Below are 57,671 nucleotides of genomic sequence, written 5' to 3'. Positions count from 1 at the left end.
CCCTATCTGATGGCCGGGAAGTAAAGCTTTCGGAAAATCAGCATCTCCAACTGACAGATGGCAATAACGCTATTGTTGCATCGCCGGATGGTACGCTCCGCTACACTCCTGCCTCAACAACCTTCGCACCCAATAGCACAGCCTTGCATACCTTGCAAACAAGGGCTGGTAACAAATACCGCATCATACTCGCTGATGGTACAATCGTATGGCTGAATAATGCTTCTTCCCTCCGTTATCCTGTACGGTTCACCGGCAAAACACGTGAAGTGTTGTTAACCGGAGAGGCTTATTTTGAAATTGCTGCAGATGCCAGTCATCCTTTTATCGTGAAAACAGGGCATCAAAATGTCGAAGTACTGGGCACGCATTTTAATATCAATGCATACCACAGCGAGGATAGTATCATCACTACCTTACTTGAAGGCAAAATCAGGGTGTACGATTCGCGCAAACCTTTGCAGGCACTGGTAGTCCATCCCAGCCAGCGGACAGTATTCCAGGATCAGCGTATCAGTGTTGCAGCCATGCCGGCAGATACATCACTGGCTGTAGGATGGAAAAACGGCCTATTCAGCTTTGACAACACACCGGTGAAAGATGCCCTCGAAGAAATAGCCCGTTGGTACAAGGCTGATATCCGTTTTGAAGGATCTATTCCTGACAAACGCATCAGTGGACAAATACACCGCAACATCAGGTTATCACAGTTACGTGAATTACTTCGCTACGACGGGATTGATTTTTATATAGAAGATCAGACCATCGTTGTACCGGCACAATAATATCAACCAACCATTATTTAAGCTTTCATGAAATTTCTGCTCTTCTCCTGTGCCTGCATTGCAGGCCTGTTATTCAGTACATGCCTCCAGGCACAGAACGTGACGCTACATTTACACCAGACTACGCTGCCTAAAGTACTTACCGAGGTTTCCAGGCAAACGGGTTATACGTTTGTCTATGATCCACACGAAATGGATAAGAAAATTTTCGACATAGACCTGAACGATACACCTATGACCGGCGTTCTCCAGTATTGTCAAAAGCTGATTCCTATTCAATACAAAATCATAGACAAAAATGTGGTGATAAAACTAACGACTCCCCCACCGGGGCAAAAGTTTACCTTCTCCGCATATATTACCGATGAGGAGGATCATCCCATACCGGAAGTATTTGTTTATATACCGCGACTTCAAAAATTCTTAATGGCTGACAAACAGGGAAATATTACGATACCTGACATGGAAGCCGGCGACTCCATACAACTGAACTATATGGGATTCGATCAGTTGATCGCCGTAATCAGTCAGCCTGAAATGAAGTTTAAAATGTCTACTGCCGAAAATGCACTGGATGAAGTAGTCGTTCTTGCTTACGGCCAAACGGTGAACAAACGGCTGAATACCGGTTCCAGCGTTAAAATTACTGCAACAGACATTGAGAAAACGGCTACAATGGATCCACTACAGGCACTGTCCGGTCGCGTACCCGGGTTAGTGATTACCCCCAGTAGCGGGCTGGCAGGTGCCTATTCCAATATCAACATCCGCGGGGTTAATTCGATGGGACTTACCAATAATGGAACTTACAGCGTGACTGCTCCATTGTTTATTGTTGACGGTATTCCGTTTAATAACAACACCCTTTCCAACATTTCCACCGCCACCTATAGTGAAAGTCCTTTTAAATCTATTGATCCGTCTTCCATCGAAAGCATCCAGGTGCTGAAGGATGCAGATGCTACTGCTATATATGGCGCAAGAGGAGCCAATGGAGTCATCCTGATCACCACCAAAAAAAATACCGGCAGCGGCCTGCAATTTTCGCTGGATGCCTCCACTACCATACAGAAAATACCCAAACATGTACCCATGCTGGACATTTCAAAATACAGGGCGATGCGTAGGCAAGGCTTTGCCAATGATGGCGTGGATATAGACAGTACAAATGCGCCCGACCTGGTATTGTGGGATTCTACCATCAACCACGACTGGCAAAAAGAATATTTTAACAAAGCAGCCCTTATGCATAATGTTCAGTTTTCTGTAAGTGCGGGCGGTAACTACAACAGTTTTCGCCTGGCGGCAGGGTATGGCTCACAATCTACCATCTACAATAGCCGGTCAGGACTTCGCAAAGGGAATTTTTCTTTTTCCGGTAACCATACCTCCAAAGATGGGAAACTGCAGTCCAATGTGATTTTGGGTTATTCCACAGATCACAACGATGTCATTCCCATGTCACTTACCAGCTTCGTCGCATTACCTCCCAATTTCAGCCTGTACAATGCTGATGGTAGCCTTAACTGGTCGCTTGCTAATACTGTCGGTAACCCCATCGCCGCTCAAAAAAGTACCTTTTATAATCAAACCCAATCATTCACCAGCAGTATCAATACCAGCTACCTGCTTGGTAAAGGTTGGGAAGCTAAGATAACTGCCGGCTATAATCGCATGCAGCTAAATGAATTTGGGAAAAACCCACTGGCAGCACAAGCTCCGGGCAGCGGTGCACTGGCAAATGCACAAAAAGGAAATAATATAACCTATACACTCAATATTGAACCTCAGTTAACATATAACTTCACCAGCGGCAAAAACCATTTTGATGTTTTACTGGGCGGAACTTACATGAGAACCCTTCATGAATCCAGGTCACAATATGCAACCGGGTTCACAAATGATGATGAGCTGACCGATTTTTCAAAAGCCCAGGCAGTCAACTATTACTATGCAGAAGGCACCTATAAGTTCCTGAGTGGTTTTACACGCCTCTCCTATAACTATGACGAGAAATATGTATTAAACCTCACCGGCCGCCGGGACGGCTCTTCCCGCTTTGGACCAGGTAGAAAGTATGGCAATTTCGGCTCTGTCGGCGCAGCCTGGAACTTCTCCTCAGAACATTTCTTTCAATGGATGAAACCAGCAATCAGTTTTGCAAAACTGAGAGCCAGCTACGGTATAACCGGTAGTGATGCAATTGGCGATTATCAATATTTTGTCAACTACATCCTTTCACAATCAACCTACGAAAATGTGCAGGGTTACCATGCTAATAATCTTTTCAATGATAAATACCAGTGGGAGACTACCCGTAAAATTGATATCGGAATGGAGCTGGGTGCCTGGAAAAATAGAATAATGCTGACAGTAGATTATTTCCGCAATAGGTCAGGTAACCAACTGGTAGCATATACACTCCCCTCATTTGTTGGCAATGATAATGTTCCTGCCAATTTAAACGCCCTTATTGAAAATTCAGGAGTGGAAATGACTTTCCAGATAGATCCTGTAAAGAAGAAAAATTTTAGCTGGACCAGTAGTTTCAATATATCTTTTGCACGGAATAAACTCGTCGCTTTCCCGGGGCTTGAAAACTCACCTTATCGTTCACAGTTTTTTCTCAATAAATCTATCTCACCCATCCTCGGCTACAGGAATGCCGTCGTAAATCCTGCAGATGGAACGGTAACTGTTGATGATGTTAATAAAGACGGCGTTATATCACCTGATTATGATTATACTTATCTGGGCTCATCCCTGCCGCATTATACAGGAGGAATAGATAACAGGTTTACCTACAAAAACTTTACACTGGACGTTTTTCTGAGCTTTAAAAACCAGGATTATACACAGTTTTATGACTTCAAACCCGGATCCATCTACAACCAGCCTGCAATAGAATACGGCAATGTATGGGAGCAAGCAGGGGATGTAAAAAAATTTCCGAAAGCATCTGCTGCCGGGAACAATGACGGTAGCTTCTACTATTACAACAACTCCCTTGCAGCCTACTATTCGGGCAGTTACCTCCGCATATCAAGCGTCTCTGCCAACTACCTGCTGCCCGAAAAATGGTTCAAAAAATTACACATCACCCGCTTAAATATTTATGCGTTAGTGAACAACCTCTGGACATTTACGTCCAACCCCGGCTTCGATCCGGAAACAGGCATGAATATGCCGAATTTAAGAGCATTCACTTTAGGTATCAGGTCTGCATTTTAAACCAGTAGTCATTATGAAAAATAATCGCATTCATCATATTCTTTTATCCTTTCTTCCATTGTTTGTCGTGTCATGTATTACCACGTCCTGCAACAAAGCACTGGAGGTAACACCCAAATATATTCTCAATGAAGAGAAAGCTTTTCGCAACGATTCGGTGGCAGCCTTACAGCTGGCAGGAATTTACAGTGAATTCGCCAGTAGCGGAACCCTCTCTTATGGTATACACCTGGATCTATCTTTCATCACTGATGATATGGAACCTTTGAGCTACCAGGCAGTTCCCGGTTCCGCCGGTTATGTGCTGTACAACTATCAGCTTCGTCCCATAGACGCACCAACCAACGATTACTGGAGTAACTTCTACAGGTATATTTATTACGCCAACAGTATCATATCGGGTGTGGATGCCTCTACCGGTATGTCTGCCGCCTATAAAAAGCAATGTAAAGGAGAAGCACTGGCGTGGCGCGCTTTCTTCTATTATTACCTCGCCGCTTTCTATGGTCCCCTGCCTTACGTTACTGATGGGAATTATGCCGTCACCAGCCATTTTACAAGAACAGGCACCGATAGCATACTCAATTATTGTATGACAGACCTGCAACTGGCAGATTCTCTGGTGTCTGAAGATTACCCTACAACCGGACGATTCCATTTTAACCGCGCTGCCGTAAATGCTCTTCTGGCAAGAGTAGCACTCACAAAAGGTGATTATCAGGAAGCTATCAATGCCGCCAGCATCGTCCTCAACGACAACCGCTATGCACTGGCTACACTGAATGATATGTTCAATGCATCCAGCAGCGAAACTATTATGCAGTTATGGAACCAATACAATTATTCATCAGTTGGACAGGTAAGCAATGATCCAGGCACCACCTATGGTGTCACACATGACAGTAACGGCAGCCTGTATAACGCTTTTGATGAAAATGATGCCCGTAGGGACCGTTTTATTAAGCAGGAAGATGATGGTACAGGCACACTTATTTTTGTCAACAATAAGTACCTGAATAACGGTTATGACGATAGCGCACCTGCAGAATACCTGGTCATGTTTAAACTCGACGAAGTCCTGCTCAACAGGGCAGAAGCCTATGCACGTCTACAACAAAATGAGAAAGCACTGGATGATGCAAACCTGCTTCGTCAGCGAGCCGGCGTCGACAACCTGCCATCCTCTCTCAATGGGCAGGCACTTACCGATGCCATCATTGAAGAAAGACGTAAAGAGCTCTGCTTTGAATGGGCAGACAGATGGATCAGCCTGAAACGGAATAAAAGTATCAATACTGTACTGGGAAGCTTTAAACCTGGTATATGGAACGAGAAATATATGCTGTTTCCTATTCCGCTAAGCGACATAAAAAATTCATCATTAATTCAAAACCAGGGCTACTAAATGAATTGTGTGACCAAAACGATCTGCCTGTTTTTTCCCCTGCTCACCTGCATCACAGCATTACAGGCACAGCAAACATCCAATCCGTTTTCTATCTCAGGAAAGGTGAGCGGAACTAACCAGGATACCTTGCTATTTAAACGTTACAGCCCGGGAAACCTTGTTATGGATACGATCCCTGTAGATAAGGGAACCTTTGTGTACCATGGTCAGGTAACTGAACCGGAATTTACCGCCGTAACCATCATGGGAGATAGTAGTCATCAAAACCATGAATTTTACTTTTTCTTAGAAAAGGGGAACTATACACTCGATATCAACAGCACCAACATCAGCCAATCTGTAGTCAAAGGCTCCGCTACTAACCAGGCATATTTCACTTATCAGGAGGAAAACAAACCTCTCCTGGATGAGATTTTATCTTATACATTCAACTACCTGGACCTTGAAGACAAAGTAACTCCAGGCTTGTCCACACAGGATACACTTGCTATTCTTAATCGTAAAATAGATTCCTTAAATGAGATCCTCTTCAGGAAAGATGAAGCCTATATCCAACATAATAACCAGCAATTCTTCAGTTTATATGTGCTGTCACAGGATTTAAAAAATGGGATGGATGCAGAAGTTGCCGCTAAGCTCTTTAAAAGTTTAAATACTTCATTACTGCAATCCGGGTACGGCATCAGTGTAAAATCTGTTATTGACAAATCCCTACAGTATGCCGTGGGAAGAACTATTCCCTCACTGGTATTGGAAGATGCAAATAAGCAATCCAAAAATATCATGACTACCGTAAAGCAAAATAAATACACCCTGATTGATCTTTGGGCCAGCTGGTGTGTACCATGCAGACAGGAGTTTCCATTCTTAAAAGAAGCATATGCCCGTTATCATCCGGATGGATTCAACATCTATGCTATATCGATGGATATGTTCAGGAACTCCTGGTTAAAAGCGCTAAAAGATCTGCATCTGCCATGGGTGAATGTAATCAGTAATAATAAACTTCCTGTATTTTACCAGGTAAATGCCATCCCTTTTAATGTGCTGGTCAACAACAAAGGGGTAATTGTAGCAAGGGATTTAAGGGGTACAAAACTGGATAAAAAATTACAGCAATTATTTCAGCATTAATCATAGTATGTAAAAAACTACTGCCTGCCGGCAAGCATTGTACCATGCTTTTGACAGGCAGTAGTCAGAATTTTCCCGGTCTTTCTCCATTCAATTACTTCCCTTCAAGTCCCAGCAGGAATGCATACTGCAAAGCCACATCTTCCAAAGGCTTAAACCTTCCTGAAGCACCGCCATGCCCTGCTTCCATATCCGTCTTGAACAATAACAAATGCTTATCTGTCTTCAACTCCCTCAACTTCGCCACCCACTTGGCAGGCTCCCAATACTGCACCTGTGAATCATGCAGCCCTGTCAATACCAGCATATTCGGATATTCCTGCGCTACCACATTATCATATGGAGAATAAGACTTCATGTATTCGTAATAGTCCTTATTCTTAGGATTTCCCCACTCGTCAAACTCTCCCGTTGTCAATGGAATACTCTCATCCAGCATGGTTGTCACCACATCTACAAAGGGCACTGCTGCAATCACCCCATTCCATAGTTTTGGACGCATATTCACAACAGCACCCATCAGCAAACCGCCGGCACTACCACCCATTGCATACAAATGCGTACTATCCGTATACTTCTGCGCTATCAGGTATTCGGCACAATCAATGAAGTCTGTAAATGTATTCTTCTTCTTAAACAACTTTCCATCTTCATACCACTGTCTGCCCATCTCTTCCCCTCCACGAATATGAGCGATAGCATAGGCAAACCCTCTGTCCAGCAGACTTAACCTGTTTGAGCTGAAACCCGGATCAATACTATATCCATAAGAACCATATCCATACAGCAATAAAGGTCGCTTACCATCCTTCTCAAATCCTTTCTTATACACGATAGAAATCGGCACCTTCACACCATCTCTTGCAGTTGCATATACGCGCTCTGTCACATAGTTTTTAGGGTCATAACCACCTAATACTTCCTGTCTTTTCTTCAACTCGTTTGTCTTCGCTTCCATGTCATAATCATAAGTTGAATTAGGTGTGGTCATGGAAGTATATACATAGCGCAATGTCTTTGTATCAAACTCAGGATTGATAGAAACACTTGCAACATAAGCAGGTTCATCGAAGTGCAGGTAATGCTCCTGGTGAGTATGTGTGTTGATCACACGCAATTGTGTTAGTCCATTCTTGCGCTCGCTCAGTACCATGTGCTCTTTAAACAGCTCCTGTCCTTCCAGCAATACATCGGCACGATGAGGTATCACTTCTTTCCAGTCTTTGATATTTGTTTTGTCCAGCGGGCATTCCATCAGTCTGAAGTTTTTCGCTTCATAGTTTGTTCTGATATAAAAATGCTGATCCTGGTGATCTACATCATACAGCATGTCATGCTGGCGTGGATAGAATATTTTCGCATCATTCATCGGCTTTGAAGCATCCAGGATCCTGTATTCTGAAGACAATGTACTTTCACTGGCGATGAAGATGAACTGACCTGATTTACTTCTGTAAGCAACGGTATTATAGGTCTCATCTTTCTCATGGAAGATCTCTTTATCCTTTGCAGCCTCAGTACCTACTATGTGCCTGCCTATTCTGTCAGCACGCAGGGTTACAGGGTCTTTGCCAGTATAGAAGAAGGTCTTGTTATCACTGGCCCATGCCGCCCCACCTGTGGTATTTACAATAGCATCAGGGAGGATCTCACCAGTCTGCAGATTCTTGATACGGATGGTGTACTGACGGCGGCTCACGGTATCAACACCGAATGCTAACCATTGTCCGTCAGGGCTTACCGCCATACCCCCTACCTGGTAATAATCATGTCCGGCCGCCATTTCATTCACGTTGAGGGTGATTTCTTCTTTGGCTTCCAGACTACCTTTCTTGCGGCAGTAGATCGGATATTCTTTCCCTTCTACATAACGGGTGTAGTAGTAATAACCATCTTTGAGATAAGGCACACTGGCATCTGTTTCCATGATCCTGCCCCTCATTTCCTCATACAGCTTCTTACGCAATTGTGCAGCAGGTGCCATCAGGGTATCCAGGTAGGCATTCTCTGCATTCAGGTAAGCCAGGACTTTGGGATCATTCCGATCCTTCATCCAGTAATAGCTATCTATACGGGTATCTCCGTGAATAGTAAGCGCTGTATCTTTCTTTTCCGCTACAGGAGCGGCTATTGTTGTCGTTGATTCTGCTGACATAACTTTCTTTTTTTCCTTACAGGCAAACAGGGCCATAGCTGAGACCAGGTAAAAAGCAGCGGCTATCCTCATAGGTGGTAATAATTGAGATTATAAAAGTACAAAATTAACCTACCTCCACCATCTTCACAGGGTCCCACTTTATGGGACGTTGCTGAAAATAACTTTCATTCGTCAGCAAAGCTGGTCCTGCAGCCCGAAGACCAAAGGTAGCATCTTCTACCACTTTCCTGCCGCTTCTCACAGATTCATAAAAATTAGCCAGGTGATCAATGTGGGAGTTGTATCCCTCGGGAGCTGTAAACACGCTCTCACCCTGTTGTACAGGTTGTTGCCTTTGCTCAGGCGTATATTTCTCATTGTATTCTTTCACATAGGCATCCTGGGTATCTTTGGGCCAGGTATTGTAGGTATCCCAGCCACCATATCCCGGCGCTGCAGCCAGTTTATGTTTCTTTATTTTAAAGCTGTCCCAGCCTAATTCCAGCACACCTTCTGTACCTACGAGTCTTGTGAACTCACCGCCGCCGCCGCCATCTGCAAAATTTACTCTCAGGTTCACATGGAAGCCGGGATAATCCATCAGGGCCATCACAACATCAGGTACATCGCGGCCATCATTCCATTGTTTCAGGGAGCCGGTAGCGAAGACTCTTTGAGGACCTAAGGCACCTGTCATGAAATGCAGGCCTGAAATGAGGTGTACAAAGAGGTCGCCGGGAATACCTGTGCCATAAGCCTGGTAATTGCGCCAGCGGAAAAAACGGACAGGATCAAAAGGGATCTTAGGGGTATCTTTCAGCCAGGTATCGAAATCAACGGTAGCTGGTGAGGCATCAGGGGGTATTGAATATTGCCAGGCCCCAATAGCATCATGACGATCCATGTGGGCCTCCACCATCACCAGTTCACCGATATCGCCTGCCAGGTAGCGTTTCCTGGCTTCCGCAAGTCCTACGCTGCTTACACGCTGACTCCCTACCTGGAATACAGCTTTGGTCCTGGCTTGTGTAGCTATCACCTGGTGGCCTTCGGAGATCTGTTGTACCATCGGCTTTTCGCAGTATACCGCCTTGCCTTTTTCCATGGCAGCGATAGAAATGGTGTCATGCCAGAAGTCAGGAGTAGCAACGATGATCGCATCGATGTCTTTTCTTTCCAGCAGTTCTCTGTAATCGCGGGTGGTAAAGATCTCTTTGCCGTATACCTCCTTTACTTTCGTGAGGTGGCCGGTATAGAGGTCTGCTACCCCAGCCAGTTCAACGCCTGGAATACTTAATGAGTCTTTCACATCGGAAAAGCCCATGATGCCCATACCCACACAGCCTATTCTTATCTTATCGCTGGGGGCATATTTAGCAAAGGAGGAAAGTGAGCCAAGAAGGGCAGCAGTGCCGCCTACATTGCGCAGGAATGTTCTTCGGGATTGTTGAATCATAACGGAATTTTTTGGGAACTACAGGAAATTACAAATTATGACTGCAAAAAACCAGGGAAAAATGGAGGAACGGGCATATGGCAGTTATCGAAACCCGGATACTTAAAAACAAAAAAGGACGTACCGGTATCCCGGTACATCCTCTATATTTTCAATTACGACGATATTACTTCTCGTAAGTAAAACCAGCACTGATAAACTCCCTGTTCAGACGGGCAATATTAGTCAGTGAGATTTCTTTTGGACATTCAGCTTCACAGGCACCTGTATTCGTACAGCTACCGAAACCTTCCTTATCCATCTGAGCCAGCATGTTCAGTACACGGCTCTTCTTCTCAGGTTGACCCTGTGGCAGCAATGCCAGCTGGGATACCTTCGCAGAAACGAACAGCATTGCAGAAGAATTCTTACAGGCAGCTACACAGGCACCGCAACCGATACAGGCAGCAGCAGCAAAAGCTTCATCTGCAATATCCTTCGCAACAGGAATGTTGTTTGCATCCTGTGCATTACCTGTATTTACAGATACGAAACCACCTGCTTCCATGATACGGTCAAAAGCAGCACGGTGTACCGTTAAATCCTTGATTACAGGGAAAGCACCCGCTCTCCATGGCTCAACGGTGATAGTATCACCATCCTTGAAAGCACGCATGTGCAGCTGACAAGTGGTAGTACCCTCCCATGGACCATGTGCACGGCCATTGATATGCATGGAACACATACCGCAGATACCCTCACGGCAATCGTGATCAAAAGCGATTGGTTCCTTTCCTTCGTTAATTAGACGCTCATTCAGCACATCGAACATTTCCAGGAATGACATTTCAGAAGAAATCTCACTTACCTGATAATTTTCGAAATTACCCTTCGCCTCTGCATTTTTCTGTCTCCACACTTTAAGTGTAAGATTCATGTTATAATGTACCATCTGGTTGGACTATTATTGTTGTAAATAATCTGGCCGTAGCCAGACAAGACCTTATTTATAGTTACGCTGAGTAGGTTTACAAACCTCAAATACCAGCTCTTCTTTATGCAGCTCGTATTGGTTAGGTCCTTTGTATTCCCATGCAGAAACGTAAGAGAAGTTTTCATCATCACGTTTTGCTTCACCGCCATCTTCCTGGGATTCTTCACGGAAGTGACCACCACAGCTTTCTCTACGATTCAGTGCATCGCGGCACATCAGTTCACCCAGTTCCAGGAAGTCAGCCACACGGCCAGCTTTTTCCAGTTCAGGGTTGAACTCATTTTGCTCACCAGGAATACGAACGTCACTCCAGAACTCTTTCTGTAAAGCAATGATCTCATCGATTGCTTCAGTCAGGCCCTTTTCGTTACGTGCCATACCGCATTTATCCCACATGATCTTACCCAGTTTCTTGTGGAAGTAGTCTACGGATTTGGTACCCTTGATGTTCATCAGTTTGGTGAGGGTATCCTGTACGCTCTTCTCAGCTTCTTCAAAAGCAGGATGCGTAGTAGGGATCGCCTTGGTCCTGATATCATCAGCCAGGTAGTTACCCAGTGTATAAGGAATTACGAAGTAACCATCAGCCAGACCCTGCATCAGTGCAGAAGCACCCAGACGGTTAGCACCGTGATCGGAGAAGTTAGCTTCACCCAGTGCATACAGTCCTGTTACAGTAGTCATCAGTTCGTAGTCAACCCACAGACCACCCATGGTATAGTGAACCGCAGGGTAAATACGCATTGGCACCTCGTAAGGGTTCTCACCGGTGATCTTTGCGTACATATCGAACAGGTTACCATATTTCTCAGCTACTACTTCCTTACCCAGTTTTGTAATGAGCTCAGGTGATGCATCGTGCATCTGTCTTTTGTTAGCTTCAATCTTACCATAACGCTCAATTGCAGAAGCATAATCGAGGTATACAGCCTGTTTGGAGCTACCTACACCATAACCGGCATCACATCTTTCTTTCGCAGCACGGGAAGCCACATCACGGGGTACGAGGTTACCGAATGCAGGATATCTTCTTTCCAGGTAATAATCCCTTTCATCTTCAGGGATATCAGCTGGCTTGCGGGTATCGTTTTGTTTTTTAGGCACCCAGATACGACCATCGTTACGCAGTGATTCAGACATCAGTGTCAGTTTGGACTGATGGTCACCGGAAACAGGGATACAGGTCGGGTGAATCTGTGTGTAACAAGGGTTACCGAAGTAAGCACCTTTTTTGGTAGCCTTCCATGCAGCAGTTACGTTAGAACCCATTGCATTGGTAGACAGGTAGAATACGTTGCCATAACCACCGGTACACAGCAATACAGCATGACCAAAGTGACGTTCCAGCTTACCGGTGATGAGGTCACGGGCAATGATACCACGTGCTTTGCCATCGATCGTTACGATTTCCAGCATTTCATGACGGGTATACATCGTTACGTTCCCCAAAGCCACCTGGCGCTGCAGTGCTGAGTAAGCACCTAACAGCAGCTGCTGGCCGGTTTGACCAGCTGCGTAGAAAGTACGCTGTACCTGGGTACCACCGAATGAACGGTTGCTCAGCATACCACCATACTCACGTGCAAAAGGAACACCCTGTGCCACGCACTGATCAATAATATTTCCGCTCACTTCTGCCAGACGATGCACATTTGCTTCGCGGGCACGGTAGTCACCACCTTTTACAGTATCATAAAACAAACGGTAAACTGAGTCACCGTCGTTCTGGTAATTTTTTGCAGCGTTGATACCACCCTGTGCAGCAATACTGTGTGCACGGCGGGCGCTATCCTGGAAACAGAAAGCTTTTACCTTATATCCTAACTCGCCCAATGACGCAGCAGCAGATGCCCCTGCGAGACCGGTACCCACAATGATCACTTCCATGTTGCGCTTGTTAGCCGGGTTCACCAGCTTACAATGCCCCTTATATTCTTCCCATTTATGTTCTAATGGTCCGGCAGGAATTTTTGAGTTCAACATATCTCCTTACTTTACTTAATGTTTTAAATAGATAATCACGGGAATAAGCGCAAAACCAATAGGAATCAGGATTCCCCATACCCATACACCTAAGAAATTGATCAGGCCATTGTACTTTACATGGTTCAGACCGAAAGTCTGGAAAGCACTCTTAAAGCCATGGATCAGGTGGAAAGACAAACCAATCATACCGATTACATACAGGAACACCAGCCAAAGCTGCGTAGTGAACGCCGTGTAAACAGTGCTGTACAGATCCGTCATTTCCTTACCGCCAAAGTTTCCTTTAGGCAAATCACCGTAGTGCATAGCCCACCAGAAATCTTTCAGGTGAATGAGCAGGAATACCAGCAGAATGCTTCCCATGATCGCCATCTGACGGCTGAACCAGGAAGAAGTCTGATTACCTGGGTTTACTGCATACTTAACCGGACGCGCTTTTCTGTTGCTGAAAGTAAGTTGTAATGCAACCCAGAAGTGGATAATAACCGCGACTTTTAAACCCCATGCCACAAGCTGGATCAGTTCGTTGTGGGCCATGAAATCCGCGTAGGTGTTAAAGGCTTCCCCGTTATCATTGAGCAGCAGCTGAAGATTACCTACAAGATGCACGATAACAAAACTACAAAGGAACAGGCCTGTAGCACCCACTAATAATTTTTTACCGATAGAGGTATTAAAAAACTGTGACCACTTCATAAGTAAAATTAGCTTCCTTAAAAGATGATATGATAATTATTCGAATATATCGCGCAAAGTTAAACCGGGAAAAATAAAAACCAAATGATATTTCTCATTTTTCAGGTGGATCAAAACCTCATTGGTACTCATATCCAATGAGGTAGGTATGCAGGTTCCTTCACCCGGCAGAAAGCCACGCGGAATTTTTATTTACCCGATGCGATGCCTACTCCAACCTGCGCATCATCAGGTTATCTATCTCATTGTAAATGTGTTGGGGCTGATAAGGCCGCCATTTTTCAACATCCAGCAAGTGAACATAGTTGTCCAGGTGTGCTTTCTCGAACTCCTGCCTGGTCTGCTCCGGCATGTTCAGGGCTACTATCCACCCGCCGTCATCCTTAATATCATCCCACCACTCCTCGTAATAACAATCATCTGAGGAGTGAAAGTTCATTACATTCTCAGATATCAGCAGAAATTTTCTGATTCCTGTGGCAATCATCACATCAATTATGTCCCTTTTCAGGGTCATAATGTCGTTTTCAATCGCGTCATTCCACTCTCCCAGCAACTCTATGATCACATAATTGAATTGATAATCAGCAAACAGCACCTTCATATACAGGTTCCTGGAACCAAATTCATCCCACTGCGGGTGAACATAATAATTATATACTGTGTTCGTAAAGGTGAATTCACTGTACTCCCTTCCATAGAAAGGGGAGCTTTCATCCTCCTCAGCAGCATATAAATGGCGCCAATTGTAAAATGGTTCTATATCGTGCATGGTTATTTTCTGAAATTATTGTTTTCACAAATTTCGCGAAAAAACTGCAATATTTATCTTTGGTACGCTTCCATCGCTTTCTTCACACTACCAGCCTTCAGCAACAATTCCTTTGCCTGTTCATAATCTTCCAGGCCCAACTGTCCCATCAGCATCCTCACACCCCTATCCACCAGCTTGTCATTCGTCAGCTGCATATTTACCATCTTGTTATCCTCAACCCTACCCAGCTGAATCATTACCGCTGTCGAAATCATATTCAGCACCAGCTTCTGTGCTGTACCACTCTTCATACGGGTACTACCTGTCACAAATTCCGGTCCTACCACTACCTCAATCGGGTGATCTGCCGCCGCTGACACCGGTGATCCGGCATTACAACAAATACTGCCTGTCACAATTCCTTTTGCCCGGCATTTATTCAGTGCACCGATCACGTAAGGGGTGGTACCACTCGCAGCGATGCCTACTACAACGTCTTTGTCTGTGATATTATGCGCCAGCAGGTCTTTCCAGCCCTGTTCCGTATCATCTTCTGCAAACTCCACTGCCCTGCGTATAGCCGTATCTCCTCCCGCAATCAACCCAATCACCAATCCAAATGGTACTCCAAAAGTTGGCGGACACTCACTCGCATCCACAATACCCAATCTGCCGCTGGTACCAGCTCCCATATAAAATAAACGGCCACCTGCCAGCATCTTATCAGCAATCACGGTCACCAGTTTTTCTATCTGGGGCAATGCTTTTTCTACAGCCTGGGGTACAGTTTTATCCTCTTGGTTAATATTACTCAGGATCTCCTGCACACTCATCTTCTCCAGATGTCTATAGTGTGAAGGTTGTTCAGTGGTTCTCTGAAAAGACATTTTCGAATTGATAAATTTTAAGATTGATGATACTCCAGCAACCCTTCCATCGGGCTCCGTAATATCCGGCCCAGCTGCAGCTCATACAGCTCACACAGCTCCTGCAGAATATCCCTGAAGTTCCAGGCTATGCTACCAGTGAAGTGTAGCGGATGTGTCCAGCTTTCGCTGTATTTATAGATGTGATTGAAAAAAAACTCGTTCAGCCCATCCTCAAGGATGTTCTCAATAATATAATGCCCTCTGTTCTCTCCCAGAAAACGCGCAAAACCAGCCAGGTAACGATTTGGCAATGGCTTACGGTATACATTTTCCAGGATCTCATCATTGGAGGTATTGTACGTTTCGTCAAAGCGCGCCTTCAGTTCCTCGTCAAACGAATTGTAAAGGTACATCTGCAACAGCTTTTTGCCCAGTACGGCACCACTTCCTTCATCGCCCAGTACATAGCCCAGTCCGGGATTATTCTTTACAATGCGTGTGCCATCATAAAAACCGGAATTGGATCCTGTACCCAGGATGCTGGCAATACCAGGATTCCTGCCACAGAGCGCCCTGGCAGCCCCCATCAGGTCATGATTCACCGTCACTGCTGCAGCCGGCCATACAGATTCCAGGGCTGTCTGCATAATCTGCACACTCTTTGGCTGTAAACAACCCGTTCCGTAATAAAAAATTTCTGCAATCTCAACATCAGCAGGCAGCTTTGGCAACAGCTCTCTTTCCAGGATTTCCTTGATCTGCTGAGCGTTTAAAAAATAAGGGCTGATGCCCTGTGTAGCGAAATGTCCTGTTTCATTGCCCCCTGTTAAACACCAATCCGCCTTGGTGGACCCACTATCTGCGATTAGCTTTATTTTCATGACACGCCCGTTAAGGTTTGAGGTTTAGGTGATGATTATTTGTTATTATACTATTTTTGCCCCACAAGTTAAACAAAACAGGATTATATATACTACTGCTGTAAAAATTACCTAAAAATGGCCACAGCGAGCGGACATTGCCGCAATCTTAATACTCGAAGTTTATGTCGAACAGGAAATTGAATGTTTTTTTACCGTTACTTTTAGCCGTAGTACTGGCGTTGGGAATGTATCTGGGCCATAAAATGCCAGGGTCTAACACCGGAGCGCAAACGCTCCTCTTTAGCCGGGTAGACAGGGGACCTTTACAGGAAGTCATGGACCTTCTCAAAGTAAAATACGTGGATACCCTGAAACTGGGCGATCTGCAGCAGGAAGCCATCGAAGGCCTTCTCAGCCACCTCGACCCCCACTCCATCTACATCCCCCCTTCCAGTCTGGAAGAAGTGAACGAAGATCTGGACGGCAACTTCCAGGGCATCGGTGTGGAATTCAACATTACTGCCGATACTGTGAATGTGATCTCCGTGATCGCCGGCGGTCCTTCTGAAACAGCAGGCGTGCAGACAGGCGATAAGATCATCAGGGTAAACGACAGCCTGGTGGCAGGTAACAATATTACCAGCGACAAGATCCGCCAGCTGCTGCGTGGTCCCAAAGGCTCCAAAGTAAATGTGACCATGATGCGCAGTAGAAAACTACTCCCTATCCAGATCACCCGTGGCATCATTCCGCTATACAGCATCGATGCCAGCTATATGGTGACTCCGGAGATCGGGTATATTAAAATAAGTAAGTTCAGTGGCACTACCTTCGATGAGTTCATGGCAGCCATGCGTAAACTGGAAAAGCAGCAAATGAAGAAGCTGGTAATCGACCTGCGGCAAAATCCAGGCGGCTACCTCGATGCGGCTACCCGTATTGCAGATGAATTGCTGGATGACAATAAACTGATCCTCTATACAAAAGGTAAGAGCTACCCACGTACTGACTACAAGTGCGAAAAACCAGGTCTGTTTGAACATGGTGCCCTGGCCATCCTGACTGATGAAGGTTCCGCCAGCGCCAGCGAAATTCTGGCAGGTGCGGTACAGGACTGGGATCGCGGTACCATCATCGGCCGTCGCACATTTGGAAAAGGACTGGTGCAGGAACAATTCGATCTGAGCAACGGTGGCGCACTGCGCCTCACAGTAGCCCGTTACTACACACCTTCCGGCAGAAGTATTCAGAAATCTTATGCCAATGGCCGTGAGGCTTATGACGAAGATATCCTGAACCGGTTCAATCATGGTGAGTTTGTAAACCAGGATAGTATCAAGGTACTGGATACCGTGAAATACAAGACTGCTAAAGGCAGAGTGGTATACGGTGGGGGTGGTATCACACCTGATATCTTCATCCCGTTTGACACCAGCCGTTTCTCCCCGGTTATTTCAAGTATGTATTCCCGTAGTGCCTTCAGCAATTTCGTTTACCAATACTACATCAGTCACAAAGACGAATTCAAACAATATAAAGATGCATCCCAGTTTGTGAACCAGTACCAGGTACCGGCCGGCATTATGAGTGCATTCAAGAGCTATGCAGAACGTGATAGTATAAAAGGTGTAGGTGGATTGAAACCACATGATGAAGTGGAAATACAAAATCGTTTGAAAGCAATCCTGGCAAGACAAATATGGAGTTATGAAGGGTATTGGGAATCGCTGAATCAGAATGATGAAATGATGAAGAAAGCGATAGATGTACTAAACAAAGAAAACAACGATTAATCATAAAAAAGGCTGGTGTACCTAACACCAGCCTTTTTTTTATAATAGGAATGTCCCTAAAATAAAAACGCCTTCCTGCAAGCAGGAAGGCTAATTCTTTGTAAAACCTTAGTCTTACTTAGCAGCAGCAGCTGTATCAGCAACTGGAGCAGCAGCGCTATCAGCAACTGGAGTAGCAGTGCTATCAGCTGGAGCTGGAGCAACAGCAGCAGCAGTATCAGCTGGAGCAGTAGCAGTAGAATCTGTAGTTGTAGAAGAACCACCGTTACATGCTACGAAGAACATACCAGCAGCAACTGCTAAAAAGAATAATTTTTTCATGCTTTGATAATTTTAAAGATGGGCAAAGGTATATAGTTATTTTTAATTATAAAACACTTTGACCCATATTTTATTAAAAAAACGCGCTTTATTTCTTACGGAAGAACAATTTGATGGGTACCCCCTGGAAATCAAAGTGCGTACGCAGCTGATTTTCAAGGTAGTTACGATACGGTTGTTTCACATCATCCGGCAGGTTGCAGAAAAATGCAAATGCAGGCGTATACGTAGGTAACTGTGTTACATACTTGATTTTAATAGGTATGCCCCTTACTACCGGTGGATGGAATGACTCGATCGCCTTCAGCATCACCTCATTCAGCTTGGAAGTCTGTACCTTACGCTTACGGTTTTCATAAACACGCAGCCCCTCTTCGATGGCCTTGAAGATACGCTGCTTCTCAGCTACTGAAGTAAAGATTATAGGCACATCATTGAATGGTGCCAGCCTTTCTTTCAGCTGCTTTTCGTAATCACGGGCAGTATTGGTCTTCTTTTCTTCGATCAGATCCCATTTGTTCACCAGGATCACCAGCGCTTTCCCTTTACGGGCAGCCAGGCTGAAAATGTTCAGATCCTGCTGGGTAATGCCGTTGACAGCATCCAGCAGCAACAGACATACATCTGCTTCATCCATCGCCTTAATAGCACGGATCACTGAATAAAATTCCAGGTCTTCATGTACTTTGGTCTTACGGCGTAAGCCCGCAGTATCGATCAGTATGAAGTCTTTCTGGAACATTTTATAGTGTGTGTGAATGGTATCTCTGGTCGTACCGGGAATATCAGACACGATGTTACGTTCCTCGCCAATCAGTGCATTCAGCAGGGAAGACTTGCCCACATTCGGCTGACCAATGATAGCTATCTTTGGTATTTCCTTTGTTTCAGCATCTTCTGCACTTTCTTCTTCTTCAGGAATCAGCTCTACCACTGCATCGAGTAGTTCCCCACTACCACTGCCGCTCATAGACGACATAAAGAATACTCTTTCAAAACCAAGACTGTAAAACTCAGTGGCTTCCAGCATACGGTTGTTGTTATCTACTTTGTTGACAACAAGCAGCACTGGCTTTGAAGAACGGCGCAATATCTCCGCCATATTATCATCGAGATCTGTAATACCGGTGGCAGCATCACACATGAAGAGCAATACGTTTGCTTCATCCATGGCAATTTTCACCTGCTTGCGGATCTCACGTTCAAAAACATCATCACTACCGTGTACAAAACCACCGGTATCAATTACGTTGAAAGATTTGCCATTCCAGTCTGCCACACCATACTGTCTGTCCCTGGTTACGCCACTCACGTCATCCACAATGGCTTTGCGCTGTTCCAGCAAACGGTTGAACAGGGTAGACTTACCCACATTAGGACGACCGACAATTGCTACTGTAAATCCAGCCATAATATTTAAAAATTACTAAACTAAAAATTGATGTGTTCCTAATACCCGTACTCCTTCAAATAAAGATCATTATCTCTCCACTTCCCTCTTACCTTCACAAACAACTCCAAAAACACCTTCTGCCCAATAAACTTCTCAATATCTTCTCTTGCCATGGTACCCAGTTTCCGGATCCCGCTTCCCTTATCTCCCAGTATAATCCCCTTCTGCGTATCCCTCGTCACTATAATCTCGGCAGAGATCTTCGTCAGCGTCGTCTTCTCCTGGTATTGCGTCACCACTACCGCTGTGTGATAAGGAATCTCTTCTTCATACAAATGAAAGATCTTTTCCCTGATCATCTCCGCTACGAAGAAGCGGGTTGACTTATCTGTTAATGTATCTTCAGGATAGAATGGATCACTCTCCGGCAGCAGTTCTACAATCTTTTTCAGCAGGGTATCTACCCCCTTGTTCTGCAAAGCAGAAATCGTAATCACCGGTGCCTTGCCCCACTCTTCACATTGCTTCACTACTTCCTCCAGCTTCTCCTTCTCCATCACGTCCATCTTGTTGATGACAAGCAGACACTTTGCTTTCAGTTTCAGTGAATCAAAAAGCGCCAGGTTCTCCGCTACATTATCCCTGGCATCCATCATCAGCATAGCAATGTCAGCATCTTCCAATGCAGACTTCACAGCACCCATCATTTTTTCGTGTAAGCGATAACGGGGATCAATGATACCCGGGGTATCAGAAAATACGATCTGGTATTCGTCTGTAGTAACGATACCGGTAATGCGGTGTCTGGTTGTTTGTACCTTCGGCGATACAATAGCAAGCTTTTCGCCAATGAGCGCGTTCATCAGGGTGCTTTTCCCTGCATTTGCCTTACCGAAGATATTTACAAACCCTGCTTTATGCATGTATAAAAATTCTATTCTAATTTCCTAAATTACCAGAAATAAAAAAAGCCGAATTGCTCGGCTTCATTCTGAATGCTATAAAAAAATCCCGACCTGGTCGGGACTTCGTTTGTAGCGAGGAGGGGATTCGAACCTCTGACCTTCGGGTTATGAGCCCGACGAGCTACCTCTGCTCTACCTCGCAATGAGATTGCAAAGATAGACAAAGAATCATCGCTGCCAAATCTTTTTTAAAAGAAATCTTCTTTAATTTTAAAGACCTCAACAGCAGGATACCCTACAACTCAATACCAGTAAAGATTACAAAGCAGACCGTTCATTTAAAAAAATAACTAAAAGTTTTTTTCAAGTTCTTCCATGAATCAAAAAACTCACTCCTGCCTATGGCAAAAGTGAGTATTTAGGATTCATGTAAATGAAAATATCAATGAACTGCCGACTTCACACAGGGATAAAGAACAGACCTATAGACGAAATGTATCCCTTCTTAAAAAGGAAATTCATTAAAATGGCAAATCACTTCTTATCCCATCCTTCAGCACCTCTCCCTCATCATCCTCTTTCTCTTCGTCACCCTCTTTTTCCTCACCCACTTCCTCATTATCCTCTTCCTCTTCGTTCTCCTCATCATCAACCTCTTCCTCCTCATCATCATCTTCCTCATCATCAAATCCCTCATTTTCCGGCACCTCCGCCAGATTCTCCTCCTCTATCCCGGTACTCCCCGTGCCCAACACACCCCTGGCTCCCGGCAATAAAGCCAGCTCCATTACCATCATGTTCACACCCGCCAGGGCTTCCCCCCGCTTATCCACATAACCCCTGAACGCAGGCCGGCCCTCTACATACACCAGGCTCCCCTTTCTTAAATAAGGTGCCAGGTTATCCCGTCCCCAGACAGAACAATTAATCCACGTAGTACGCTCCCGCACCACCCCCTTTAAACTTTTAAACTGTTCGTTTTGCGCTACACTAAATGACAGCACAGTTTTCCCATTGATGTCTTTTTTCAAAGCATCATGCCCCAGATGGCCAATGACCGAAAGTCTGATCATGTAATTACAAATTGATGGTTAACAATAAAAAATAAACGAGTGAAATCTTTCCAGGGGGGATAATATATATGCAATTCTAATTTAACGATTTTCTATCATTTAAAAAAAAATTATCGTTTTTAACCAGGCGCACTATACCTTTGTGCCGGAAACCGGTGTGTACCTCGTACATTTAAAACCACCAACCGGCTTCACCTCGGGGTGCCTTACTATCAGGCTGAGATCAGACCCGTTGAACCTGATCAGGTAATGCTGATTAGGAAAGGTAAGTGAATCAATTCTTCCTTACCCACATATGGCAAGCTGCACGCACATGCGTAGCAGATAACTTAATGCTACTCTCATACCGTAGCTTTTTAAACTGTAGAGTCCATGAGACAATTCTTACTGCTATGGCTGTTATTCGCCGCAGTCTCGGTCCAGGCACAAACTGTGCTTACCGGTGTAGTCACTGACAAGAAAACCGGCCGCCCCCTCGAAGGCGTGTCTGTCAGCATTCTTTCTGCCGATAATACCGGTGCCTATTCCAATGTAAACGGAGTTTACAGGATCCTGCTCCCTTCTCAGGGTACTTTCACCATCAAGGCCACTTACCTGGGCTTCCAGCCACTTACTACTTCCGTGCAGACCAACGGTGCCCGCACCAATGCCGACCTGCAAATGGAAGAAACCGGTCTCTTCGTACAGCCTGTTGAAATCACCAGCCTCCGCGTTGGCCAGCATGCTCCATTTACACAATCTACCATCACCGCCGAAGAGATCAAAAAGCAGAACCTGGGCCAGGACCTTCCTATCCTGCTCAACCAAATGCCCGGCGTAGTCACCAACTCCGATGCAGGTACAGGTATCGGTTATACCAGCATGCGTGTAAGAGGAACCGACATCACCCGTATCAATGTCACCACCAACGGTATCCCTGTCAATGACGCGGAATCACAGGGCACCTACTTTGTAGACATCCCGGACCTCGCTTCCAGCGTGAGCAGTATCCAGCTACAACGTGGCGTAGGTACCTCTACCAACGGTGCCGGTGCTTTTGGCGCTTCACTCAATATCAGTACCAATGACTACAGGGAAAAAGCTTACGGAGAAATATACAACAGCTTCGGCTCCTTCAATTCCTGGAAGAATACCGTCAAAGCCGGTACCGGCCTCATTAACGGTCACTTCACTTTCGATGCCCGCCTCTCAAGAGTCACATCCGATGGCTATATTGACCGCGCCAGCTCTAACCTGAAATCTTTTTATACTTCTGCCGCATATATTTCAAAAAACACTGCCATCCGGCTCAATGTCTTCTCAGGCACTGAAAAGACCTACCAGGCATGGAATGGTGTACCGCTGGATTCCCTCGCTACCCACCGTACCTATAACTCTGCCGGACAAAAATCCGATGGCTCTTACTACAAAAACGAGACAGACAATTACCAGATGGACAACTACCAGTTGTTCCTCAACCAGGCCCTCAGCGATAAACTGAACTTCACTGTTGCCGCTCACTATACCAAAGGAAAAGGATATTATGAGCAGTACAAAGAAGCCCAGGCTTATAGCAGCTACGGCCTCAGCAACCCTGTCATCAACGGAACTGAGGTCACCAGCACAGACCTCATTCGTCAGCTCTGGCTCGACAATGATTTCTATGGCAGCATCTTCTCTGTCAACTACAAGGGCACCAAATTCTCCTGGAGTGTAGGCGGTGGCTGGAACCGCTACGAAGGCAATCACAATGGCCAGATCATCTGGGCCCAATATGCCATCGACAAAGATTACAAGTACTACGACCTCGATGCCATGAAGCGGGATGCCAACATCTACTGGAAAGGCGAATACAAAGTGACCAACGCTCTCCGCGTATTTGCTGACCTGCAATACCGCGATGTGAAATACAATATCGATGGCTTCGAAGATAATCCTACACTCATTCAGCATAACAAATACAACTTCTTCAATCCGAAAGCAGGTATCACCTACTCGCTCAACGAACAGCAGGATGTATATGCTTCCTTCGCCATTGGTAACAAAGAACCTAACCGCGATGACTTTGAAGCAGCCAAACAACAAACACCAAAAGCAGAATCATTGCGGGATGTTGAAGCAGGTTATACCCTGCATAAACACAACCTGGTATTGCAGGCGAACGTCTACTACATGAACTACAAAAATCAACTGGTACAAACCGGCAAACTGAACGAAGTAGGCGCTTATACCCGCACTAATATTCCTAAAAGCTATCGTACAGGTATCGAGTTGCAGGGCACCCAGCGACTGGGCAAATATTTCAGCATCGGCCTGAATGCAGCGCTCAGTCAGAATAAGGTGAAAAACTTCGTTAGCTATGTGGACAACTACGATACCGGCGGGCAGGATACACTCGTATCAGGCAGTAGCAATATCGCCTTCTCCCCCGCTTTCGTAGGCGGCTATACATTGACAGCAAAGCCAATTAAAAACCTCGAAATCAGCTTAATAGGCAAATACGTAAGCCGTCAGTACCTGGATAATACAGGTGAGAAAGAGCGTAGCCTGGATGCCTATTATACCAATGATCTGCGGATCAATTATATCGTACCACAGCGGCTCTTCAAAGAACTGGGCTTACAGTTCATGCTCAATAATATCTGGAACGCTAAGTATAGCCCTAATGGCTATACTTATATATACAAAGAAAACGGACAGACCATCTCTTCGAACGGGTATTACCCTATGGCCGGCACCAATTTCTTTGCCGGCATCAATATTGGATTCTAATCAGCGAAGGATATACTACAATTCCCAAACGCTTCTGCAACCCGCACAAGCGTTTTTTTTTTTTATATCTTCGCCGGAACCCTAAATTTTAACTATATGTCAATTAAAGAACTGATGAAAACAAGATGGACTGTCGAAAGCGACAGAATTACCATCTACCCCTACGGATGGTACTTTGTCGTAAGCGTAATTCTGGCCGTTCTCCTTATCGGATTTACTATTGCTGTATATATCATGGAACCCTACAGCTTTGCACACACGATGACCATTCTGACACCGTTTTTTGTTGCCTTCCTTGCATTGTTCTTTGCAAACGGTTACACTCATATTGTCTTTGACAATACCAGTTTCACTATGACGAAAAAGTGGCTGGGAATTATACCCGTCGTAACCAAATCATTCGACCAGCTGCATGGCATCAATGTGATGCGGCAATCAACAGGTGGATTCAATTTCAGGATGTATCCGAAAGATAACAAGTTTGGTAAAGGCATCGCGCTTTCCTCTTATTACACAAAGGATTCACATCCTAATTGTGTAGCATTTACCAGTGAAGTGATTCCTCTCATCCATAAGTACCTGGATATGTCCAGCCCACTGACGGAGCAGAAAGAGATCATTACAGAATATCAATATTTTACCGAAAGCAATGGCATATATACCTACAAACAACGAAGAGTAGGGATGATCATCTTTGCCATCGCCTGCCTGGCACTGGGCATTCATGAAATGACCCCTTATGCTTATTTCCAGGATAAAAATGACCTTGTTCGTTTTCTTTTTATAGTCGGTCCCCTCCTCTTTGCCTTGATTTTCCTGAATGCCATGTTCATGACCATCACATTTGATACAAAGAACCGGATGGTAGAGAAAAAGAGTCCCGCAAGACTAGGCAACCTGAAAATGCCATTCGAGTACTTCCAGAATTTTCATATGATCAGGAAAACAACAAATGGTGCCTACTCAGGTACCGAAGTGCATATGATCTTCCATGAGCCTGGCGCAAAGAATACAAAGAGTATGATGATCAGGCAAGTGCAGAATACAAGGAAGATCGACAGATTGATAGACGAGATAAAAAGTATTATGAGATAAAAAAGAACTTCTGTCAAAAGTGAAATTTCCATTTGAGATAAAAAAAGGGAGCGGAATACATTCCGCTCCCTTTAATAAAATAGGTTAGTAAGTCTACTTAGTCAACGCCGCAATCGCAGCATCTACTTTTACAAAGTTAAAACCTTTCAACACATCTTCCATCATTTTATTTATTTCTGCTGTACCAGGGTTGCCAATACTTCCCTCATGTGTATGTTGTACCGCTTTCTCCGGTGCAAACGCCCCCTTCTCAATATCCAGCCCTACCTGCTTGTAAGCCTCTCTGAAAGGCACTCCTTCCAGCACCAGCTTATTCACTACCTCCACGCTAAACAGGTACTGGTACTTCGCATCATCCAGGATATTTTCTTTAATGCGGATGTTAGACAGCATCAATCCGGTCATTTTGATACAGTCTTTCAACACACCAAATGCCGGGAACAGGTTTTCCTTCAGCAACTGCAGATCTCTGTGATAACCCACCGGCAGATTGGTGATCATCATCGCAATCTCATTCGGCAAAGCCTGTAGCTTATTGCAATGAGAACGGATCAGTTCCCACACATCCGGATTCTTTTTATGCGGCATAATCGAACTACCTGTAGTCAGCTCATCAGGGAAACTGATGAAACCAAAGTTCTGGTTCATAAACAGCGTTGCATCCATCGCCATCTTAGCCAGTGAAGCCGCAATTCCTGCCAGTGCAAAAGATACTATCTTCTCTGTCTTACCACGTCCCATCTGCGCATACACGACATTGTAGTTCAGGTCGTCGAACCCTAACAACTGTGTAGTCAGTGTACGGTTCAGGGGGAAAGAAGAACCATAGCCCGCAGCAGAACCCAGTGGGTTTTTGTTCACCACCTTGTAAGCACCCTGCAGCATAGTCAGGTCATCTACCAGGCTCTCTGCATATGCACCAAACCAGAGGCCAAATGAAGAAGGCATCGCTATCTGCAGGTGCGTATATCCCGGCATCAGGCGATCCTTGTATTCCTCACTCTTTTGCTGCAATAAATCGAACAGGGATTTCACCTCCTGTACCAATGCCTGCAACTCGGAACGCAGGAACAGTTTCAGGTCCACTAAAACCTGGTCATTCCTGGAACGCCCGCTATGAATCTTTTTACCTACCTCACCCAGACGGCGGGTCAGCAGCAACTCCACCTGGGAGTGGATATCTTCTACCCCATCTTCCAGTACAAAATTGCCTTCCTGTATCTCTTTGTAAATTTGTTTCAGTTCCTTTTGCAATACAGCCAATTCATCAGCCGTCAGTAGGCCGATCGTCTGCAGCATCGTCGTATGCGCCAGGGACCCGAGCACATCGAAAGGCGCGAGAAAAGCATCCATTTCACGGTCTTTACCTACCGTGAATTTATCTACTTCAGCAAGGGCTGCTTTGTCTTTTTGCCAGATTTTCATTTCCAATTAGTTTTTAATAATCTCTTCCAACAATGATATATAACTGTCTATACCCTGCCTGATCTCATCTACAAAGATGAACTCATCCGCCGTATGTGATCTGGCAGAATCTCCCGGTCCCATCTTGATAGAGGTAGCCGGTATCAATGCCTGGTCCGAAGTAGTCGGTGAACCATAACAGGTCTTTCCCAACCTCACGCCAGCCTGTACAAACGGATGATCCAGCGGAATACCTGAAGGACGCATACGTATAGAACGTGGCTTCACTTCACATTGTACATTCGCCTGGATGATCTCCAGAATTTCTTCCAGGGTATATTGCTCTGTAACACGTACATCCACTACGAACGATACATCTGCAGGCACCACATTGTGTGCTTTGTTCGATGTTTGAATCACCGTTACACTCATCTTCACAGGACCCAGTGTTTCAGATACTTTTGGATACTGGTAAGTACGGAACCATTCAATATCGGGCAATGCCTTGTAAATGGCATTTTCACCCTCATTTCTCGCCGCATGACCAGCTTTTCCATACACCGTGCAGTCCAGTACCATCAGCCCTTTTTCGGCGATCGCCAGCTGCGTTTGCGTAGGCTCTCCTACAATGGCAAATTCAATGGCAGGCAACTGGTCGAGAATGCTCTCAATACCATTATGACCACTGATCTCTTCCTCGGCAGTAGCCGTCAGGATCACATTGTATTTCAGATCCTGCCGGTCGTAGAAATGCAGGAAAGTAGCAATCAGGCTCACCAGGCAACCACCTGCATCATTACTACCCAATCCATACAGTTTACCATCCTCTATATCGGGAGAAAACGGGTTACGTGTATATTGCGGATTAGGCTTTACAGTGTCGTGATGAGAATTGAATACGATCACTGGTTTAGCTGGATCGAAGTATTTATTTAGCGCCCAGATGTTATTCAGATGCCGGTTGAAAGGTATGTTCCTCGCTGTCAGAAATTCACCGATCAGCGTAGCAGTATCCTGCTCTTCCCTGCTCAGCGAAGGTGTTGCAATCAATGATTTTAACAGTTCAACAGCATCAGTATACAGTTGTTGGTTCCACATAGGTTAGCGTATTAAGGTGCCCGCTACTGTCTCAGACGTATTGCTCAGCACATCGTCTGCATGGCCTATCAGCACTTCACTCACGCCACTCTCAATTGCAGCAAATGCGTTGTTCAGTTTAGGAAGAATTCCGTCTGTCAGCACACCGTCTGCCAGTAGCTCATTATAGATCTGACGGTCGATCAGGTTAATTACTGCATTATCGTCCTGTGCGTCGTGCAATACTCCTTTCTTTTCGAAACAATAAATCAGTCTTACGTTATATACTTTCGACATTGCAATCGCCAGCGCAGAAGCAATGGTATCTGCATTGGTGTTCAGGATCTGGCCCTTACCATCGTGGGTCAGGGAGGCAAATACAGGTGTCAGGTTTGCTTCCAGCAATGCTTTCAGTGGAGCTGACTGTACCTGGTCATTGTCGATGTCTCCTACAAATCCATAGTCGATCTCTTTTACAGGTCTTTTTACAGCAGGGATAATATTTGCGTCTGCACCCGTCATACCAATGGCGTTACAACCATTCGCCTGTAATTTGGCGACCAGTTGTTTGTTGACCAAACCACCGTATACCATGGTGACCACATCAATTGTATCCGCATCTGTAATGCGGCGGCCATCTACATATTTCGATTCGATACCCAGCTTATCACCTATCCTGGTGGCTATCTTCCCACCACCGTGTATCAGTATTTTCTTACCCTGAATTTTTGAGAATTGCTGTAAAAATGTATCCAGTAAAGCAGGGTTGTCGATGACGTTACCGCCGACTTTAATGACAAAGAGATCGATCATATCTTATTTAAAAATTGGGAGGCATCCCTTGCGGGGATGCCTTCATATTATTTATTCTTCAAAATCTCACTTAATACAGCCTGCGCAGCCCAGACACGGTTGCCGGCCTCGGGTATGACGATTGAATTCGGCCCGTCCAGCACCTCATCCGCTATCACCACATTTCGCCTCACCGGCAGGCAATGCATGATCTTCGCATCGTTGGTACCCCGCAGCTTCGCGTTGTCTACCATCCAAGCCGGATCCGTGCAGGTGATCTTACCATAGTCATTATAGCTGGACCAGTTTTTTACATATACAAAGTCTGCCCCTTCCAGTGCCTTATCCTGGTTGTATTCAATCTGCGCACTGCCACTGAACTTAGGATCCAGTTCATAGCCTTCCGGATGTGTGATCACGAAATCAACTTCACCCCAGCCATTCATCCATTGTGCAAATGAATTAGGTACTGCCTGTGGCAGGGCTTTCACGTGAGGTGCCCAGGTCATCACCACCTTTGGTTTACGAGGCTGATTCCAGCGCTCCTTAATAGTGATTACATCTGTAAGACTCTGCAGCGGGTGCAGGGTAGCACTCTCCAGACTTACTACAGGTACACCTGCATATTTGATAAACTGGTTAATATATTTCTCCGTGTAATCCGCTTCCTTGTCTTTCAGACCCGGGAAAGTACGGATGGCCATGATGTCAAAGTATTGACCCATTACCGCTGCGGCCTCTTTTACGTGTTCTGAGGTGCTGCCATTCATTATCGCACCATCATTCATTTCCAGCTGCCAGCCCTCCTTATCGATGTTGAATACAACCGCTTCCATCCCAAGGTTCTTCGCCGCTACCTGCGTACTTAATCGTGTTCGAAGACTTGGGTTTAAGAAGATCATACCCAGGGTCTTATTCTCACCCAGGTGCTTATCTTTAAAAGGCTGTTTCTTGTAGTCCAAAGCTATATCCACTAAACGTGGGACACTTGGCACATCATCTACTGAAATAAATTGTTTCATTTTTTCTGTATGGCGCTGTAATGATGATATTAAAATAGTTCGTGACTCATTTCAGATTATTTAAAAGCCAGCCCCAGGCGGGAATACTTTTAAATTTCAAAAAGAGCCCCTCCCAAATCCTAGTTCAGTTCTTTGCTGAAAGCAGTCAGGAACTCATTGGCATGTTCCATGGTCAGTGCCAGGGAAGGCAGCAACCTGATCACATTTGGCTTCGCCTCACCTGTAAAGATCTTATGCTTAAATAACAGTTCTTTTCTCACATGGTTCAGTGATTCCGGCAGTTCGATACCGATCATCAACCCTCTGCCTCTTACCTCTGTCACCTGTGGGAACTTTTTCAGTTCGCTGATCAGGTAGTTGCCTACTTTCTCTGCATTCGCAATCAGGTTTTCATTCTCCATCGTCTCCAGTACTGCCAGTGCTGCTGCACAAGCCAGGTGGTTACCACCAAAGGTAGTACCCAGCATACCGTAAGCCGGTTTGATATGAGGTGCGATAATGATACCACCGATCGGGAAACCATTGCCCATGCCCTTTGCCATGGTATAAATGTCTGCATTTACACCTGCATGATCGTGAGAGAAGAATTTACCACTTCTGCCATAACCACACTGTACGCTATCAGCAATAAACACTGCATTATACTGGTCGCACAGGCTTCTGATCTTTTGCAGGAAAGAAGCGCTGGCTACTTTAATACCACCTACGCCCTGGATCCCTTCGATGATGACAGAAGAGATCTCGTTGGCCTTGAAAGCCGCTTCCAGCGCAGCTTCATCTTCCCATGGCAGGAAGATTACGTTGTCCGTCTGGTTCACAGGTGCTACAATCTTTGGATTGTCTGTCACTGCGACTGCCAGGGAAGTTCTGCCGTGGAAACTGTTTTTGAAAGCAATCACTTTCTTTTTACCATTGAAGAAAGAAGCCAGTTTCAGTGCATTCTCATTCGCTTCCGCACCACTGTTCACGAGGAACAGCTGGTAGTCAGGCTTACCGCTCAGCTTACCCAGCTTCTCAGCCAGCTGCTGCTGAATAGGGATCTTTACAGAGTTGGAATAGAACCCTACTTTGTTCAGTTGTTCAGTCAGTCTCTTTACGTAATGAGGATGTGTATGGCCAATAGAGATCACAGCGTGACCGCCATACATGTCAAGATATTGATTGCCCTGGTCGTCCCAAACGTTGGAACCTAAGGCTTTCTCAATGATAATATTGTTGATGGGATATACGTCGAATAAATTCATTTTTTCAGAAGGATCTTAAGATTTTAAAATACGATTGATTTCAGCTTCAGTCCTGCAGTTTCATCCAGTCCGTACATGATATTCATATTCTGAATGGCCTGTCCGGAGGCACCTTTCACCAGGTTGTCTTCGATAGAGTGGATCACGAGTTTGTTGCCCACTTTCTCCAGCTGGATCAGGACCTTGTTGGTGTTTACCACCTGCTTCAGGTCAATCTGTTTATCACTTACATGTGTGAAAGGATGATTAGCATAGTAGTCTTTATACAGCTGCTGTGCTTCTTCGAGTGTGAGATCGCTGTTCAGGTAAGAAGTGATCCAGATTCCTCTTGGAAAGTCACCTCTCACAGGCACAAAATTAATCTCACCGCCGAAGGATGGTTGCAACAGCTGTAAGCTTCGTCGTATTTCCTTCAGGTGCTGATGGCTCAGCACTTTGTATGTACTCACGTTGTTGGCTCTCCATGTAAAATGGGAGGTCGCCTGCAGACTTTGTCCGGCACCGGTAGAACCAGTGATCCCGGTAGTATGTACTTCCTGCAGTTTACCTGCTTTTGCCAGCGGCAGCAGGCCGAGTTGTATAGCAGTAGCAAAGCAGCCAGGGTTGGCAATGTTCTTTGCATGTGCGATTTTCTCTCTGTTCATTTCAACCAGGCCATAAACGAATTCCCGGCCTTTGGCTGTTTCTCCGAGTCTGAAATCCTGGCTCAGATCGATGATATTGATGTGTGCAGGGATGTCGTTTTCTTCCACAAATTTCTTTGCTTCGCCATGTCCCAGGCAGAGGAAGATAACATCTACATCATTGCTGAGTTCTCCGGTAAAGGTGAGCTCAGTTTCGCCCAGCAGGTCAGCATGTACGGCATATAGAGGATTGCCGGCATTGCTGCGACTGTGTACGAAAGATATATTTACATGCGGATGATTCAGTAAAAGACGGATCATTTCACCACCACCATAACCAGCACCGCCTACAATCCCTGCATTTATTTTTTTCTCAGTTGCCATTCTTAATTATTTGCCGCCTTTGGCGCTCTCAGTTACCTGATGCCAGATCATAGTCTGGTTACCGAAGATCTTGCTGAAGCCTCTTACGTCTTCGCCACTCCAGCCATTATTCATCTCACCGTATTTACCGAATTTGCTGCTCATCAGATCGTAAGCAGATTCGATACCAGTTACCTGGAAGCGGTAAGGCTGTAATGTTACAAATACATCACCAGTCACGTTTTCCTGGCTGTGCTGTAAGAACGCTTCGATGTCGCGCATTACAGGGTCCATGATCTGACCTTCATGCATCCAGTTACCGTAGAATGAAGCCAGCTGGTCTTTCCAGCTCAGCTGCCATTTTGTGAGCACGTGTTTTTCCAGTGCATGGTGTGCTTTAAGAATAATTACAGGCGCTGCAGCTTCGAAGCCTACGCGGCCTTTGATACCGATGATGGTATCACCTACGTGTATATCGCGGCCAATGGCAAACGGGCCTGCTATAGTCTGTAAATACTGGATTGCTTCGGAAGGATGTGCAAAAGTCTTGTCATTTACACCAGTCAGTTCACCTTTCACAAATTTCAGTTTCACCTGCTCTGTACCTTCCTTAGTCAGCTGTGTAGGCCATGCTTCTTCAGGCAGGAAACCGTTGGAAGTCAGGGTCTCTTTGCCACCTACTGAAGTACCCCACATACCTTTGTTGATAGAGTATGCAGCCTTTTCGAAGTTCATTTCAACACCTTTGGATTTGAGGTAAGAAATTTCTTCTTCACGGCTCAGTTTCATATCACGGATGGGAGTGATAATTTCAACACCCGGAATCATGATATGGAAGATCATATCAAAACGCACCTGATCGTTACCAGCACCGGTACTACCGTGGGCTACTGCATCGGCACCTACTTCTCTTACGTATTCGCCGATAGCAAGTGCCTGGCTCATACGCTCTGCACTTACGCTCAGTGGGTATGTATTATTCTTCAGTACATTACCGAAAATGAGGTATTTGATCACACTATCATAATAAGAGCGTACTGCATTTACCGTCTTATGGCTCTTCACACCTAAATTGTAAGCGCGCTTTTCAATTTCCACCAGTTCTTCATCAGAAAAACCGCCGGTATTCACGATTACAGAATGCACTTCATATCCTTTTTCTTCGGTCAGATATTTAACGCAATAGGAAGTATCGAGTCCTCCGCTAAATCCCAGTACTACTTTTTTCATTTACTTATAGTGATAATGATTGTTGATAATAATATTCTCTATCTATAAAAAATTAAACAGGAAGAATCTTTTCTTGCTTGCTGCAGCAGCGCCGCCACCGCTTCCTCCTTCTTTTTCCTTACCGCTCTTAAGCAATACGAATCTCTTAAACCGCAGCCAGCGTTCGAACAACTTGAAGTTGTCAGAGAACTTACGCTTCCGCTGTGGATGCTGGATTGTACCGTTTGCAGCAACCATTACCTGTGGCTGTATATTTACATTATAATGAAATGCCGCCGCTGCACGTTTCTCCTCTTCTTCTTTTGCTTTCTCTACCGGATCATAAAGCATCGCAGTACATAAGCAGTTCTTGCGGTTCTTGCTGGTCAGCACATCAAAGTTAACACAACTACGACAACCTTTCCAGAACTCTTCATCATCTGTCAGTTCTGAATAGGTCACCGGCTCATAGCCCAGCTCGGAGTTGATCTTCATCACAGCAAGACCAGTAGTGAGACCAAAGATCTTGGCATCAGGATACTTCTCACGTGAGAGCTCAAATACTTTATGCTTAATGGCTTTCGCCACACCATGTCCACGGAATGCGGGGTTTACAATCAGGCCTGAATTGGCTACAAACTTTTCGTGTCCCCAGGCTTCTATATAACAGAAACCAACCCATTCACCTTTGTCAGTTACTGCAATCACAGCTTTACCTTCTTCCATTTTATGCTGTACATACTCTGGAGAACGCTTGGCTATACCTGTTCCTCTGGCCTTGGCAGAAGCTTCCATCTCGTCGGTAATGGTCTTACCATAATGCTGATCGTCAACGGTGGCTACCCGTACGATGATATTCGGATTTTCCAATCTTGTCAATTGAAAACGTTACAATAAATAAATTGATTCTATACCCATGCTTGATGGGGGGGAAATACCTTAATGGATTTGTGAAGAGGCATTAAGGTTGCGATAGCGGGCTGGCTAGGCGGCACTATCAAATACGAGGTCGTCGGGAAAGGTATCTAAAGACATTGAACCCAATGGAACACTCACCTTCCATCAGGGAAGGGTGAAAAGGAGAAAGAGTATGGGCCGCAAAGTTTTCCAACTTCAGTTCAGCATTAAATTGTTAAAAACTGTCTTTAATTAATCAACCGCAAAGTTATAATATTATTTATTCAATGTGGTCAAAAAATTTTCAGGTTTACTGTTAAATTTCCAGTGCAAAATTAACAAAAGCCGAGCCAAACAGAGATTTACAGGAAATATTTTTTTTCAATTTATATTTCGCCTGATCTACAGGAGTTTATAAAAAAGGAACCCTGGAAAGAGCTCCTCGTTTGCTTAGTTGTGTTAAATTAAACGGGTTGTAGGTATAGGAATAAATCAGGCTTCCGGGGCTTTGAACAGTTGTACCTCACCCAGTACAGGACAGGCCCTGGCACCGGTACAGGTGATCCGGACCCGCCCGGTAGGTGCCGGCATCGCCATCCACCAGACCGGCAGGATTTACAGTATTTCTGGAGCTGGAAGCTATTACTTTTACGTTTCAGTGCCAGGTTCTTCTTAAAACCACCTGGGCATACGCTGCAACACTTTCCTTCCCTTTATTCTAAATAGCAGCCGGCCTGGATGCCGGTTCACATTCTTTTATATTCAGAGTGCTCCGGTTCGTAGTACAGCTATTCCATCTTCATTGCCTGCCGGCTGCAGCCAGGTCCGATATCACTGAAAATGACAGTGCTGGCCTGATTATGATATATCGTCTGGTTTTATACCATGATCTCAGCAGGTAATACCATTGAAAGGTCCATTACTGTGATTGGCAGAGAAAATAAAGGAAGTGAAGGGTAAAATAGTGGCAATACAGGCGGCAGTTATAAATGAAAAAAATTGCATTTCAAAATCATTTACATTACATTTAACGACCAGCTACACAATACAATACACCATTCAATCATGTTATCGCCAAGAGCAAAACCAAAATGAAACATGAAAAAGCAGCATTTACACCGGAGAACATTTCTCAAAAACACCCTGGCCGCCGGAGTCGGCCTCACCTTGCTGGATACTCCTTCCAGGCTTTTTGCTAACGTAAAAAAAGAAAAAGTAAGAATGGGCCTCATCGGCGTTGGAGCCAGAGGACAAGGCCATCTTGAATTATGCCTGAACCGTGCAGATGTAGAAGTAGTTGCCATCGCTGATCCGGACACCAACTGGGCCATCCCCGGAGCAAGAAAACTCATTGACAAAATCTACGGCAGCAAAAGGAAAGTAGCAGAATACACGAACGGCCCCGAAGATTTCCACAACCTCCTTAAAAGAGACGACATCGATGCAGTCATCATCGCCACACCATGGGAATGGCATACCCCACAGGCAGTAGCTGCAATGAAAGCAGGCAAGACACCGGCAGTGGAAGTATGTGGCGCTACGGATGTAGCAGAATGCTGGCAGCTCGTAAACGTAAGTGAAGAAACAGGTGTGCCTGTATTTGCGATGGAAAACGTAAGCTATCGTCGTGATATCATGGCGGTGCTCAACATGGTTCGCCAGGGTTTGTTTGGAGAACTGATTCACCTGCAGGGCGGCTATCAGCATGACCTGCGCAAAGTGAAGTTCAACGATGGCAAACAGATTTATGGCGGCGGCGTAGAATTCGGCGAGAAGGGGCTTTCAGAAGCACACTGGCGTACCAACCACAGTGTACACCGCAATGGCGACCTCTATCCTACTCATGGTCTCTGGCCGGTAGCCAATATGATCAATGTAAACCGTGGCAACCGGCTGATCTCCTTAACATCCGTGGCCACCAAAAGTCGTGGCCTGCATAAATATATCGTTGATAACAGCAGCGAGAGTCATCCAAATGCAAAAGTACAGTTCAACCTGGGTGATATTGTTACGACACTGATCCGCACCAGCAATGGGGAAACGATCATGCTTTCGCACGATACAAATTCACCTCGTCCTTATTCCCTGAACTTCCGTGTACAGGGAACAAATGGGTTGTGGATGGATGATAAAGCAAGTGTGTATGTAGAAGGAAAGAGCCCTTATGATGAGTGGGAAAAAGCAGGCGCACCTGAAGATGCAAACAGCTACATGGGGAAATATGATCACCCGCTGTGGAAGAGATATACGAAGAGTTCAGCCGGCGCAGGCCATGGTGGCATGGACTGGTATGTGATCAATAGTTTTGTGGAAAGTATTAAGAGAGAAGCGCCATATGCACAGGATGTATATGACCTGGCTACCATGTATGCAATCACACCACTGAGTGAGGCATCAGTAGCAGAAGGTGGAAGTGTACAGTATATACCTGATTTCACACGGGGCAACTGGATCAATCGAAAGCCGATCTTTGCACTCGACGATCAATATTAAAAATGAAAAAGTCCGCAATAAAATTGCGGACTTTTTTTATGCACACAGATAAATGTCATTATTACGCTTTCTTCAATCCCACCTTATGACCACTCAGGCCATAATACAGGATATACAGGTAGCATGGCAGCATCACCACATAAGCAATATGCCTGTCAGAACCCTTTGCAATCGCCCCATAAATCAGCGGCAGAATCGCACCACCACAAATCGCCATCACCATGAATGCTGCACCGATCTTGGTATATTTCCCAGCTTTATTCATTGCCAGCGGCCAGATACCAGGCCACATTAAAGCATGTGATAAACTCAGCAAAATTACGCAGATGATAGATATCCAGCCATGAGTTGCCAGCGCGCCTACAGAGAGGACCAGCGCCATACTGGCACAAATGATCAGACCCGTTTTCTGAGAGATGACTTTTGGAATCAGTACGATACCGGAAAGGTAACCAACCGTCAATGCAATCAAACTATAAATACCCAGGTTAGTCGCTACCATTTTTTCCAGGCCATTGTATTCACCATACAATGCCAGTGAATCGATCGCCAGTACTTCCACACCTACATAAGCGAAGATACAAACTACACCCAGCAGCAAATGCGGCGGAATACCTTTCCTGGCACCGGCATCATCAGCTACTGCATCCTCTTCATCAGTATTGATTTCAGGCAGATCAGATTTTCTTACCATAAATGCAAGTGCCAGCAGCACCACCGTCATCACCAGGTAAGGCACCACTACACGCTGTGCCAGTGCCTGCAACTCTGCTTCTCTCGCAGCACCTGTGAGGGTGTTGATCTTTGCAGATAATTCAGTCGCATCACTGAATAACAACTGTACCAGTACGAAGATCCCGATCATACCAGCCACCTTGTTACAAATACCCATGATACTGATACGCTGGGCCGCTTTTTCGATGGGGCCCAGGATCGTTACATATGGGTTGGAAGCCGCCTGCAGCAAGGTCAGACCAGTACCCTGTCCGAATAATCCCAACAGGAATAATGGGAAGCTACGGGTGTATGCAGCAGGAATAAAAATCAGGGAACCTACAGCCATGATGAGCAGACCGAGGGACATCCCTTTTGTAAAACCAATTTTTTTCAGGATGGCAGATGACGGAATTGCCATTACCAGGTAGCTAATGTAGAAGGCGAAGGTGACGAAAAACACCTCGAAGTCTGATATTTCACAGGCCTGCTTCAAAAAAGGGATCAGCACGCTGTTCAACCAGGTCACAAATCCAAAAATGAAAAATAAAGTGCCGATAATGCCCATAGCTTTGCCATAATTGGCCTGCTGTTGTGATTGCATAGGTAATGGCTCTTTAATAGGTGTAGCGGAGTTCCCCATACTGCTGTTTTATATATTATTTAAACACTTTGATTGATAATTGCGAACATACTTAACAATTTCAGTATTTCCTAATGAACAACGATAGTTTGGCCGTTGTTAATAGACAGATGCTAAATTTTCACGCTAAATGGATTAAAAAGTATGTTAAATCAACCCTTCCTTTGCTTTTTGTTCACTATTCAATGAATTAGATAGATATTTTATACCATATTAGCTAAAACGTTTTTGCATCAGAAAAATAGGGATATTTTTCTTAAATATTTAGGAATTGTCAAAAAATAATTTATACATTTATCGCTGCAAAAATTACAGTAATTTAACACGTTAACACGTTTATGGTTCAACAAACAAAGCAAAGTACACATCCATCTTTCTTTGTACTGATACTTGTATTTTTCTTCTGGGGTTTCGTTGCTGCCTCGAACAGCATATTCATCCCCTTCTGTAAGGCACATTTCCACTTGAATCAGCTTGAATCGCAGCTGATTGATTTCTCATTCTATGGTGCTTACTTTATCGGCTCCCTGCTGCTGTACTTCTTATCAGCACTCAGAGGCGTTGATATCCTCAACAAGATCGGTTATCAGAAAGGTATTATCTACGGCCTCCTCATCTCAGTCGTAGGTGCTGTAGCGCTCATCGCTGCAGTCAATTTCGGTAGCGGCATGGCTAATGAAACCTATGCCTTTTATCTCATTCTGGGCGCATTCTTCATCGTCGCCCTTGGTTTTTCGCTTCAGCAGACCGCTGCCAATCCTTTTGCCTTCCTCCTGGGAGATCCTGCAAAAGGTGCTCACCGTCTGAACCTGGCTGGTGGTATCAATTCTCTTGGTACAACCATCGGCCCACTCATCGTGAGCATCCTGCTCTTCGGTAGTGCAAAAGGTGCTGCCAGCGCAGATACTGACATCAGTAAGATCAACACATTGTACATCCTGCTGATCGTCCTGTTCCTCGTTGCTGCTGCTATCTTCTGGTTCTCGAAAATGCCGAAAGAAACTTCGGACGAGCCATTTGAGCAATCACCCAAAGCAAGTAAAACCCTGGCAGCCATCACCGCATTGTTCGTGCTGATCATGATTGGCCTGGGCCGGGAAAACAAACTACCTTTCTTCGTGATCGGTATCGTTGGGATCCTTGCAGTCCTGTTCTATGCGAAAATCGTTTCGCAGAAAGGTGCAGGCCTTGCTACTGGCGGCGAAGGCTGGGGTGCTATGAAATACCCTCAGCTGGTACTGGGCATGATCGCCATCTTCGTATATGTCGGTGTGGAAGTGACCATCGCCAGCAATATGGGCGGCCTGCTCGAAACCAAAGGTTTCCTTACTGAAAACGGTCTCACCACCGCAGAAATCGATCCTTATGTTTCCCTGTTCTGGGGTAGTATGATGATCGGTCGCTGGACAGGTGCCATCTCCGTATTCAATGTATCGGAAAGAATGCGTAAAATCCTGTGCGTAATAGTGCCATTTTTCGCTTACGGCCTCGTGCTGGCAGCTAACTATGCAAAAGGTACAGATGTAAGCGTATTATACCCCTATGCAGGTATTTTGGTGATCCAGATCATAGGTTTCTTCGCTGGTCAGGACAAACCAGCACAAACACTTATGATTTTCGCCATACTCGGTATCCTTGCCAACGCTATTGGTCTGATGACGACCGGTTATGTTTCCCTCTTCAGCTTCATCAGCGGCGGTTTATTCTGCTCCGTTATGTGGCCTTGTATCTTCGCGCTTTCCATTGCTGGTCTGGGCAAGTACACAGCACAGGGATCTTCATTCCTGATCCTGATGATCCTCGGCGGCTCTCTCATCCCCCCGGTACAGGGCGGTCTGGGCGACGATCCAAGTATTGGAACGCATTATTCTTATATAATCCCAGTAATATGCTTTGCATATCTGGCATTCTTTGCATTCAGAGTTAAAACTATTTTAAAATCACAGGGAATAGATTATGAGTCAGCAATTAGCGGTGGGCATTGATATTGGAGGAACCAATACAAAGTTTGGCATAGTAGATCGCAGAGGTAATATTCTGTGTGATGGTCGTATGCTAACGAACCAACACGAAGACGTAAACGCATTCCTGGACGAACTGCACGGACACCTTTCCGTACTGATCGAGCAGGTAGGTGGTATCAAGAACATCAGAGGAATTGGTGTAGGAGCTCCTAACGGAAACTTTTATACCGGAAATATTGAATACGCTCCGAACCTTCGCTGGAAGGGTGTAGTTCCATTGTCGAAATTGCTGGAAGCTAAATTTGGTGTCCCTGCTGTTTTAACAAATGACGCAAATGCAGCTGCGTTGGGTGAATTCATGTACGGTGCTGCCAGAAGCATGAGAGACTTTATCGTCATCACCCTGGGTACAGGCGTAGGTAGCGGTATCGTCGCCAATGGTCAGCTGATCTATGGCCACGACGGCTTTGCCGGTGAACTGGGTCACTGTATCGTAATACCTGGTGGCCGTTTCCATCCCGGAACCAAGGCACATGGCTCACTGGAAGCTTACGCTTCCGCTACAGGTGTGACCAACACTGCACTTGAATTCCTGGAAACCCGCCCGGACACAAAAAGTCTGCTGCGTGAATTCAAAAAAGAAGAAGTAAATTCAAAAGTAATTTATGAAGCTGCCATGAAGGGCGATCCGCTGGCCATGGAAGTATATGAATTCACCGGTAAGATCCTGGGTGAGGCATTGGCGAACTTCGTCATGTTCTCCAGCCCTGAAGCGATCGTACTGTTTGGTGGTCTGACCAAAGCCGGCGATCTGTTAATGAAACCAGTTCGTGAGCATATGGAAAAGAACCTGCTGCCTATCTTCCAGAATAAGGTAAAGCTGGTATTCTCCGAACTGAAAGAAAGCGATGCTGCTATATTAGGTGCGAGCGCACTGGCATGGGAGATGAAAGATTAATACCAACATAAAGCACTTGTAATTTAAACATCATGCAAGATCGCAGACATTTTTTAAAAGCAGCGGCCCTCGGTGCCGCTGCTTTGTCTTTAGACGGGGTAAAGAGCGCACATGCAGCTCCGTTTGTAAAAAAAGACAGAAGCACTAAGCCCATCGTATTATCTACATGGGATTTCGGCCGTGCTGCCAACCTGGCCGCATGGGAGATTTTAAAGAAAGGTGGTCGTGCGCTGGATGCAGTGGAAGCCGGTGTGAAAGTACCGGAAGCCGATCCCAACAACCACACCGTAGGCTTCAGCGGTTACCCTGACCGTGATGGCCGTGTAACCCTCGATGCCTGTATCATGGATGAGAAAGGCAATTGTGGCTCCGTAGCTTCCCTGGAGCACATTACACACGCTATCTCCGTTGCCCGTGCGGTAATGGAAAAAACACCGCATGTAATGCTGGTGGGTGATGGTGCACTGCAATTCGCACTGTCACAGGGCTTTAAAAAGGAAAACCTGCTCACCCCCGAGTCCGAAAAGGCATGGAAAGAGTGGCTGAAAAAATCTGAGTATAAGCCTGTCATGAACATCGAAAATTCATCTTACGGACAAGGTTCTAACCCGACTACTTTCAGTCCCCGTATGCTGCCTGGTAACCAGTATAACCACGATACCATCGGTATGGTGGCGATCGATGCAAACGGAGACCTCTCCGGTGCATGCACCACCAGTGGTATGGCCTACAAACTCCATGGCCGTGTAGGTGATTCTCCTATCATCGGTGCTGGCTTGTATGTTGACAACGAGATCGGCGCTGCTACCTCCACAGGTGTGGGTGAAGAAGTGATCCGCATCGTAGGTAGCCACCTGGTTGTAGAACTGATGCGCCAGGGTTACTCCCCTGAAAAAGCTTGTAAAGAAGCCGTAGAACGCATTGTGAAGAAAGGTCCTGAAAGATCCAAAGGCCTGCAGGTGGGTTTCCTGGCAGTGAATAAAAAAGGTGAATACGGCGCTTATTGCCTGCAGAAAGGATTTAACTATGCAGTGCTTTCTGAGAAGGAAAATAATGTGCTGATTGACGGCAAAAGCTACTATAAATAAGAGCGCGTATCACCAGTAAGCACTCCCGGTTTAATACGGGACAATGATGGAGCGTTTAAATGCGCCATGCCTTCAGCTTACTTTTGCCACAAGCTCCCTATCAATAAGACATGATTACACTTGAAATATGTGCGGGTTCAGTAGCCTCCTGTATCGCAGCACAGGAAGGTGGTGCTAAACGTATAGAACTGTGTGACAACCTCCTGGAAGGCGGTACCACTCCCAGCTATGCCACCATTGCCCTGGCACGCGAAAAGGTGAATATTGACCTCTATCCTATCATCCGCCCGCGTGGTGGCGATTTCCTGTACGATGACCTGGAATATGCTACTATGCAAAAAGACATCCAGCTCTGCAAAGAACTGGGTTGCAATGGCGTGGTGATCGGCTTGCTGACCGCGGATGGCAAGGTGGATATACCCCGTACCAAAGCACTCGTAGAACTGGCATGGCCCCTGGGAGTCACCTTTCACCGCGCTTTTGATATGACGGCCGATCCTATGCAGGCGCTGGAAGACGTGATCAGCACAGGCTGTGAGCGGATCCTCACCTCCGGCCAGCGAAATACCGCTATCGAAGGTACTGAGCTCCTGAAAACGCTGGTTGAAAAATCAGCAGGTCGTATTGCCATCATGGTGGGTTCCGGCGTAAGAGCGAATAACATCGCTGCCCTGATCCAGGCTACCGGTGCCACAGAGTTTCACACCACCGCCAAAGGCTATAATGAAAGCAGGATGGTGTACAGGAACCCCAATGTGAGTATGGGAGGTATACCAGGCGTGCCTGAATATGGCATCTCACAAACACAGGTGGATGAAGTGAAGAAAATATTAACGCTGGCAAATAAATAGCCAGGCAAAAAAAAGAGGATGCTCATTACTTTGAGCATCCTCTTTTTTTATTACCAAATAGGCTTATTATAAATCGTTTTGTATAACCGCCTTATTCGCATTTATTTCATCCTGCGGGATCAGGAACTGCCACTGCTTATCCCCCGCTGGCATCGTCATCAGGCCACTGGTCAATGTAGTACTATGATTCGCCCCTGTTCTGTCCAGCGCTGCATTCATACGCTTCAGGTCAAAGAACCTGAACCCTTCTCCCCACAACTCAATCCGGCGCTGAAACAGGATCTCCTTCAATAATGCATCCCCGGTACTGGTGCTCTTTACATAACCGGGATCCCTGTTCACCGCTAAGGTATACAATACATCTGCCGCTGCGGCATCCTGCCCCATTCTTGCATCTGCCTCCGCCTCTATCAGGTACATTTCTGCTGCACGCATAATCGGTACATCCCCGATACTGCTGCTGGAACTGGCTGCCAGGAACTTCTTATTCATATATGGTTTCAGTAAGCCGCCTGAAGGCACCGTTACACCACTGCCATCCACACTCCACATCTTTTTACGTACATCCGTAGCACTGATCTGATTGTACAAAGTGCTGTTAATCGCTTTAGGATTCGTGCGGATATTGGTTGAGTTGAAGTTACAGGACATAAAAGCAAAAAAGGAATAAAAATAGCTGGTCTGCTCAGAAATCTGGTGACTGCCCCACATCCATTCACTGTTAGTATAGTCATTGAAACCAGCCTGGTAACTTGCATTCGTCATCAGCGTATAACCGGCCTTTGCCTCCGCTGCATATTTAGCAGCATCTGCCCAGTGTTGCTGTGTCAGGGCAATACGGGCTTTAATCCCTTTAGCTGTATTCACATTGATATGAGACTTATTATTCGGCGCAGATGCAACCGTCAAATCAGCAATCGCTGAATCAGCATCCATGTTCATTTGTTTATACACTTCTTCTACCGTAGCTCTTGGCTGGCCCTCTGTTACGTTTGTAGTCAATACCGGCACACCTAATTGTGTATTACCCCCGCTGCCATCATAGCGGATGGCAAAGTACTGTACCAGGTTCCACATGGCCCAGGCCCTGTAAGCATAAGCCTGTCCCTTGATGTTCTTCCTGTCACTTTCTGATCCAACCGCCCCGTCTATATTATTGATGATCATATTCGCATTGGAAATGATTTTATAATAAAAGAGGTAGCTATATTTCAATAAGGAGGCAGAAGAATTACGATGCATAGTCCACTTGTAGGTCGGATTATACCAGCTATTGCCTGCAGCCGTCATCACCAGGTCCTCACCCAGCATGTCGTTTATAATCATCATACTTCCCTGGCCGCCCTGATCCTGATTATCATATTGCTTGTAGAGGGAGCGGTGAATACCATTGATGGCATTCCAGGCATTGTCAACAGTAGTAAATACCTGGTCAGAAGCATAACTGTCTGTAGGCATCGTATCCAGGTAATCCTTCTTGCACGCTGAAAAAGAAAATAAGGCCGCAGCAGAAAGTATATATATAAAGTTCTTCATTAGTCAATCCTGTTTTAGAGTGAAACATTAATACCAAAAGTCACAATGCGGGAAGGCACATATCCGTTTGAAGTCACACCAGTATATGACTGGGTGATATTCATGCCTTTCCGTGCAGAGAACATCGCCAGGTTTTCACCACTTACAAATACATTTACAGCATCCAGGTGCAATCTTGAAATGGTACGTTTGGATAAAGTATAACCCAGTGATACCCTTCTCAGGTTCAGGAACGAAGCGTCTGTAAGCCAGCGGTCAGAAGTGGCACTGGCCAGGTTAGTTGTTTCAGATGCATCCATTCTTGGTACATTTGTTTTATCGCCTGCTTTCTGCCAGCGTTTCAGCGCATCTTTATGCAATGCAGTACCATAAGTACTTTCATGCATCAATGCCGCGTAAGTGGCATCATATACTTTGCCACCGATCTGGTAACTTAACAGGAATGACAATTCAAAATTCTTATATGTCAGGGTATTGGTAATACCACCATATACATCAGGTATAGCAGAACCTGCATAGTGGTATTTGGCATTATTGATATTGGTCGTAACCGTGTCTCCTGACTTTAACACCCAGGTATTCGAAGTATCGGTCAGCGCCTGTGCCCTGAACAAAGGAGAACCCGTAGCTTCATTCACACCTTTGTATTCGCGCAGCCAGTAATCGTACATGCCATGCCCTTCGGTCAGTTTCTTGGTGCCGCTGATGATCTCACTGCTAGGCAGTTTGGTCACCTTGTTTTTGTAGGTAGTGGCATTTACATCTATTCTCCATTTGAAATCTTTTACCTTCAGCACATCTGCACCGATGTTTACTTCAATACCCCGGTTGTACATCGTACCGATGTTAGCATATTGTTCGGTCACACCACTGGATAAAGGTAATGGTACGCTAAACAGGAGGTTGCTTGACTGGCGGTGGAAATATTCCACGCTACCTGTAATACGTTGCTTGAGGACACCAAAATCCACCCCCACATCATAGGTTTTATTCTGTTCCCACTGCAGCTTACTGCCAATTGAGCTCTGCAACATACCTGCTTCATCTGCATTTGAATAAGGTTCGTACAATGCCTGCCATGCATAGTAAATTGCATTTTCATTCGCATCCAGCAGGGCATCATTACCGACTACGCCATAGGATGCACGTAATTTCAGGAGGTCAATAAAACTGATATTTTTGATGAAGTTTTCACCATCCATTCTCCAGGCTGCACCAATTGAATAGAAGTTACCCCAGCGCAGGTCATTGGAGAAACGGCTGGTTCCATCCCGGCGGAATGAACCGGACAGGAAATATTTATCATCGTAACTATAATTCAACCTGGATAAATAACCTTCTGTACGGTATTTCACCTGGTAAGAATAAAGACTGTTGGTCGTCGTAAAGTTGATCAGTTCAGAATTGCCTGCATCGAGAATGATGTTCTGACGGGAGCCATACAACAGGTCCCTGGTCAGGTCATAATTTTCATGGCCTACCAGTGCTTCCACCCTGTGTTTGCCAAATGAATGTCCATAGTTCAGCAGTTCATTCATAGTGAACCCCACTCTCATCAGGTTCTCACGGGAAGCCCTGCCGGCAGGAGCCCCGTCACCTACAGTTGTGTTATCATAAGTACCATAGAGGGTGTTGGTGATATCTACACTTAGATTGGTTGTGAATTTAAAGTCACGCAGAAAACTGATTTCTCCAAATGTTCTGGCAGATAAGTTATTACGTTTGAAATTGTTGTCGTTGTATTCTGTTTCCGCAATCACATGCCGGCCAGGATAAGCACCACTCGGACGGGCTTTCAGACCATATGCTGTCATATTACCCAGGTCATACATTTTATTACCATTGTCGTCCAGCAGGTAATCGCCGGTAGCGGGATCGTGGGCATATACAGGATAAATAGGTCCTATGTTGCGGGCAAAGTTGAATGGATTGACATAAGAAGTACTACCATCCGTATTTGCCTGGTTGGAAGTAATATAGCTTCCGTTGGCATTAATACCTGTTTTAAACCATTTCAGGGGCTGTGTATTCAGGTTGATACGACCAGTCACACGCTGGAAATCGGACTTGTTCACGAATCCTTTTTCTTTCACATATCCCAGGGAGATGAGGTAATCGCTCTTCTCACTGTTGCCATTGAAATTAACGTTGTAATCTCCACGGACACCCGTGCGTTGAATAGCTTTTTCCCAATCCAGGTCTTCTGCATAGCGCAGTTTGGCATTGGGATTCAGTTTTCCATCTGTGCCTACAATCTCATTGTTGGCTACATTGAAAGGATTATAAGCCAGTTGCTCGAAGATTCCTTCTTTTCCAGCCACCTGTCCTGCAGCAATAGCACTTGCATCGCTCAGGGAATAATTACTTTTCAGCAATGAGTTGCGATATGCTTCCCACATGAGCGGGTAATATTCCTCTGCACTGACACGATCGTACTCAGGTAAACCACGGCTGGTTACGCCCTGCATAGCCCTGATGCTGATATGATTACCTCTTTGCTTTCCTTTTTTGGTCGTGATCATGACTACGCCATTTGCGGCGCGGGCTCCATACAAGGCAGAGGAGGCAGCATCTTTCAGCAGGGAAATACTTTCTATATCGTTGGCATTAATGCTTGAAATATCACCGGAATAGGGAACACCATCCACCACGTACAGGGGCTCACTGCTGGCATTGATAGAACCGATACCACGTATACGGATGCTGGGGCCATCACCCGGCTGACCAGAACCTGCATTTACCTGTACACCCGGGGCTGCGCCTTCCAGTGCATTAAATGCATTGGTGACAGGCCTGCTTTCCAGGGTTTTCCCTTCCACCTGTGCCAGGGAGCCGGTAAAGGTTTTGCGGTTGGCCGTACCATAGGCAATCACCACCACTTCATTCAGGCCTTTTGTATCCAGGACCATGGTTACATTCACAGTCGAACGGCCTTTTACCGGCACTTCCTGATCTAAATAACCTACGTAGCTAATCACCAGGGTAGCGGTAGTAGGTGCTTCCAGCTGGAATTCACCATTGGCATTGGTGACAGTGCCTTTGCCTGTTTTAGCAATCCTTACACTTACACCCGGCAGTGGTGCTCCGGAAGCATCCGTGATAAGCCCTTTCACCGGATTATCGGCTATCACCTGCGAGCCGGGAGCAATACCCACCAACTTTCCTGACATCACCTTGAAAGTGAGACCGGTATGGGTCAGTGCCTGTTCCAGCACCTTTTCCAGTGGTTGATTATCTACGTTGACAGTAACTTTTTCATCAGTGGCAATCAGGTCATTGCTGTATACAAACCGGTAATCACTTTCCCTTTCAATCAGCTTAAGTAGCCTGGCCAGCTTAATTTCCTCCAGATTTAATGTGAACCGCTGCTGCGAATAAACATTCGCAGACACCTGCATACAGGTCAGCAATATCACCGTAAAGGCCAGTTTCATGACAAAAAAAACTTTTAAAACAGATTCAGGTTTTGGTAAAAAAGACAGAAGTCTGGTTTTTTCCATACTTTTAGATTGATTAAAGGTCAATAAAATACAGGACCAGCCTCATCGCCAAATGAAGCAGCCGGTAACTGTAATGATCTTGGTTGAAGGGGGAATGTTCGTAGCATTTCCCCTTTTCATTTCATGTTGTAATTAGAAACAGGTATGTGTTTACATCAAAAATGCATACTGCGGTTTAGTTTTTATGAGATATTAAGTTCAATAGTTATAAGCAAAAATTTGGTTGATATGACCCTTAGGCTATCGTTTTATAATGACCTGCTTTTTATCGATATGATAATGGAACATGGATGAAAACTGCAATGCATCCAGTGTCTGTTCAACTGTTTCATTGGCGAAGGTGCCGGTGAACCGGTAATTCTTCACTGCGGAATCCTGGAATATGATGTGTACATCGAACCAGCGTTCCATTTTTATTGCGATGTCTTCAAATCTTTCATTGTTGAAAATGAGATAGTTCTCTTTCCATGCGGTTTCAACCACCAGGCTGTCCTTCGGATTGATACGGACCTCACTCAACGTATATTGTTCTTTGCCTGTTGTCGCTGTATTTGAGGGTGCAATGACTGCTGCTTCCTGGTTCGGCAACACGATCTTTTGATTAGGTGCCAGTATGATTTTTTCAGGCTTGTCTCCTTTGATCGTCACTTCTACTTTACCCTGGATGAGGGAGGTTTCCACCGTTTTATCGTCCCTGTACGATCTTACATTGAATGTTGTGCCCAATACAGTGATATCCATCTTGCGGGTATGAATCAAAAATGGCCTGTTTTCATCTTTTTGTACATCAAAAAAAGCCTCTCCTTCCAGTACTACTTCACGGCTGTCAGACTTGCCATAGTCGTAATTCAGTTTACTGCCTACGTTCAGCCATACGACCGAACCATCCGGCAGGGTAATCTTTGAGCGGGAGCCATGCCTGGTTGACACCTCGCTGGACAGTAGTTCATGGCCCGGGTACCTTTGCCCCGATCCCGGCCAGATGCCCCATATGACAATACCGGCGATGAGGATACTGGCGGCTACTGCCATGCTGCGGAAAAGCACCCGTTTAGGTTGTTTTGCCTGTATGGCAGGTGACTGGATCAATTTCATGTGCTTTTCCAATGCCTCTTCAACCCCTGTAACCGGATCAGGGGTCTTCAGCGATATCTCCTTCATCAGAGAAGCATAGTACCTTAAAGCCGGGTCATCTTTCAGTAACATTTCCAGTTCCCGCAATTCATCAAGGGTTGCTTCCCCCGAAATTTTCCTTGCCAGTAATAACCAGATTCTACTTTGATCCATATAAAAAATAAAAGGCTTCAATTATCAGGACACAGAAAATGAAAGAATCCACTAAAGGAAATTCAATTTTTTTTAAAAAAAGTTGAAATGAATGCTGGTAAAGGGTTTAACCCGGCGGGCAGACAATAAACTATCTTACTTATCCCTGGAAAGGCAGGTATAATTTTAGGGATTCACTGATCTTTTTGCCGGCAATGGCCATTTGTACGTCAACCGTATTGACGGAGATGTCTAAGATACGGGCTACTTCTTTATATTTTAATCCGTCTTCCCGGACCAGTTTAAAGATGATCTTACACCTGGGAGGCAGGTTATTTACCGCTTCGCTTATTTTTTTAGCCATTTCGCCGGAGATCAGGAGCTGCTCCGGGCTTCGGTCTCCGGCACTCATTTCCACATCCAGTTCGTCAAGACTAAAGTGAGGTAACTTTTGCCTGTTCAGGTAATTCAGGGAAAGGTTTTTCGCTGCCACATACAGGTATACTTTCAGGCTGGCAATCTCTAAGAGCCGCTCCCGGTTCTTCCAGACGTTCACAAATACGTCTGAAGCAATTTCCTCTGCCGGCTCCATCGATTTTACAATTGTATATGCAAACTTGCTAAGCGGCTTATAAAATAACCTGAATAATTGCCGGTAGGCATCTTCATCACCTGTAGCGACCCTTCCGGCTAACATGCTTATAGTGGCCTCATCTATCATTGCTCCCTGCTCCCCTGGATTAGTTGTAGTGTAAGTTCATAAGACGGTTAAAATTAGTTAAGAAGAATGAAAACTCCCACTTAATATTTGACCGGCAGTGCATGATTTCGAAATAATTCAGGCTGACAGCTGGCTGCCCCCTGATACCTTTTTCTCATTTTTTAATACAAATGCTACAAGCGTACCTTATACATTTATGATTTTTGTCGTTTCTGCTTAAACAAGCACAAAAATTCTACCTCCGTAAGAAGATTTTTTTTAATTTTCGGTCTCGTTTTTAAACCGCATCTAATCCAAATTAACAATCATGACGCTAAATCATCAGGAAATTGAACTGATTGACAGTTTCGAACAAATAGCCGTGGATATATATCCTACCGCTAAAGACGGTTCCAAAGCAGTGGCACAGGAAATAGCAGCATTGATCAAAGCAAGACAGGCCGCTAACCAAAAGGTAGTATTAGGCCTGGCTACCGGCTCTACTCCAAAGTATCTTTATGCTGAACTTGTCCGCCTTCACAAAGAAGAAGGTCTGAGTTTCAAAAACGTGATCACTTTCAATCTGGATGAATACTATCCGATCGAACCAGATGCGCTGCAGAGCTACAACAGGTTCATGAAGGAACAACTGTTCAACCATGTTGACATTCCTTTAGAAAACACCCACGTACCAGATGGTACCATTCCAAAGGAAAAAGTGAAAGAATTCGCAGCTGAATATGAAGCAAAAATTGAAGCTGCCGGTGGTATTGACCTGCAAATTCTCGGTATTGGTACCAATGGCCATATCGGGTTTAATGAACCAGGATCTGCCATCAACTCCCACACCCGCCTCGTAACCCTGGACAACTCCACAAGAATGGCCAATGCATTCGAGTTTTCCAATATGAGCCTGGTACCCCGTCTTGCTGTAACAATGGGTCTGAGCACCATTTTCAAGGCAAAACGTGTAGTACTGCTGGCATGGGGTTCTCATAAATCAAAGATCGTTCAGCGCTCTGTAGAAGGTCACAGCACTGACCAGGTGCCAGCTTCCCTGCTGCAACAGCACCCTGACTGCAAATTCGTAATCGATGAGCAGGCGGCAGAAGACCTGACCCGTAACAAGGAGCCATGGCTGACAGGTGACTGCGAATGGACACCTAAACTGCGTCGTAAAGCAGTAACCAACCTCGCCCTGAAGCTGAACAAACCAATCCTGATGCTGACTGACCGTGATTACAACGAAAATGGTCTGAATGACCTGATCGTTCAATACGGTTCTGCATACGAATTAAATATCGAAGAGTTCAATGGTCTCCGTGATACCATCACCGGATGGCCAGGTGGTAAGCCAGGTGCACAGTTGCCCAGCCACCCGGAACGTTCTGAGCCACTGAAAAAACGTGTGCTGATCTTCTCCCCTCACCCTGATGATGACATCATCTCCATGGGTGGTACCTTCATCCGCCTGCACGAACAGGGTCATGATGTACACGTAGCTTACCAGACTTCAGGTAACATCGCCGTGACTGACGAGTTCGTACTGCGCTATATCGACTTCGCAGTAGGCTTTGAAGATATGTTCGGCATCGACCGTAGCAAGAGCTCCCAGGTACTGGCGGATGCCAAGGCATTCCTGGCCAGCAAGAAACCTTCCCAGAAGGATTCTCCTGAGATCCGCGCTATCAAAGGCCTGATCCGTCGTGGTGAAGCGAAAGCTACCTGCCGCTATGTAGGTATTCCTGAAGAAAATATCCACTACAATAACCTGCCTTTCTACGAAACAGGCCTGATCGAAAAAGCACCTGCCAGCCAGGCTGATATCGATATCACCAAAGAACTGATTCGTAAGGTTAAACCACACCAGATCTATTGTGCCGGTGACCTCGCCGATCCACATGGTACCCACAAAGTATGTCTGGAAATCATCTTCGCTGCACTGGATCAGCTGAAACACGAAGAATATATGAAGGATTGTTGGGTATGGCTGTACAAAGGTGCATGGCAGGAGTGGAAGATCAATGAGATCGAAATGGCAGTGCCAATGAGCCCTGACCAGGTAAGACAAAAACGCCTGGGTATCTTCATCCACCAGAGCCAGAAAGACGTCGTGCCATTCCAGGGTACCGATAGCCGTGAGTTCTGGGAAAGAGCAGAAGATCGTAACGCAGATACTGCAAACCTGTACGACCAGTTAGGTTTACAGAAGTATGCGGCGATGGAAGCCTTCGTAAGGTATCATTTCATGTAAGAATTTGCTTGCTATACGAAAAGGGTGATTGGGCAACCAGTCACCCTTTTTTATTACACTACGTACTCTGCAATAACCTTCGTCTAAACACTCCCTACGTATAGCCTTATTATTGAATAGCCTCTCCTACCCCTCATTCCCAACAAATAAAAAGGACTCCTTTCAATTTTTGCACCATTTAATTTTGATACTTTCATTTTCAAAATGAAAATATTCTTTACATTTATAAATCAAAAATTTCAACCAATTCTGTATTTCCCGAAGACCTTATTTCCACAAATCAATTGATTGTCATCTATTAAATTGTTACCAATATGAGACTGCTCCTCGCCAGCAGATCCGCCGCTTACCTGGCCCTATTCCGTGCCATTGCATCAAACAGACTTCCAAGCCAACGGCGTTATCTTTTCAATGACCCATTTGCCAAATATTTCCTGCCACCCAATCTTCGCATGCTTGCCAGTCTGGCTGCCGTACCAGGACTCAACTACATCATCAGCAAAATGCTTGACTCCCGCTTTTCAGGTGCCCTCAGCTCCTGCCTGGCCCGAACGCGGCTCATCGATGTAATGATCCTTGAAACGATCCACAACTATGGCATCAATCAACTTATCCTCTTCGGTGCCGGCTATGATTGCCGCATTCACCGGCTCGATTTTAAAACCAAACTCGCATTTGTAGAAATCGATCATCCCGGTCTGCAGGAAGCAAAAAGAAATGTACTTGAACACCTGAAACAAAAACCTACTGAATTTATTGACTATATCTCCGTGGATTTCAGCAATCAACAACTGGAAACCACCATTCCCCATCACCTGCTCAAACATCATTACAAGACTTTACTCGTCTGGGAAGGTGTGACCAATTCACTCACAATTCCTATTGCTGATAAGCTCTTCCAATATTTCAGTAAATTTACAAGCGGCACCAGGATTATTTTCATCTATATCGATGACAAAGTCCTTACCCATACCCAATCTTTCTTAGGTACAGCGATTTCTCCAAAAGAATTGCGGCAGCAACAGGAGTTCTGGAACTTCGGAATGGCCCCTTCCAAAATGAAACAATTCCTGGCAGGCTATAATATGGACCTGCTCTATGACGTTGATGCTGATAATTACAGACATGCCTGCTTTGGCAAAAGCGCTGACAAAATGAATGGATTGGAATACTACAGGGTAGTAATGGCCGTAGTAAAATAAAGTTATGCATATACACATCTTCATGCATGTGCCCTTTGAAGGCCCGGGATGCATTATTGACTGGATAAATTCCAGGGCACATGAAGTCACCTACACACACTGGTATCGACACCCCACTCCACCGGCTGCGACCGATTTCGATTTCCTCGTTGTAATGGGAGGCCCCATGGGTATTCATGATGAAAGCGAATATCCCTGGCTGGCGGTAGAAAAAGCCATCATCAGACAAGCCATTCATGACCAAAAACCGGTGCTCGGCATTTGCCTGGGCGCTCAGCTCATTGCACATGTACTGGGTGCAAATGTGTATGCGAATGAGCAAAAGGAAATAGGCTGGTATCCCGTGCAGTTTAGTCCCTCATCACCGGTGAAAGGACTGCCGCAGGAAATGAGGGTATTTCACTGGCATGGAGATACTTTCGATCTGCCTGCAGGAGCTGCAGGATTTGCTGCTTCAGCAGCGACACCCAATCAGGCCTTTGTATATAAGGAAAAGGTGATTGCCCTGCAGTTTCATTTTGAGGTGACACAGGAAAGCCTGGACAGTATGGTGCAGCATGGAGAAGAAGAGCTGGTGGCAGCACCTTATGTGCAGGACAGGGGACTGATACAGGATCTGGCCGAATTTATCCCGGAGAATAATGAGCTGATGTATGGCGTGCTGGATTATTTGACGGCTGAGTAGCTATGGAATTAAACTGAGGAGCGATGGAATTAAATGGATGAGGAGCTATAAAATTACATGGCGGAATAACTATGGAATTAAATGGCTCAATAGCTCCCCCGATTATTTCGTATTTTTACCCTCATGGAAAAGTACGATATCCTGATTGTTGGCGCTGGTCCTATAGGACTGGCATGTGGACTCGCAGCACAAAAGGCCGGATTAACCTACCTCATCATAGAAAAAGGCTGCCTTACCAACTCACTTTACAACTACCCGCTCTACATGACCTTCTTCTCCACTTCTGAGAAGCTGGAAATCGGAGGCATTCCCTGGGTCTCTATCAGTGCCAAACCCATTCGCCCTGAGGCACTTGAATACTACCGCCGCGTAGCGGTGTCAAATAAGCTGCAGGTTCGCCTGTTCGAACAGGTGGAAAGCATTACCCCGGGGTATACTATTAAAACCAGTAAAGCAACTTATACAGCTGATAATGTCATTATCGCCACAGGCTTTTACGACATCCCGAATATGCTGCATATTCCGGGGGAAGAACTGCCAAAAGTAACACACTATTATAAGGATCCTCATTTTTATGCTACCCAAAAGGTGCTGGTGGTAGGTGCCAATAACTCCTCTGTGGATGCAGCACTGGAAACCTATCGCAAAGGTGCAGATGTGACCATGGTGATCCGGGAAGGCGAAATTGGAAAACGGGTGAAATACTGGGTAAAACCGGATATTGAGAATCGTATTGCAGAAGGGTCGATCAAGGTTTACTATCATTCTAACCTGAAGGCAATCAGGGAGCGGGAAGTGGATATCCTGACACCGGAGGGCATGGTGACGATTGAGAATGATTATGTATTGGCGCTGACAGGTTATCAGCCGAATTTTGGCTTTTTGGAAAAGGCAGGAATTCAGTTGTCAGCTGATGAGATGCGCAGACCAAAATATAATCCTGATACGATGGAGACAAATATGCCGGGGATATACCTCGCGGGTGTAGTTTGTGGTGGTATGGATACCGGGGTATGGTTCATCGAGAATTCAAGAGATCATGCGGATAAAATCGTTGCGAATATCTTAAGTAAAAAATAAGGTCCCACAAAGCGGGACCTTATTTTTTGCGGATTTTTTTAAATAATATTCACTTCCCTTTCCAGCAAGACCCCAAACTTCTCCTCCACACTATCCAGCACTTTCTGCGATAAATCATAAATCTCCCCACCTTTCGCTTCCCCATAATTCACCAGCACCAGCGCCTGCTTTGCATGTACCCCTGCATCTCCTTCCCTGTATCCCTTCCATCCACACTGCTCTATCAGCCACCCGGCCGCCAGCTTAAACTGATCTCCTTCTACCGGATACGCCACTACATTCGGATACGCCGTCTTAATCCGTTCATAATCCCCTGCCGTCACTGTCGGGTTCTTAAAGAAACTTCCCGCATTCCCAATCTTCGCAGGATCAGGCAACTTGGAAGACCTGATATTGATCACCGCCTGGCTTATAGCCTGGATACTCAGGTCCTTTACCCCCATCACATTCAACTCCGCCTCTATCGCCCCATAACTGGTATTGAACTGCGGATGCTTACTCAGTTTATAGGTGACTGACAGGATCGCAAACTGTCCCTTGTATTTATGTTTAAACACACTCTCCCTATATCCAAACCGGCAATCTTCCTTTGTAAAGCTCACCACCTCTTTTTCTTCCAGGTGCAAGGCTTCCAATGAATGAAATGTATCCTTGATCTCCACCCCATAGGCCCCGATATTCTGCATGGGACTCGCCCCCACATTACCCGGGATCAAAGACAGGTTCTCCAATCCGCCCCTGTTATGCTTTATATTCTCCATTACAAACCCATGCCAGCTCTCCCCGGCACCCGCTTTCACATATACATAATCGTCATCCTCCCCTACTACGTCAATCCCCTTTATCCCATTCTTCAGGATCACCCCGTCAAAATCTTTCGTAAAGAGCACATTACTTCCTCCTCCCAGGATCATGCGGGGCAGGTCCCTGAACTGTGGAGCACTCAACAGCTCCCGCAACTCATCAGCATTGGAAAAACCAGCAAAGTACCTGGACCGGGCAGCAATGCCAAACGTATTATAAGGCCGGAGCAAAACATTTTCAGAAATCAGCATATGGTCGTAAATTTATAAACACACATTACTGACAAAGATAACAAAAGCATGTCTCAAACAGCCGTAGTAATAGGAGCTACCGGGTTGACCGGTAGTAACCTGGTCACCCTGCTCCTGCACGATGATCGTTTCAGCAAGGTAAAAGTGCTGCTGCGTACTCCTTCGCTCAAGCAGCGCCCGGGCCTGGAACCGGTGATTGTTGACTTCAACGATGAGGAAGGCTTAGCCCAGGCACTCACCGGCGATGCCGTCTTTTGCTGTATCGGCACTACCATCCGCCAGGCCGGCAGCCAGGAGCAATTCAGGGAAGTGGATTTCGGTATCCCTGTACGTTGTGCCACCATCGCCCGCAGGCAGGGTGTGAAGCAGTTCCTGCTGATGTCAAGCATTGGTGCGAACGCGGCTTCAAAAACCTTCTACCTGCGTACCAAAGGCGAAACAGAGAATGCGATCATGGCATTGGCCTTCCCTGGCTATCACATATTCAGGCCTTCTATCCTGGTAGGTGCGAGAAAAGAATTCAGGTTCGGGGAATGGTTTGGATATATCCTCACCAGTTTATTTTTCTTTTTCCTGCTGGGAAAATGGAAAAAGTACAGGGCAATCAAGGCAGAAAATGTGGCACGGGGAATGATCTATGCAGCCACCAATACACCTAATGGCGCACATATTTATGAGTCAGATAAAATAAAGGAAATGGCAAACTGGGAGAAGGAAAGGATTATACGTAATCCACATCAGGCACAATAAAGACACTCCTGAACTGCTTTTCTGCCAACAATTTAATAAACGTTTCTCTCAGCAATTGCTTCGTTTGTGCAATCACTTTAGTATCTCTCGGTAGCTTGATCATCATCTCCTGCAGGTAATAATTCCTTACCCTGCCTACCAATGGCGCTGCCGGCCCTACCAGGTGTGGCCCGATATGCGGCCTTAACCAGTTAGCCAATACCATCGCGGCCTGCTCCACTACTTTCTGGTCTTTATGTTTCAAAGTCAGCTTTAGCAAACGGAAGAAGGGTGGATACCCAAAGTTCTGCCGCTCTGCAATCTCCGCTGCATACATGGCCTTATAATCATGAATGGTTACATAGTGCAAAATAGGGTGCTGTGTACGGTAAGCCTGGATCAACACCTTGCCCTTGCCATGCTTACGGCCGGCACGGCCACTCACCTGCTCCATCAGCTGGAAGGCTCTTTCATTCACCCTGAAATCAGGGAAGCCCAGCAGGTTGTCCGCACTCAGGATGCCTACCAAACTCACATTCTCAAAGTCCAGTCCTTTCACCACCATCTGTGTACCCACGAGAATATCAATCTCCTGGTTCTCCAGCAGCTGGATCATTTTATTATGACTATCCTTGTTTCGCACAGCATCCATATCCATACGGGCGATGCGTGCTTTGGGGAACAATTCCTGCAAATCGG

Annotated in this window: 45 protein-coding genes, 1 tRNA gene and 1 riboswitch (2 of these 47 cut by a window edge); of the genes, 18 read left to right on the top strand and 28 right to left on the bottom strand. The window is 45.6% G+C overall.

The window, feature by feature from the left end:
* The 4 genes in view from DXN04_RS25020 to DXN04_RS25005 are tightly spaced (at most 27 nt apart) and all read left to right on the top strand, a layout consistent with a single transcriptional unit that may run on beyond the window.
* Positions 1 to 785, top strand: the 3' portion of a protein-coding gene (locus tag DXN04_RS25020) for a FecR family protein (protein ID WP_116856144.1). It extends 388 nt beyond the left edge of the window; 785 of the gene's 1,173 nt are visible here — the last part of the coding sequence; the start codon falls outside the window, past its left edge; it ends in the stop codon at positions 783 to 785.
* Positions 786 to 812: 27 nt separating this feature from the next.
* The gene (locus DXN04_RS25015; RefSeq protein ID WP_116856143.1) at positions 813 to 4,016 is read left to right on the top strand and encodes a SusC/RagA family TonB-linked outer membrane protein; all 3,204 of its coding nucleotides are present in this window, start codon (positions 813 to 815) and stop codon (positions 4,014 to 4,016) included.
* A gap of 13 nt (positions 4,017 to 4,029) precedes the next feature.
* Positions 4,030 to 5,421, top strand: coding sequence for a RagB/SusD family nutrient uptake outer membrane protein (locus DXN04_RS25010; protein ID WP_116856142.1), 1,392 nt, complete (start codon positions 4,030 to 4,032; stop codon positions 5,419 to 5,421).
* 9 nt (positions 5,422 to 5,430) lie between these two features.
* The gene (locus tag DXN04_RS25005; RefSeq protein ID WP_158569138.1) at positions 5,431 to 6,558 is read left to right on the top strand and encodes a TlpA disulfide reductase family protein; all 1,128 of its coding nucleotides are present in this window, start codon (positions 5,431 to 5,433) and stop codon (positions 6,556 to 6,558) included.
* A 94-nt stretch (positions 6,559 to 6,652) separates the two neighbouring features.
* Here the strand turns inward: DXN04_RS25005 and DXN04_RS25000 are convergent, their stop codons facing one another.
* The 8 genes from DXN04_RS25000 to DXN04_RS24960 form a co-directional block, all read right to left on the bottom strand.
* On the bottom strand, positions 6,653 to 8,713 hold the full coding sequence (locus DXN04_RS25000) for a S9 family peptidase (RefSeq protein ID WP_233525681.1): 2,061 nt from the start codon (positions 8,711 to 8,713) through the stop codon (positions 6,653 to 6,655).
* 106 nt (positions 8,714 to 8,819) lie between these two features.
* A complete protein-coding gene (locus DXN04_RS24995) occupies positions 8,820 to 10,151 on the bottom strand; it encodes a Gfo/Idh/MocA family protein (protein WP_116856139.1) in 1,332 nt (443 codons plus the stop codon).
* Between the two features lie 166 nt (positions 10,152 to 10,317).
* Entirely contained in the window at positions 10,318 to 11,067 is a 750-nt protein-coding gene (locus tag DXN04_RS24985; RefSeq protein WP_199415132.1) for a succinate dehydrogenase/fumarate reductase iron-sulfur subunit, read from the bottom strand.
* 66 nt (positions 11,068 to 11,133) lie between these two features.
* The gene (locus DXN04_RS24980) at positions 11,134 to 13,107 is read right to left on the bottom strand and encodes a fumarate reductase/succinate dehydrogenase flavoprotein subunit (protein WP_116856136.1); all 1,974 of its coding nucleotides are present in this window, start codon (positions 13,105 to 13,107) and stop codon (positions 11,134 to 11,136) included.
* A gap of 15 nt (positions 13,108 to 13,122) precedes the next feature.
* Positions 13,123 to 13,806, bottom strand: coding sequence for a succinate dehydrogenase cytochrome b subunit (locus DXN04_RS24975; RefSeq protein ID WP_116856135.1), 684 nt, complete (start codon positions 13,804 to 13,806; stop codon positions 13,123 to 13,125).
* Between the two features lie 208 nt (positions 13,807 to 14,014).
* Positions 14,015 to 14,578 carry a hypothetical protein gene (locus DXN04_RS24970; protein ID WP_116856134.1) on the bottom strand — a complete coding sequence of 188 codons (564 nt, stop codon included), beginning with the start codon at positions 14,576 to 14,578 and terminating at the stop codon, positions 14,015 to 14,017.
* Between the two features lie 53 nt (positions 14,579 to 14,631).
* Positions 14,632 to 15,447, bottom strand: coding sequence for an N-acetylmuramic acid 6-phosphate etherase (murQ, locus tag DXN04_RS24965; protein ID WP_116856133.1), 816 nt, complete (start codon positions 15,445 to 15,447; stop codon positions 14,632 to 14,634).
* Positions 15,448 to 15,464: 17 nt separating this feature from the next.
* Positions 15,465 to 16,310: an N-acetylglucosamine kinase gene (locus DXN04_RS24960; RefSeq protein ID WP_116856132.1), complete on the bottom strand. Its 846-nt coding sequence runs from the start codon at positions 16,308 to 16,310 to the stop codon at positions 15,465 to 15,467.
* 164 nt (positions 16,311 to 16,474) lie between these two features.
* Here DXN04_RS24960 and DXN04_RS24955 point away from each other — a divergent pair, with 164 nt between their 5' ends.
* Positions 16,475 to 18,085 carry a S41 family peptidase gene (locus tag DXN04_RS24955; RefSeq protein ID WP_116856131.1) on the top strand — a complete coding sequence of 537 codons (1,611 nt, stop codon included), beginning with the start codon at positions 16,475 to 16,477 and terminating at the stop codon, positions 18,083 to 18,085.
* A gap of 114 nt (positions 18,086 to 18,199) precedes the next feature.
* Here DXN04_RS24955 and DXN04_RS24950 read toward each other — a convergent pair whose 3' ends face one another.
* The 5 genes from DXN04_RS24950 to DXN04_RS24930 form a co-directional block, all read right to left on the bottom strand.
* Positions 18,200 to 18,406 carry a hypothetical protein gene (locus DXN04_RS24950; RefSeq protein WP_116856130.1) on the bottom strand — a complete coding sequence of 69 codons (207 nt, stop codon included), beginning with the start codon at positions 18,404 to 18,406 and terminating at the stop codon, positions 18,200 to 18,202.
* Between the two features lie 88 nt (positions 18,407 to 18,494).
* On the bottom strand, positions 18,495 to 19,817 hold the full coding sequence (gene der, locus DXN04_RS24945) for a ribosome biogenesis GTPase Der (RefSeq protein ID WP_116856129.1): 1,323 nt from the start codon (positions 19,815 to 19,817) through the stop codon (positions 18,495 to 18,497).
* Between the two features lie 38 nt (positions 19,818 to 19,855).
* On the bottom strand, positions 19,856 to 20,722 hold the full coding sequence (gene era / locus DXN04_RS24940; RefSeq protein WP_116856128.1) for a GTPase Era: 867 nt from the start codon (positions 20,720 to 20,722) through the stop codon (positions 19,856 to 19,858).
* 112 nt (positions 20,723 to 20,834) lie between these two features.
* Positions 20,835 to 20,906, bottom strand: a tRNA-Met gene (locus DXN04_RS24935).
* Positions 20,907 to 21,225: 319 nt separating this feature from the next.
* The gene (locus DXN04_RS24930; protein WP_116856127.1) at positions 21,226 to 21,777 is read right to left on the bottom strand and encodes a single-stranded DNA-binding protein; all 552 of its coding nucleotides are present in this window, start codon (positions 21,775 to 21,777) and stop codon (positions 21,226 to 21,228) included.
* 187 nt (positions 21,778 to 21,964) lie between these two features.
* A riboswitch (TPP riboswitch) is annotated at positions 21,965 to 22,057 on the top strand.
* Between the two features lie 92 nt (positions 22,058 to 22,149).
* Here DXN04_RS24930 and DXN04_RS24925 point away from each other — a divergent pair.
* Both DXN04_RS24925 and DXN04_RS24920 read left to right on the top strand, forming a co-directional pair.
* Positions 22,150 to 24,528: a TonB-dependent receptor gene (locus DXN04_RS24925; RefSeq protein WP_116856126.1), complete on the top strand. Its 2,379-nt coding sequence runs from the start codon at positions 22,150 to 22,152 to the stop codon at positions 24,526 to 24,528.
* A 96-nt stretch (positions 24,529 to 24,624) separates the two neighbouring features.
* Complete coding sequence (locus DXN04_RS24920; RefSeq protein WP_116856125.1) at positions 24,625 to 25,623, top strand: hypothetical protein; 999 nt, start codon at positions 24,625 to 24,627, stop codon at positions 25,621 to 25,623.
* Positions 25,624 to 25,716: 93 nt separating this feature from the next.
* On the opposite strand, the gene argH is transcribed toward DXN04_RS24920, so the two are convergent.
* The 8 genes from argH to DXN04_RS24880 all read right to left on the bottom strand — a co-directional run bounded on the left by argH (position 25,717) and on the right by DXN04_RS24880 (position 34,236).
* Positions 25,717 to 27,048, bottom strand: coding sequence for an argininosuccinate lyase (argH, locus tag DXN04_RS24915; RefSeq protein ID WP_116856124.1), 1,332 nt, complete (start codon positions 27,046 to 27,048; stop codon positions 25,717 to 25,719).
* A gap of 6 nt (positions 27,049 to 27,054) precedes the next feature.
* Entirely contained in the window at positions 27,055 to 28,125 is a 1,071-nt protein-coding gene (locus DXN04_RS24910; RefSeq protein WP_116856123.1) for a M20 family metallo-hydrolase, read from the bottom strand.
* Positions 28,126 to 28,128: 3 nt separating this feature from the next.
* Positions 28,129 to 28,917, bottom strand: coding sequence for an acetylglutamate kinase (gene argB, locus DXN04_RS24905; RefSeq protein WP_116856122.1), 789 nt, complete (start codon positions 28,915 to 28,917; stop codon positions 28,129 to 28,131).
* Between the two features lie 47 nt (positions 28,918 to 28,964).
* Positions 28,965 to 29,918, bottom strand: a complete 954-nt coding sequence (locus DXN04_RS24900; protein ID WP_116856121.1) for an N-acetylornithine carbamoyltransferase — start codon at positions 29,916 to 29,918, stop codon at positions 28,965 to 28,967.
* Positions 29,919 to 30,037: 119 nt separating this feature from the next.
* Complete coding sequence (locus DXN04_RS24895) at positions 30,038 to 31,162, bottom strand: aspartate aminotransferase family protein (protein ID WP_116856120.1); 1,125 nt, start codon at positions 31,160 to 31,162, stop codon at positions 30,038 to 30,040.
* Between the two features lie 23 nt (positions 31,163 to 31,185).
* A complete protein-coding gene (argC, locus tag DXN04_RS24890; RefSeq protein WP_116856119.1) occupies positions 31,186 to 32,169 on the bottom strand; it encodes an N-acetyl-gamma-glutamyl-phosphate reductase in 984 nt (327 codons plus the stop codon).
* A 6-nt stretch (positions 32,170 to 32,175) separates the two neighbouring features.
* A complete protein-coding gene (locus tag DXN04_RS24885) occupies positions 32,176 to 33,378 on the bottom strand; it encodes an argininosuccinate synthase (RefSeq protein WP_116856118.1) in 1,203 nt (400 codons plus the stop codon).
* Between the two features lie 42 nt (positions 33,379 to 33,420).
* Positions 33,421 to 34,236 (bottom strand): GNAT family N-acetyltransferase, encoded by an 816-nt coding sequence (locus tag DXN04_RS24880; RefSeq protein ID WP_233525680.1) that lies wholly within the window; start codon positions 34,234 to 34,236, stop codon positions 33,421 to 33,423.
* Between the two features lie 526 nt (positions 34,237 to 34,762).
* On the opposite strand from DXN04_RS24880, the gene DXN04_RS34895 reads away from it, so the two are divergent.
* A complete protein-coding gene (locus tag DXN04_RS34895) occupies positions 34,763 to 34,930 on the top strand; it encodes a hypothetical protein (RefSeq protein WP_158569137.1) in 168 nt (55 codons plus the stop codon).
* Positions 34,931 to 35,352: 422 nt separating this feature from the next.
* Positions 35,353 to 36,747, top strand: coding sequence for a Gfo/Idh/MocA family protein (locus tag DXN04_RS24875; RefSeq protein ID WP_116856117.1), 1,395 nt, complete (start codon positions 35,353 to 35,355; stop codon positions 36,745 to 36,747).
* Positions 36,748 to 36,808: 61 nt separating this feature from the next.
* Here DXN04_RS24875 and DXN04_RS24870 read toward each other — a convergent pair whose 3' ends face one another.
* Entirely contained in the window at positions 36,809 to 38,104 is a 1,296-nt protein-coding gene (locus tag DXN04_RS24870; protein WP_116856116.1) for a sugar MFS transporter, read from the bottom strand.
* 338 nt (positions 38,105 to 38,442) lie between these two features.
* On the opposite strand from DXN04_RS24870, the gene DXN04_RS24865 reads away from it, so the two are divergent.
* From DXN04_RS24865 to DXN04_RS24850, 4 genes are all read left to right on the top strand, one after another.
* On the top strand, positions 38,443 to 40,089 hold the full coding sequence (locus tag DXN04_RS24865) for an MFS transporter (protein ID WP_116856115.1): 1,647 nt from the start codon (positions 38,443 to 38,445) through the stop codon (positions 40,087 to 40,089).
* A complete protein-coding gene (locus tag DXN04_RS24860) occupies positions 40,061 to 41,026 on the top strand; it encodes an ROK family protein (protein WP_116856114.1) in 966 nt (321 codons plus the stop codon). The genes DXN04_RS24865 and DXN04_RS24860 overlap by 29 nt, the downstream gene beginning before the upstream one ends.
* A 32-nt stretch (positions 41,027 to 41,058) precedes the next feature.
* Positions 41,059 to 42,114, top strand: a complete 1,056-nt coding sequence (locus tag DXN04_RS24855; protein WP_116856113.1) for a N(4)-(beta-N-acetylglucosaminyl)-L-asparaginase — start codon at positions 41,059 to 41,061, stop codon at positions 42,112 to 42,114.
* Between the two features lie 110 nt (positions 42,115 to 42,224).
* On the top strand, positions 42,225 to 42,965 hold the full coding sequence (locus DXN04_RS24850) for a copper homeostasis protein CutC (protein WP_116856112.1): 741 nt from the start codon (positions 42,225 to 42,227) through the stop codon (positions 42,963 to 42,965).
* Positions 42,966 to 43,031: 66 nt separating this feature from the next.
* On the opposite strand, the gene DXN04_RS24845 is transcribed toward DXN04_RS24850, so the two are convergent.
* The 4 genes from DXN04_RS24845 to DXN04_RS24830 form a co-directional block, all read right to left on the bottom strand.
* Positions 43,032 to 44,501: a RagB/SusD family nutrient uptake outer membrane protein gene (locus DXN04_RS24845; protein ID WP_116856111.1), complete on the bottom strand. Its 1,470-nt coding sequence runs from the start codon at positions 44,499 to 44,501 to the stop codon at positions 43,032 to 43,034.
* Positions 44,502 to 44,515: 14 nt separating this feature from the next.
* Positions 44,516 to 47,935, bottom strand: a complete 3,420-nt coding sequence (locus tag DXN04_RS24840) for a TonB-dependent receptor (RefSeq protein ID WP_233525679.1) — start codon at positions 47,933 to 47,935, stop codon at positions 44,516 to 44,518.
* Between the two features lie 306 nt (positions 47,936 to 48,241).
* A complete protein-coding gene (locus DXN04_RS24835; protein WP_116856109.1) occupies positions 48,242 to 49,288 on the bottom strand; it encodes a FecR family protein in 1,047 nt (348 codons plus the stop codon).
* A 139-nt stretch (positions 49,289 to 49,427) separates the two neighbouring features.
* The gene (locus DXN04_RS24830; protein WP_233525678.1) at positions 49,428 to 49,964 is read right to left on the bottom strand and encodes an RNA polymerase sigma-70 factor; all 537 of its coding nucleotides are present in this window, start codon (positions 49,962 to 49,964) and stop codon (positions 49,428 to 49,430) included.
* A 331-nt stretch (positions 49,965 to 50,295) separates the two neighbouring features.
* Between DXN04_RS24830 and nagB the strand changes: the two genes are divergently transcribed.
* The 4 genes from nagB to DXN04_RS24810 all read left to right on the top strand — a co-directional run bounded on the left by nagB (position 50,296) and on the right by DXN04_RS24810 (position 55,188).
* Positions 50,296 to 52,221, top strand: coding sequence for a glucosamine-6-phosphate deaminase (gene nagB, locus DXN04_RS24825; RefSeq protein ID WP_116856107.1), 1,926 nt, complete (start codon positions 50,296 to 50,298; stop codon positions 52,219 to 52,221).
* Positions 52,222 to 52,535: 314 nt separating this feature from the next.
* Complete coding sequence (locus tag DXN04_RS24820; RefSeq protein ID WP_116856106.1) at positions 52,536 to 53,423, top strand: class I SAM-dependent methyltransferase; 888 nt, start codon at positions 52,536 to 52,538, stop codon at positions 53,421 to 53,423.
* A 4-nt stretch (positions 53,424 to 53,427) separates the two neighbouring features.
* Positions 53,428 to 54,108: a type 1 glutamine amidotransferase gene (locus DXN04_RS24815; protein WP_116856105.1), complete on the top strand. Its 681-nt coding sequence runs from the start codon at positions 53,428 to 53,430 to the stop codon at positions 54,106 to 54,108.
* A gap of 123 nt (positions 54,109 to 54,231) precedes the next feature.
* Positions 54,232 to 55,188 (top strand): YpdA family putative bacillithiol disulfide reductase, encoded by a 957-nt coding sequence (locus DXN04_RS24810; RefSeq protein ID WP_116856104.1) that lies wholly within the window; start codon positions 54,232 to 54,234, stop codon positions 55,186 to 55,188.
* 38 nt (positions 55,189 to 55,226) lie between these two features.
* Here the strand turns inward: DXN04_RS24810 and murB are convergent, their stop codons facing one another.
* Positions 55,227 to 56,243: a UDP-N-acetylmuramate dehydrogenase gene (murB, locus tag DXN04_RS24805; RefSeq protein WP_116856103.1), complete on the bottom strand. Its 1,017-nt coding sequence runs from the start codon at positions 56,241 to 56,243 to the stop codon at positions 55,227 to 55,229.
* A gap of 48 nt (positions 56,244 to 56,291) precedes the next feature.
* On the opposite strand from murB, the gene DXN04_RS24800 reads away from it, so the two are divergent.
* Positions 56,292 to 56,993 carry an NAD(P)H-binding protein gene (locus DXN04_RS24800; RefSeq protein ID WP_116856102.1) on the top strand — a complete coding sequence of 234 codons (702 nt, stop codon included), beginning with the start codon at positions 56,292 to 56,294 and terminating at the stop codon, positions 56,991 to 56,993.
* Here the strand turns inward: DXN04_RS24800 and priA are convergent.
* Positions 56,965 to 57,671: the end of a replication restart helicase PriA gene (gene priA, locus DXN04_RS24795; RefSeq protein WP_116856101.1), read on the bottom strand. It continues 1,741 nt past the right edge of the window; 707 of the gene's 2,448 nt are visible here — the last part of the coding sequence; the start codon falls outside the window, past its right edge — the gene reads right to left on this strand; the stop codon is at positions 56,965 to 56,967. The genes DXN04_RS24800 and priA overlap by 29 nt on opposite strands.

It is taken from the genome of Chitinophaga silvisoli (assembly GCF_003412465.1).
Taxonomy (GTDB): domain Bacteria; phylum Bacteroidota; class Bacteroidia; order Chitinophagales; family Chitinophagaceae; genus Chitinophaga; species Chitinophaga silvisoli.
This window is presented reverse-complemented; position numbering and strand designations above follow the sequence as displayed.

Coding starts and splice junctions, on each gene's coding strand:
- DXN04_RS25015 (WP_116856143.1), top strand. CDS start 813: ATGAAATTTCTGCTCTTCTCCTGTGCCTGCATTGCAGGCCTGTTATTC.
- DXN04_RS25010 (WP_116856142.1), top strand. CDS start 4,030: ATGAAAAATAATCGCATTCATCATATTCTTTTATCCTTTCTTCCATTG.
- DXN04_RS25000 (WP_233525681.1), bottom strand. CDS start 8,713: ATGTCAGCAGAATCAACGACAACAATAGCCGCTCCTGTAGCGGAAAAG.
- DXN04_RS24995 (WP_116856139.1), bottom strand. CDS start 10,151: ATGATTCAACAATCCCGAAGAACATTCCTGCGCAATGTAGGCGGCACT.
- DXN04_RS24985 (WP_199415132.1), bottom strand. CDS start 11,067: ATGAATCTTACACTTAAAGTGTGGAGACAGAAAAATGCAGAGGCGAAG.
- DXN04_RS24980 (WP_116856136.1), bottom strand. CDS start 13,107: ATGTTGAACTCAAAAATTCCTGCCGGACCATTAGAACATAAATGGGAA.
- DXN04_RS24975 (WP_116856135.1), bottom strand. CDS start 13,806: ATGAAGTGGTCACAGTTTTTTAATACCTCTATCGGTAAAAAATTATTA.
- DXN04_RS24970 (WP_116856134.1), bottom strand. CDS start 14,578: ATGCACGATATAGAACCATTTTACAATTGGCGCCATTTATATGCTGCT.
- murQ (WP_116856133.1), bottom strand. CDS start 15,447: ATGTCTTTTCAGAGAACCACTGAACAACCTTCACACTATAGACATCTG.
- DXN04_RS24960 (WP_116856132.1), bottom strand. CDS start 16,310: ATGAAAATAAAGCTAATCGCAGATAGTGGGTCCACCAAGGCGGATTGG.
- DXN04_RS24955 (WP_116856131.1), top strand. CDS start 16,475: ATGTCGAACAGGAAATTGAATGTTTTTTTACCGTTACTTTTAGCCGTA.
- DXN04_RS24950 (WP_116856130.1), bottom strand. CDS start 18,406: ATGAAAAAATTATTCTTTTTAGCAGTTGCTGCTGGTATGTTCTTCGTA.
- der (WP_116856129.1), bottom strand. CDS start 19,817: ATGGCTGGATTTACAGTAGCAATTGTCGGTCGTCCTAATGTGGGTAAG.
- era (WP_116856128.1), bottom strand. CDS start 20,722: ATGCATAAAGCAGGGTTTGTAAATATCTTCGGTAAGGCAAATGCAGGG.
- DXN04_RS24930 (WP_116856127.1), bottom strand. CDS start 21,777: ATGATCAGACTTTCGGTCATTGGCCATCTGGGGCATGATGCTTTGAAA.
- DXN04_RS24925 (WP_116856126.1), top strand. CDS start 22,150: ATGAGACAATTCTTACTGCTATGGCTGTTATTCGCCGCAGTCTCGGTC.
- DXN04_RS24920 (WP_116856125.1), top strand. CDS start 24,625: ATGTCAATTAAAGAACTGATGAAAACAAGATGGACTGTCGAAAGCGAC.
- argH (WP_116856124.1), bottom strand. CDS start 27,048: ATGAAAATCTGGCAAAAAGACAAAGCAGCCCTTGCTGAAGTAGATAAA.
- DXN04_RS24910 (WP_116856123.1), bottom strand. CDS start 28,125: ATGTGGAACCAACAACTGTATACTGATGCTGTTGAACTGTTAAAATCA.
- argB (WP_116856122.1), bottom strand. CDS start 28,917: ATGATCGATCTCTTTGTCATTAAAGTCGGCGGTAACGTCATCGACAAC.
- DXN04_RS24900 (WP_116856121.1), bottom strand. CDS start 29,918: ATGAAACAATTTATTTCAGTAGATGATGTGCCAAGTGTCCCACGTTTA.
- DXN04_RS24895 (WP_116856120.1), bottom strand. CDS start 31,162: ATGAATTTATTCGACGTATATCCCATCAACAATATTATCATTGAGAAA.
- argC (WP_116856119.1), bottom strand. CDS start 32,169: ATGGCAACTGAGAAAAAAATAAATGCAGGGATTGTAGGCGGTGCTGGT.
- DXN04_RS24885 (WP_116856118.1), bottom strand. CDS start 33,378: ATGAAAAAAGTAGTACTGGGATTTAGCGGAGGACTCGATACTTCCTAT.
- DXN04_RS24875 (WP_116856117.1), top strand. CDS start 35,353: ATGAAAAAGCAGCATTTACACCGGAGAACATTTCTCAAAAACACCCTG.
- DXN04_RS24870 (WP_116856116.1), bottom strand. CDS start 38,104: ATGGGGAACTCCGCTACACCTATTAAAGAGCCATTACCTATGCAATCA.
- DXN04_RS24865 (WP_116856115.1), top strand. CDS start 38,443: ATGGTTCAACAAACAAAGCAAAGTACACATCCATCTTTCTTTGTACTG.
- DXN04_RS24860 (WP_116856114.1), top strand. CDS start 40,061: ATGAGTCAGCAATTAGCGGTGGGCATTGATATTGGAGGAACCAATACA.
- DXN04_RS24855 (WP_116856113.1), top strand. CDS start 41,059: ATGCAAGATCGCAGACATTTTTTAAAAGCAGCGGCCCTCGGTGCCGCT.
- DXN04_RS24850 (WP_116856112.1), top strand. CDS start 42,225: ATGATTACACTTGAAATATGTGCGGGTTCAGTAGCCTCCTGTATCGCA.
- DXN04_RS24845 (WP_116856111.1), bottom strand. CDS start 44,501: ATGAAGAACTTTATATATATACTTTCTGCTGCGGCCTTATTTTCTTTT.
- DXN04_RS24840 (WP_233525679.1), bottom strand. CDS start 47,935: ATGAAACTGGCCTTTACGGTGATATTGCTGACCTGTATGCAGGTGTCT.
- DXN04_RS24835 (WP_116856109.1), bottom strand. CDS start 49,288: ATGGATCAAAGTAGAATCTGGTTATTACTGGCAAGGAAAATTTCGGGG.
- DXN04_RS24830 (WP_233525678.1), bottom strand. CDS start 49,964: ATGTTAGCCGGAAGGGTCGCTACAGGTGATGAAGATGCCTACCGGCAA.
- nagB (WP_116856107.1), top strand. CDS start 50,296: ATGACGCTAAATCATCAGGAAATTGAACTGATTGACAGTTTCGAACAA.
- DXN04_RS24820 (WP_116856106.1), top strand. CDS start 52,536: ATGAGACTGCTCCTCGCCAGCAGATCCGCCGCTTACCTGGCCCTATTC.
- DXN04_RS24815 (WP_116856105.1), top strand. CDS start 53,428: ATGCATATACACATCTTCATGCATGTGCCCTTTGAAGGCCCGGGATGC.
- DXN04_RS24810 (WP_116856104.1), top strand. CDS start 54,232: ATGGAAAAGTACGATATCCTGATTGTTGGCGCTGGTCCTATAGGACTG.
- murB (WP_116856103.1), bottom strand. CDS start 56,243: ATGCTGATTTCTGAAAATGTTTTGCTCCGGCCTTATAATACGTTTGGC.
- DXN04_RS24800 (WP_116856102.1), top strand. CDS start 56,292: ATGTCTCAAACAGCCGTAGTAATAGGAGCTACCGGGTTGACCGGTAGT.